Source organism: Arthrobacter sp. CG_A4, from assembly GCF_035985125.1.
In the GTDB taxonomy this organism is placed as follows: domain Bacteria; phylum Actinomycetota; class Actinomycetes; order Actinomycetales; family Micrococcaceae; genus Arthrobacter.
The window spans coordinates 1-57,114 of the sequence record NZ_JAXCID010000024.1 but is presented as its reverse complement, the minus strand read 5'-3'; the positions used below and the strand labels follow the sequence as shown (position 1 = coordinate 57,114).

At 66.7% G+C, this 57,114-nt stretch carries 51 protein-coding genes and 1 tRNA gene (1 of these 52 only partly in view); 8 read left to right on the top strand and 44 right to left on the bottom strand.

What is annotated here, in order from left to right; translation table 11 throughout:
* Positions 1-1,841, bottom strand: partial view of a pyruvate carboxylase gene (locus RCH07_RS11710; protein WP_326967638.1) — the 5' portion only. Its footprint begins 1,555 nt before the window's first position; the window shows 1,841 of its 3,396 coding nt (coding positions 1-1,841); it begins with the start codon at positions 1,839-1,841; the stop codon falls past the left edge of the window.
* A 447-nt stretch (positions 1,842-2,288) separates the two neighbouring features.
* On the opposite strand from RCH07_RS11710, the gene RCH07_RS11705 reads away from it, so the two are divergent.
* Positions 2,289-3,134 carry a ParA family protein gene (locus RCH07_RS11705; protein ID WP_326967637.1) on the top strand — a complete coding sequence of 282 codons (846 nt, stop codon included), beginning with the start codon at positions 2,289-2,291 and terminating at the stop codon, positions 3,132-3,134.
* A gap of 131 nt (positions 3,135-3,265) precedes the next feature.
* Here RCH07_RS11705 and RCH07_RS11700 read toward each other — a convergent pair whose 3' ends face one another.
* The 5 genes from RCH07_RS11700 to gcvH all read right to left on the bottom strand — a co-directional run bounded on the left by RCH07_RS11700 (position 3,266) and on the right by gcvH (position 6,368).
* Complete coding sequence (locus RCH07_RS11700; RefSeq protein WP_326967636.1) at positions 3,266-3,859, bottom strand: MerR family transcriptional regulator; 594 nt, start codon at positions 3,857-3,859, stop codon at positions 3,266-3,268.
* A gap of 261 nt (positions 3,860-4,120) precedes the next feature.
* Positions 4,121-4,624, bottom strand: a complete 504-nt coding sequence (locus tag RCH07_RS11695; RefSeq protein WP_326967635.1) for a bifunctional nuclease family protein — start codon at positions 4,622-4,624, stop codon at positions 4,121-4,123.
* Complete coding sequence (ftsR, locus tag RCH07_RS11690; protein ID WP_326967634.1) at positions 4,624-5,340, bottom strand: transcriptional regulator FtsR; 717 nt, start codon at positions 5,338-5,340, stop codon at positions 4,624-4,626. Before ftsR ends, RCH07_RS11695 begins: the two co-directional genes overlap by 1 nt.
* 23 nt (positions 5,341-5,363) lie before the next feature.
* Positions 5,364-5,840 (bottom strand): FHA domain-containing protein, encoded by a 477-nt coding sequence (locus RCH07_RS11685; RefSeq protein WP_326967633.1) that lies wholly within the window; start codon positions 5,838-5,840, stop codon positions 5,364-5,366.
* 141 nt (positions 5,841-5,981) lie between these two features.
* Positions 5,982-6,368: a glycine cleavage system protein GcvH gene (gcvH, locus tag RCH07_RS11680; RefSeq protein ID WP_326967632.1), complete on the bottom strand. Its 387-nt coding sequence runs from the start codon at positions 6,366-6,368 to the stop codon at positions 5,982-5,984.
* Between the two features lie 192 nt (positions 6,369-6,560).
* On the opposite strand from gcvH, the gene RCH07_RS11675 reads away from it, so the two are divergent.
* Positions 6,561-7,430: an Fpg/Nei family DNA glycosylase gene (locus tag RCH07_RS11675; protein ID WP_326967631.1), complete on the top strand. Its 870-nt coding sequence runs from the start codon at positions 6,561-6,563 to the stop codon at positions 7,428-7,430.
* 87 nt (positions 7,431-7,517) lie between these two features.
* On the opposite strand, the gene RCH07_RS11670 is transcribed toward RCH07_RS11675, so the two are convergent.
* The 22 genes from RCH07_RS11670 to RCH07_RS11565 form a co-directional block, all read right to left on the bottom strand.
* The gene (locus RCH07_RS11670; RefSeq protein ID WP_326967630.1) at positions 7,518-10,277 is read right to left on the bottom strand and encodes a cation-translocating P-type ATPase; all 2,760 of its coding nucleotides are present in this window, start codon (positions 10,275-10,277) and stop codon (positions 7,518-7,520) included.
* Positions 10,274-11,704: a V-type ATP synthase subunit B gene (locus tag RCH07_RS11665; RefSeq protein ID WP_326967629.1), complete on the bottom strand. Its 1,431-nt coding sequence runs from the start codon at positions 11,702-11,704 to the stop codon at positions 10,274-10,276. Before RCH07_RS11665 ends, RCH07_RS11670 begins: the two co-directional genes overlap by 4 nt.
* Positions 11,701-13,461, bottom strand: coding sequence for a V-type ATP synthase subunit A (locus RCH07_RS11660; protein WP_326967628.1), 1,761 nt, complete (start codon positions 13,459-13,461; stop codon positions 11,701-11,703). The genes RCH07_RS11665 and RCH07_RS11660 overlap by 4 nt, the downstream gene beginning before the upstream one ends.
* Positions 13,458-13,826, bottom strand: coding sequence for a V-type ATP synthase subunit F (locus tag RCH07_RS11655; RefSeq protein ID WP_326967627.1), 369 nt, complete (start codon positions 13,824-13,826; stop codon positions 13,458-13,460). Before RCH07_RS11655 ends, RCH07_RS11660 begins: the two co-directional genes overlap by 4 nt.
* A complete protein-coding gene (locus tag RCH07_RS11650; protein WP_326967626.1) occupies positions 13,823-14,917 on the bottom strand; it encodes a V-type ATPase subunit in 1,095 nt (364 codons plus the stop codon). Before RCH07_RS11650 ends, RCH07_RS11655 begins: the two co-directional genes overlap by 4 nt.
* Complete coding sequence (locus RCH07_RS11645) at positions 14,914-15,510, bottom strand: hypothetical protein (protein WP_326967625.1); 597 nt, start codon at positions 15,508-15,510, stop codon at positions 14,914-14,916. Before RCH07_RS11645 ends, RCH07_RS11650 begins: the two co-directional genes overlap by 4 nt.
* The gene (locus RCH07_RS11640) at positions 15,510-15,737 is read right to left on the bottom strand and encodes a hypothetical protein (protein WP_326967624.1); all 228 of its coding nucleotides are present in this window, start codon (positions 15,735-15,737) and stop codon (positions 15,510-15,512) included. Before RCH07_RS11640 ends, RCH07_RS11645 begins: the two co-directional genes overlap by 1 nt.
* Positions 15,738-15,799: 62 nt before the next feature.
* The gene (locus RCH07_RS11635) at positions 15,800-17,719 is read right to left on the bottom strand and encodes a V-type ATP synthase subunit I (RefSeq protein ID WP_326967623.1); all 1,920 of its coding nucleotides are present in this window, start codon (positions 17,717-17,719) and stop codon (positions 15,800-15,802) included.
* A 15-nt stretch (positions 17,720-17,734) separates the two neighbouring features.
* Positions 17,735-18,088, bottom strand: coding sequence for a hypothetical protein (locus tag RCH07_RS11630; RefSeq protein WP_326967622.1), 354 nt, complete (start codon positions 18,086-18,088; stop codon positions 17,735-17,737).
* Positions 18,085-18,735, bottom strand: coding sequence for a V-type ATP synthase subunit D (locus RCH07_RS11625; protein WP_326967621.1), 651 nt, complete (start codon positions 18,733-18,735; stop codon positions 18,085-18,087). Before RCH07_RS11625 ends, RCH07_RS11630 begins: the two co-directional genes overlap by 4 nt.
* A gap of 111 nt (positions 18,736-18,846) precedes the next feature.
* Positions 18,847-19,980 (bottom strand): sensor histidine kinase, encoded by a 1,134-nt coding sequence (locus tag RCH07_RS11620; RefSeq protein ID WP_326967620.1) that lies wholly within the window; start codon positions 19,978-19,980, stop codon positions 18,847-18,849.
* A 38-nt stretch (positions 19,981-20,018) separates the two neighbouring features.
* Positions 20,019-20,666, bottom strand: a complete 648-nt coding sequence (locus tag RCH07_RS11615; protein WP_326967619.1) for a response regulator transcription factor — start codon at positions 20,664-20,666, stop codon at positions 20,019-20,021.
* Between the two features lie 178 nt (positions 20,667-20,844).
* Positions 20,845-20,921 (bottom strand) — tRNA-Pro (locus RCH07_RS11610).
* Positions 20,922-21,072: 151 nt separating this feature from the next.
* Positions 21,073-22,623: a ribosome biogenesis GTPase Der gene (der, locus tag RCH07_RS11605; RefSeq protein WP_326967618.1), complete on the bottom strand. Its 1,551-nt coding sequence runs from the start codon at positions 22,621-22,623 to the stop codon at positions 21,073-21,075.
* Positions 22,620-23,375 carry a lysophospholipid acyltransferase family protein gene (locus RCH07_RS11600; RefSeq protein ID WP_442784822.1) on the bottom strand — a complete coding sequence of 252 codons (756 nt, stop codon included), beginning with the start codon at positions 23,373-23,375 and terminating at the stop codon, positions 22,620-22,622. Before RCH07_RS11600 ends, der begins: the two co-directional genes overlap by 4 nt.
* On the bottom strand, positions 23,368-24,096 hold the full coding sequence (cmk, locus tag RCH07_RS11595; protein ID WP_326967617.1) for a (d)CMP kinase: 729 nt from the start codon (positions 24,094-24,096) through the stop codon (positions 23,368-23,370). Before cmk ends, RCH07_RS11600 begins: the two co-directional genes overlap by 8 nt.
* Positions 24,096-25,205, bottom strand: coding sequence for a prephenate dehydrogenase (locus RCH07_RS11590; protein WP_326967616.1), 1,110 nt, complete (start codon positions 25,203-25,205; stop codon positions 24,096-24,098). Before RCH07_RS11590 ends, cmk begins: the two co-directional genes overlap by 1 nt.
* A gap of 3 nt (positions 25,206-25,208) precedes the next feature.
* Complete coding sequence (locus tag RCH07_RS11585; protein ID WP_326967615.1) at positions 25,209-26,555, bottom strand: pseudouridine synthase; 1,347 nt, start codon at positions 26,553-26,555, stop codon at positions 25,209-25,211.
* A 111-nt stretch (positions 26,556-26,666) separates the two neighbouring features.
* Positions 26,667-27,365, bottom strand: coding sequence for an SMC-Scp complex subunit ScpB (gene scpB, locus RCH07_RS11580; RefSeq protein WP_442784821.1), 699 nt, complete (start codon positions 27,363-27,365; stop codon positions 26,667-26,669).
* Positions 27,362-28,324, bottom strand: coding sequence for a segregation and condensation protein A (locus RCH07_RS11575; protein WP_326967614.1), 963 nt, complete (start codon positions 28,322-28,324; stop codon positions 27,362-27,364). Before RCH07_RS11575 ends, scpB begins: the two co-directional genes overlap by 4 nt.
* Positions 28,325-28,332: 8 nt before the next feature.
* Positions 28,333-29,232, bottom strand: a complete 900-nt coding sequence (locus RCH07_RS11570; RefSeq protein WP_326967613.1) for a ParA family protein — start codon at positions 29,230-29,232, stop codon at positions 28,333-28,335.
* Positions 29,233-29,564: 332 nt separating this feature from the next.
* Complete coding sequence (locus tag RCH07_RS11565) at positions 29,565-30,932, bottom strand: cation:dicarboxylate symporter family transporter (RefSeq protein ID WP_326967612.1); 1,368 nt, start codon at positions 30,930-30,932, stop codon at positions 29,565-29,567.
* A 139-nt stretch (positions 30,933-31,071) separates the two neighbouring features.
* On the opposite strand from RCH07_RS11565, the gene RCH07_RS11560 reads away from it, so the two are divergent.
* Together RCH07_RS11560 and RCH07_RS11555 are read left to right on the top strand one after the other, a co-directional pair.
* Complete coding sequence (locus RCH07_RS11560; RefSeq protein WP_326967611.1) at positions 31,072-32,772, top strand: sensor histidine kinase; 1,701 nt, start codon at positions 31,072-31,074, stop codon at positions 32,770-32,772.
* The gene (locus tag RCH07_RS11555; RefSeq protein WP_326967610.1) at positions 32,769-33,488 is read left to right on the top strand and encodes a response regulator; all 720 of its coding nucleotides are present in this window, start codon (positions 32,769-32,771) and stop codon (positions 33,486-33,488) included. The genes RCH07_RS11560 and RCH07_RS11555 overlap by 4 nt, the downstream gene beginning before the upstream one ends.
* A 139-nt stretch (positions 33,489-33,627) precedes the next feature.
* Here RCH07_RS11555 and RCH07_RS11550 read toward each other — a convergent pair whose 3' ends face one another.
* Positions 33,628-35,538: a propionyl-CoA synthetase gene (locus tag RCH07_RS11550; RefSeq protein ID WP_326967644.1), complete on the bottom strand. Its 1,911-nt coding sequence runs from the start codon at positions 35,536-35,538 to the stop codon at positions 33,628-33,630.
* A 207-nt stretch (positions 35,539-35,745) separates the two neighbouring features.
* On the opposite strand from RCH07_RS11550, the gene RCH07_RS11545 reads away from it, so the two are divergent.
* The 4 genes from RCH07_RS11545 (at position 35,746) to RCH07_RS11530 (ending at position 40,060) form a co-directional block, all read left to right on the top strand.
* Positions 35,746-36,387 carry a GntR family transcriptional regulator gene (locus RCH07_RS11545; protein WP_326967609.1) on the top strand — a complete coding sequence of 214 codons (642 nt, stop codon included), beginning with the start codon at positions 35,746-35,748 and terminating at the stop codon, positions 36,385-36,387.
* 32 nt (positions 36,388-36,419) lie between these two features.
* Positions 36,420-37,940, top strand: a complete 1,521-nt coding sequence (locus RCH07_RS11540) for an MmgE/PrpD family protein (RefSeq protein WP_326967608.1) — start codon at positions 36,420-36,422, stop codon at positions 37,938-37,940.
* Positions 37,941-38,843 (top strand): methylisocitrate lyase, encoded by a 903-nt coding sequence (prpB, locus tag RCH07_RS11535; RefSeq protein ID WP_326967607.1) that lies wholly within the window; start codon positions 37,941-37,943, stop codon positions 38,841-38,843.
* A 65-nt stretch (positions 38,844-38,908) separates the two neighbouring features.
* Positions 38,909-40,060: a bifunctional 2-methylcitrate synthase/citrate synthase gene (locus RCH07_RS11530; protein ID WP_326967606.1), complete on the top strand. Its 1,152-nt coding sequence runs from the start codon at positions 38,909-38,911 to the stop codon at positions 40,058-40,060.
* A 112-nt stretch (positions 40,061-40,172) separates the two neighbouring features.
* On the opposite strand, the gene RCH07_RS11525 is transcribed toward RCH07_RS11530, so the two are convergent.
* The 15 genes from RCH07_RS11525 to RCH07_RS11455 all read right to left on the bottom strand — a co-directional run bounded on the left by RCH07_RS11525 (position 40,173) and on the right by RCH07_RS11455 (position 56,758).
* On the bottom strand, positions 40,173-40,661 hold the full coding sequence (locus tag RCH07_RS11525; protein ID WP_326967605.1) for an 8-oxo-dGTP diphosphatase: 489 nt from the start codon (positions 40,659-40,661) through the stop codon (positions 40,173-40,175).
* A gap of 35 nt (positions 40,662-40,696) precedes the next feature.
* Complete coding sequence (locus RCH07_RS11520) at positions 40,697-41,476, bottom strand: hypothetical protein (protein ID WP_326967604.1); 780 nt, start codon at positions 41,474-41,476, stop codon at positions 40,697-40,699.
* 2 nt (positions 41,477-41,478) lie between these two features.
* Positions 41,479-41,982: an RNA polymerase sigma factor gene (locus tag RCH07_RS11515; RefSeq protein WP_326967603.1), complete on the bottom strand. Its 504-nt coding sequence runs from the start codon at positions 41,980-41,982 to the stop codon at positions 41,479-41,481.
* 89 nt (positions 41,983-42,071) lie between these two features.
* Entirely contained in the window at positions 42,072-43,853 is a 1,782-nt protein-coding gene (locus tag RCH07_RS11510; RefSeq protein ID WP_326967602.1) for an HNH endonuclease signature motif containing protein, read from the bottom strand.
* A gap of 148 nt (positions 43,854-44,001) precedes the next feature.
* Entirely contained in the window at positions 44,002-44,928 is a 927-nt protein-coding gene (gene xerD, locus RCH07_RS11505; protein WP_326967643.1) for a site-specific tyrosine recombinase XerD, read from the bottom strand.
* Positions 44,929-45,044: 116 nt separating this feature from the next.
* Complete coding sequence (locus RCH07_RS11500) at positions 45,045-45,707, bottom strand: NUDIX hydrolase (RefSeq protein ID WP_326967601.1); 663 nt, start codon at positions 45,705-45,707, stop codon at positions 45,045-45,047.
* A 27-nt stretch (positions 45,708-45,734) separates the two neighbouring features.
* Complete coding sequence (locus RCH07_RS11495; protein WP_326967642.1) at positions 45,735-47,513, bottom strand: CTP synthase; 1,779 nt, start codon at positions 47,511-47,513, stop codon at positions 45,735-45,737.
* A gap of 70 nt (positions 47,514-47,583) precedes the next feature.
* On the bottom strand, positions 47,584-49,317 hold the full coding sequence (gene recN / locus RCH07_RS11490) for a DNA repair protein RecN (RefSeq protein ID WP_326967600.1): 1,734 nt from the start codon (positions 49,315-49,317) through the stop codon (positions 47,584-47,586).
* Between the two features lie 3 nt (positions 49,318-49,320).
* Positions 49,321-50,373, bottom strand: coding sequence for an NAD kinase (locus tag RCH07_RS11485; protein WP_326967599.1), 1,053 nt, complete (start codon positions 50,371-50,373; stop codon positions 49,321-49,323).
* Between the two features lie 22 nt (positions 50,374-50,395).
* Positions 50,396-51,208: a TlyA family RNA methyltransferase gene (locus RCH07_RS11480; RefSeq protein ID WP_326967598.1), complete on the bottom strand. Its 813-nt coding sequence runs from the start codon at positions 51,206-51,208 to the stop codon at positions 50,396-50,398.
* A gap of 1 nt (position 51,209) precedes the next feature.
* The gene (locus RCH07_RS11475) at positions 51,210-51,527 is read right to left on the bottom strand and encodes a hypothetical protein (RefSeq protein WP_326967597.1); all 318 of its coding nucleotides are present in this window, start codon (positions 51,525-51,527) and stop codon (positions 51,210-51,212) included.
* A 27-nt stretch (positions 51,528-51,554) separates the two neighbouring features.
* On the bottom strand, positions 51,555-52,544 hold the full coding sequence (locus tag RCH07_RS11470) for an HAD-IIA family hydrolase (protein ID WP_326967596.1): 990 nt from the start codon (positions 52,542-52,544) through the stop codon (positions 51,555-51,557).
* A 6-nt stretch (positions 52,545-52,550) separates the two neighbouring features.
* Positions 52,551-53,522: a hypothetical protein gene (locus RCH07_RS11465; RefSeq protein ID WP_326967595.1), complete on the bottom strand. Its 972-nt coding sequence runs from the start codon at positions 53,520-53,522 to the stop codon at positions 52,551-52,553.
* Between the two features lie 1,063 nt (positions 53,523-54,585).
* Positions 54,586-54,858 carry a hypothetical protein gene (locus RCH07_RS11460; protein ID WP_326967594.1) on the bottom strand — a complete coding sequence of 91 codons (273 nt, stop codon included), beginning with the start codon at positions 54,856-54,858 and terminating at the stop codon, positions 54,586-54,588.
* Positions 54,859-55,207: 349 nt separating this feature from the next.
* The gene (locus tag RCH07_RS11455; protein ID WP_326967641.1) at positions 55,208-56,758 is read right to left on the bottom strand and encodes a hypothetical protein; all 1,551 of its coding nucleotides are present in this window, start codon (positions 56,756-56,758) and stop codon (positions 55,208-55,210) included.
* Positions 56,759-57,114: the final 356 nt, after the last annotated feature.

Below are 57,114 nucleotides of genomic sequence, written 5' to 3'. Positions count from 1 at the left end.
ACGGTGTTGCGGCCGCGCAGGAGCATCTGCAGGCAGACATTCGGCAGCGCCTTGCGCAGCGCGGCGAGCCTGTCCCAGGGATCTTCACCGAGGAAGCGCAGGGCAACGTCGTAGGTGGCGCCGCCCCAGGCCTCGACGGAGAGCAGCTGCGGGAGCAGCCCGGACACGGCCGGGCCGGCCGCGACAAGGTCGCGGGTGCGGACGCGGGTGGCCAGCAGCGACTGGTGGGCGTCGCGGAAGGTGGTGTCCGTGACCGCGACGGCGTTCTGCCCGCGCAGCGCCGTCGCGAAGCCTTCCGGGCCCAGCTCCAGCAGCCGCTGGCGGGAACCCGGCCCGGCCGCGGCGTCGCCCACGGCCGGAAGCTTGGTGGCAGGGTCGCTGTGTACTGTGAGCTCGCCGTTGGGCTTGTTGACGGTGACCTCGGCGAGCCAGGTCAGCAGTTTGGTGCCGCGGTCGGCCGAGACACGCGCCTTGAGGAGTTCGGGGCGTTCGTCGATGAAGGAGGTGGCCACGTTGCCGGCGACGAAGTCCGCATCGTCCAGTACAGCCTGGAGGAAGGAGATGTTGGTGGACACGCCGCGGATGCGGAACTCGGCGAGGGCGCGGCGGGCGCGGGCCACTGCGGCCGGGTAGTCGCGGCCGCGGCAGGTCAGCTTGACCAGCATAGAGTCGAAGTGCGGGCTGATCTCGGCACCCGAATAGACGGTGCCGCCGTCGAGCCGGACGCCGGCGCCGCCGGCGGAACGGTAGCCGGTGATCTTGCCGACGTCGGGCCGGAAACCGTTGGCCGGGTCCTCGGAGGTGATGCGGCACTGCAGGGCAGCACCCTTAAGCTGGACGGTCTCCTGCGAGAGGCCCAGGTCCGCGAGGGTCTCGCCGGCGGCGATGCGCAGCTGGGCCTGGACGAGGTCGACGTCGGTGACTTCTTCGGTCACGGTGTGTTCGACCTGGATGCGGGGGTTCATTTCGATGAAGACGTGCTGGCCGGCGCGCTCCCCCACGGTGTCGACAAGGAACTCCACGGTGCCGGCATTGACATAGTTCAGTGCCTTGGCAAACTTCACGGCGTCGCGGTACAGCGCCTGGCGGATACCTTCGTCAAGGTTCGGGGCCGGGGCAATCTCGATGACCTTCTGGTGGCGGCGCTGGATGGAACAGTCGCGCTCGAAGAGGTGCATCACGTTGCCCTCGGCATCGGCCAGGATCTGGACCTCGATGTGGCGGGGGCGCAGCACTGCCTGCTCCAGGAACATGGTGGGGTCACCGAAGGCGGCGTCGGCCTCGCGCATGGCTGCCTGCAGGGCCTCGGGCAGCGCCTCGCGGGTGTCAACCCGGCGCATGCCGCGCCCGCCGCCGCCGGCGACGGCCTTGGCGAAAATGGGAAAGCCGATCCGGTCCGCGGCGGCGATGAGCTCATCGACGTCTTTCGACGGCTGGCTGGAATTGAGTACGGGGACGCCGGCCTTGCGGGCTGCCGCGAGGGCGGCGACCTTGTTGCCGGCCAGTTCCAGGACCTCGGCGGGAGGACCCACGAAGGTGATGCCGGCGTCTGCGGCGGCCCGGGCCAGACGGGGGTTCTCGGAGAGGAAGCCGTAGCCGGGGTAGATGGCGTCGGCCCCGGATTCCTTGGCGACGCGCACCACCTCGTCGACGTCGAGATAGGCCCGGACGGGGTGCCCCTCGTCACCGATCAGATACGCCTCATCGGCCTTCTGGCGGTGGATCGAATTGCGGTCCTCGTTCGGGAACACGGCTACAGTCTTGGCGCCAAGCTCGTACCCGGCGCGGAAGGCACGGATCGCGATTTCACCGCGGTTGGCCACCAGAATCTTCGAAAACATGCTTCTCCTGCAACTTTGCGGGCGTATCGGTAAGTGCTCACAGTGTCTAAGACCGGCGTGGGCAAATACAAATCATTGTGGTCACGGTCACAGCACCGCGCGTCACGGATGCGGGCCCTGGCCGGATCGCGGCACTCCACGGGCCAGCGTAGCGGTGCGGGCCGTGGTGCGGCCTGTGGTGCGGGCCGTGGTGCGGCCTGTGGTGCGGCCAGGGTCGCGGGCGATGGTGCGCCCAGGGTCGCGGGCGGTGGGCAGGGGTGGGCGCGGGTCGCCGGTGGCCGGCGAAGAGTGGGCATGATCTGCCGCCCCGGGCCCGATGAGGCAGGTATCGGCGGAGCGTCAACATATGATGAGGAGGTGGGTGGCGCATGCACGCCCCGGCTCCGGAGTACGCAGGAGCCGGCAGGACCCCGTCCCGGCAACCGGCGTTAGGTATTGGTTTTTCAAGTGCAAGTAGTCAGCATCAGCAGCCTCAAAGGCGGTGTCGGCAAGACATCGGTGACCACAGGACTGGCGTCTGCGGCATTGGCCGCCGGCATTCCCACCCTCGTCGTCGACCTTGACCCGCACGCGGATGCGAGCACGGCCCTCGGGGTCCGGCCGGGCGAGCATCTCGATATCGGCCGGATGCTCAAGGCTCCCCGTCGTGCCCGCCTCGCAGACAACGTCGTTCCCAGCGGCTGGGTGGAACGCGCCAACGGCAAGGCACCCGGCGGCCAGTCAGCCGCCACCCTGGATGTGGCAGTCGGCTCCGCCTACACCGGCATCTACGACCGCCCGGACCTCGGCCGCCGCGATCTGCGCCGCCTCTCCGCGGTGCTTGCCGGCGCGGAGAAGTACGAGCTGGTCCTCATAGACTGCCCGCCCTCGCTCAACGGGCTCACCCGGATGGCCTGGTCAGCGAGCGACAAAGTGATCCTCGTCGCCGAGCCCGGGCTGTTCTCCGTCGCAGGCACGGAACGCACGCTGCGTGCCATCCAACTCTTCCGCGGCGAATTCGCCCCTAACCTCTCCCCCGCGGGCATTATCGCCAACCGGGTGCGCAGCGGCTCCGCCGAACACACCTTCCGGCTCGCCGAAATGCAGTCCATGTTCGGTGAACTGCTGCTCGCACCGCACATTCCCGAGCAGGCCAACTGGCAGCAGATCCAGGGCGCCGCCCACTCAATCCACCATTGGCCGGGCGAGTCCGCCAGAAACGCCGCGGCCTTGTTCGACTCGCTGCTCGCGAATCTGCTGGCCGCCGAGGGCAGGCAGCCCGCCGGCGCAGTCCGGGACCACGGCAGGCGCTAGCAAACCTCCCAGCCTCACACCGGGACTCCGCCCAACGAAAACAACGCGGGGTCACTTAGCGCCCATCCAGCACATCGTGATGGGCGCTAAGTGACCCCGCGTTGTATGTTGAGGGACGGTGGGGTGGGAGCCTAGCCGATCTTGCGGGCCTCCCGGCGTTTACTGAGTTCGTCGCCGGGGAAGGACTGGTCCCGCACATGCTCGCTGGGAAGAGCCGCTAGGCTGCCCTCCACTTCGCGCCAGACCCGGCCCACCGCGATGCCGAAGACACCCTGTCCGCCCTGGACGAGGTCGATGACCTCGTCGGCAGAGGTACACTCGTAGACGCTGGCGCCGTCACTCATAAGGGTGATCTGGGCGAGATCCTCAACACCGCGCTCCCGAAGATGCTCGACGGCGGTGCGGATCTGCTGGAGCGATACGCCCGTGTCCAGCAGCCGCTTGACGACCTTGAGGACCAGGATGTCGCGGAAGCCGTAGAGCCGCTGGGAACCTGAGCCGGCGGCGCCGCGCACGGCGGGCTCCACAAGTCCGGTGCGTGCCCAGTAGTCCAACTGGCGGTAGGTGATCCCGGCTGCCTTGCAGGCGGTGGGTCCGCGATAGCCCGCGTCCTCATCCAGGACGGGGAGATCCTCGGTGAACAGCAGGCCCTGGGCGCCGCTGGCGGGCACGGCCACACCGGCCGTCAAGGGCTTGAGCTCTCCTGCTTCGCCTTCCGGACTCACGTGGATCCTCCTTGTCGTGGCTCCCCTGCGGAAGTTGCAGCAACAGCTGGCTATCTCTAGCGAATCGAACCTTCGGCGGATAAAATTTCAACCGTGTGATTCGGCCGGGCCGCACTTTCCAGTGTGGCCGCAGCGGCTGTCGTATGCAATGGAAACCTTTAACTCCGACGTTAGGCCTGCGGGGGCTCAAGGTCAAAGACGTTCGGGCTATTCGGCAGGCGTGTCGAAACTTTCATCCTCGACTTTAACCTTAACGTGACCTCAGCCGGCGAAATCGTCCGGTTCGACGTCGTCGAGGAACTCCCGGAAGCGCCGCAGCTCGCCTTCTTCATCGACGGCCGGGCCTGGGTGGGTATCCTCCCCCTCGTCGTGTTCGGTGATCCTGACGCCCGCCTCGTCCATGACGGCGTCGGCGCACCAGATCCGGCACTTTGCCCGCAGGGCAAGCGCCAGGGCGTCGGAGGCGCGGGAGCTGACGGTGGTGCCGTTCTCGAACTGGAGCTGGCCGTAGAAGATGTTGTCCTCCACCGCCACGATGTTGACGCTGACGATGGTGTGGCCCAGGGATTCGACGACGTCAACGAGCAGATCGTGGGTCATCGGGCGGGGCGGGACGACGCCCTGCTGTGCCAGGGCGATGGCGCTGGCCTCCGGGGTGCCGATCCAGATCGGCACATGCCGCTCACCGCGCATTTCCTTAAGCAGGACGAGCGGCTGGTTGGACGGCAGCTCAATCCGCACGCCCACGATCTCCACCTCGATCATCAGATGTCCATCCTCGCGATGCGGTCCTGGACCAGGGCGCGGTGCAGGGTGAGGCAGAGGTCACTGATTTCCCGCGCAGCTTCGGCGGCGCGGGCGTGCGAGGCCGCATCCTTGCGTGAGGTCAGGGTGGCCACTGCGCGCTCCACGAGGCCGAACTCACGCTCGGCAGCGGCTTGGAACGGCCGCAGGTGCCGCGGCTCCAGGCCGTGGCTCTCAAGCTGCACGCAGGCGCGGGCCACCTGGAGGGCATGCTCGTCGAAGGTGCCGTTGACGTGCCCGATCAGGCCGAAGCTCAGCAGCGACTGGAGCAGCGGAACGCTCGCGCCGGACTCGGTCCGGAGCTGCTCCTCGCTGAGCTGGCGCACCCTGTTCTGCAGTTCGGCCGCGAGTCCGGCGGAGACGATCCGCGGGGACACCGTGACGCCGGCAGGCAGGTTCTCGGGGCGATCGCCGCGGTCGATCGCGTCGAGGTAGTCCTTGATGACCTTCAGCGGCAGGTACTGGTCGCGCTGGAGGGACAGCACAAACCGGAGCCGCTCGACGTCGTTCTCCGCGTACTGCCGGTAACCGGCCGGGGTCCGCTGCGGATTGATGAGCCCCTTTTCTTCAAGGAACCGGATTTTCGACGCCGTCATCGTGGGGAAATCGTCGCTCAACTGAGCCAGGACTTCCCCGATGTTCAGAATCTGGGGTCCGCGCCGTTCCGCATGTGCCATGGCCACAGGCAGCTACCCCGGAATCAGACGTTGCCTGCTGCGCGGGCAGGGCTCAGGTAGAAGGTGAGGCGGAACTTCCCGATCTGCACCTCGTTGCCGGACTTCAGCTCCACGGCGTCGACGCGGTCATGGTTCACGTAGGTTCCGTTCAGGCTTCCGGTGTCCACGACTTCGAAGCTGCGCGCCGTGCGGCGGAACTCGACGTGCCGGCGCGAGACCGTGACGTCGTCAAGGAAGATGTCGGCGTCCGGGTGCCGACCCGCCGACGTGACGTCCGAGTCCAGCAGGAAGCGTGCGCCGGTGTTGGGTCCACTGTGCGCCACCAGCAGGGCGGAGCCATAGGGAAGTGCCTCAACGGCCGCCCGCTCCTCGAGGGAGAGCTTCGGCGTGATGGTGGGTTCGTCGCGCACCGGTGTGAGGTTGATCGACGTGGTCTCCGAAGCTTTCACTCCACCCGCGCCATAACCATCACCGGTGTCGTTCCGTTCGTGCCCAAACATTGAGTCCTCCTCATTCGTTGCAGGTGTCCCCCCGCAAACAACGCATGCCGTCCGGAAAAGCCTGGCAGATCCGGCCTACAGCCCCCCGGCGGCGTTGTGTGGGTGATGTTCCCAACAACCCGCTCCGAAGGTCATGTCCCTTTAGCCTACCTGCTGTCCGTACTCCGCCGCGCTGAGCAGCGAGTCGACCGCACCGGCCTCTGCAAGCCTGATTTCGAGCAGCCAGCCTTCGCCGTACGGATCGGAATTGATCAGGGCCGAGTCCGTGTCCAGCGCCTCGTTGCGGGCCACCACTTCCCCCGAAACGGGGGCATAAATGTCACTGACGCTTTTGGTGGATTCGACCTCGCCGACGACGGCGTTGGCCGTGATCGTGGTGCCCGCTTCGGGCATCTGGGCGTAGACGACGTCCCCGAGGGCGTCCTGGGCGAAGTCTGTGATGCCCACGCGCACCACTCCGTCGGCGTTCGGCGCCGAAACCCACTCGTGTTCTGCGGTGTAGGACAGTTCTTCGGGAATGTTGCTCATGACGGGCCTTTCCTCGGGTCAAACACCAAATGTCGACGGCGGTTTACTGTTCTGTCCGCCGCTGAAAGTATAGGCATATCCGGCCGGGCCCGGGAGGCCTCTGCCATGATGGTGCAATGACGGAATCAGCACCGGTAACTTCCCGTGGCGGGACGCCCGGACCCGGTTGGCAGAGCCGGTAGCGGCCAGGTAATGCCCGAGCTTCCGGAAGTGGCGGCCCTGACGGATTTTCTGCGCGGACAGCTGCTTGGAACCGTTGTGACGACGATCCAGATTGTCTCGTTCGCGGTACTCAAGACGGCGGATCCGCCCTTCTCAGACCTTGAGGGCAGGACCGTGACCGGGGTGCGCCGCTTCGGGAAATTCGTCTGTCTGGAAACCGACGGGCTGTATTTTGTCTTCCACCTGGCGCGGGCCGGCTGGGTACGCTTCACCGACGCGCCCACCGGGACCCCGCTGAAACTCGGTAAGGGCCACATCGCGGCGCGGCTGTCGTTTTCCAGTGGTACCGGCCCGCTCGACTTCGATCTGACGGAGGCCGGTACGAAAAAGAGCCTGGCGGTCTATGTGGTCCGGGACCCGCACGACATTCCCGGAATCGCGGCCCTCGGACCGGATCCGTTCAGCCCCGGGTTCGACGTCGATGCCCTGGCGCGGATCCTGGGGTCCAGTTCCCAGCAGGTCAAGGGTCTCCTGCGGAGCCAGAGCGTGATTGCCGGCATTGGGAACGCCTACAGCGACGAGATCCTGCACGCGGCAAGGACGTCACCTTTCGCCGTCGCCAAATCCCTGGACCGGGACGCGGTGGGGCTCCTCTTCGACGCCATCCATGAAATTCTTGGGACAGCCCTGCAGGATGCCCGGGGCAAGGCGCCGCACGAGCTCAAGGACACCAAACGGAGTCACCTGCGGGTCCACGGCCGGACCGGCGACGCGTGCCCGGTCTGCGGCGACACCATCCGCGAGGTGTCATTTGCTGACACCGCCCTGCAGTACTGCCCGGGTTGCCAGACCAAGGGAAAGATTCTGGTAGACCGCCGGACGTCGCGCTTCCTGAAATAGGCGGGCCTTCGGGCCGCGGCTTCCCTCTGCTGGCGGGAGTTTCCGGGTCGGTGGTGGCCCGCCGGTTAGATAGCGACGCGTCACGGCCTAACCCGGTGTGCGCTGACTCATGCGCGCAGCGCGCCGCCTGAGCGCCTTGTCGGCCTCCATCAGTCCGAGAAGACCCAACGCGAGAAGGACGCCGGCCGCCAGTTCGGCCGGGCTGAGCGGCACGGTACCGAAGATGTCCTGGGCGAACGGCAGGTAGACCACGCCGAGCTGCAGGACGAGCGCGACAAGAATCATGCCCACCAGAACCCTGTTGCCGCGCAGCCCTGTCCGCCAGACCGGCTCGACGAACGAGCGGCTGGCAAGGGCCCGGGCGAGTTGGATGAAGGCGAGGCTCGTGAACACGATGGTGGCGAGCAGGGCCTCGGCTTCGGGGGTGATCGAGCCACCACCACCGCCTGAGTTGTTCCAGACAGCCCAACCGACTGCAATGAGGGCCACCCCGATCACCGGACCCAGCCAGGCGATCTGGATCCCGATGCCGCGACTGAGGATACTTTCCGTCGGCGAGTAGGGCGGGCGGCGCATCGTGTCGCGCTCGGCCTTCTCGACGCCCATCCCGAGCCCCAGCAGACCATCCGTCAGCAGGTTGGACCACAGAATCATGATGGGGAGCAGATAGAGCGGCAAGCCGAAGAGCGGCGGAATCGCCACGATCAGCACTTTGGCAAAGTTTCCGGAAATCGAAAATCCTACAAAACGGCGCACGTTATCGTAGACCACGCGCCCCTCCTCAACGGCGGCCACGATAGTGGCAAAGTTGTCATCAAGCAGGACAACCTCGGCGGCCTCTTTGGCGACATCGGTTCCCGATCCCATGGCCACACCGATGTCCGCTTTTTTGAGCGCTGGCGCGTCATTGACCCCGTCTCCGGTCATGGCCACGACTTCGCCGTTGGCCTGCAGAGCCTCGACAATGCGCAGCTTGTGCTCAGGTGACACACGCGCGAAGACGGAGGTGATGCGCACTGCGGCGCGCAGCGCGTCGCTGTCCATCTGCTCAAGCTCGCGACCCGTCAGGGTGGGGCTGTCCGGTGCGGCCATGCCGAGATCGACGGCGATGGCACGCGCCGTACGCGGATGGTCGCCGGTGATCATTATCGGGCGTATTCCTGCCGTCGCGCAGCGCGCGATCGCGTCACGGGCTTCCGAGCGGGGTGGATCGACCATCCCGACCAACCCGAGCAGCACGAGATCCCGCTCCACCTCCTCGGCCTGCCCGTCGGATGGAACGTCCGTGAGGCCGCGGGCGGCGACGGCAAGAACCCGCAGGCCGTTTTCGGCCATCCGCTCGATCGAGGAGTGGAGGCGCCGTCGAGCGGCGTCGTCCAACAGGCGGATACCGCCGTCGTGCACGATCCGGTTGCAGAGGTCCGGTATTCCGTCGCCGGCGCCTTTGACGACGGCGAGCAATGGTGCGCCGTCGGCAACCGTCACCAGCATGTCCAGAACGCCGGAACCACCCTGAGGTGTGCCGTGCATCGTCGTCATGCGTTTTCGGGTTGAGTCGAAAGGAACTTCGCCGACGCGCGGCAGCCCCGAGTCGAGATCTTCCTTCCGCAGGGCGAAGCGATCCGCCGCGATAACGAGGGCGCCCTCCGTCGGATCGCCGACGGCTTCAGGGTGTCCGGACCGCCGGTCAAGGACCGCGTCGTTGCAAAGGGCTGCCGCGGCGAGCAGAACGTGAGCGTCATCGTTCAGTTCGGGGGTTTTGCCCGCGGCCAAGTCGAAGCTCCCGTGCGGTGTCTCAAGCACCGTCACCGTCATCCGGTTCTCGGTCAACGTGCCGGTCTTGTCCGAGCAGATGACGGTGACCGAGCCGAGTGTCTCTACCGCGGCGAGCCGCCGCACCAACGCCCGGCGCACGAGCATCCGTTGGGCGCCGAGGGCCAGCGTGAAGGTCAGCACGGCAGGAAGCCCTTCCGGGACGATTGCGACGGCGAGCGAGACTGCTGTGAGAAGGATCAGTGATGTCTCCTCCCCGCGGATGAGGCCGCTCAGGAAGACGATGACGGCGATGACGACGGCAACAGCAGCAAGGAGCTTCGCGAGCTTGTCCAGGCGCTTCTGCAGCAAGGTCGGTTCCTGCGCAACGTCCTGGATCAAATCGGCGATGCGTCCCAGCTCGGTCGTCATTCCGGTCGCGACGACCACAGCAGAGCCGCGCCCGTAGGTCACCGAGGTGCCAAGAAAGGCCAGATTGGTTCGATCTCCGAGCGGAATGTCAACGCCGTGAATAGCGACGACGGTCTTGTCCACCGGTTCGGATTCACCCGTCAGCGCGGCCTCCTGGGTGCGCAGATTCACGCTTTCAACGATACGCACGTCTGCCGGAATCACGGATCCAGTCTCGAGGCGCACAAGATCGCCGGGCACGAGTTCGCGGGCCGAGAGCTCGCGGACCTGCCCATCGCGCACCACGCGCACGAGCGGCGCTGCCATCTGTTTCAGTGCGGCAATCGCTTTCTGGGCCCGGTACTCCTGGACGACACCGAGTACGACGAACAGAACGACGATGGCAAGAATCGCTGAGGCGTCGATAGCCTTTCCCAGCGCAGCTGCCAGGCCGGCGGCCACAACCAGGATCACGATCAGAATCGACGACACCTGCTCCCACAGAATTTTCCAGACCGACCGGCCAGCACGCTCCTCGAGTTCGTTGTAGCCGAACTCGCCCAGGCGCCCGATTGCCACCTGTTCGTCGAGGCCGACCGTCGCATTGGTCCCCAGCTCCGCTGTGACAGCCGTGACTTCGCGGCCGTGCCAGTCTGCCGATGAGTGTTCCGTAACGGTGCTCATGACGTTTTCGCCTGCTCCTCCTGATAGTGGTGGTATCGCTCGAGCAGATCTGGTCTGACCCGCTTCAGCTCGGCGGCGGGGAAGCATGCCAGCAGCTCCCATGCCCGGTCAAGAGTCTCGACGAGTGTGCGTGAGACTCCGGACTGGCCGACAAAGCGCTGCTCGAAGTCTTCGGCGAACGCCAGAAAACGCCGGTCCTCAACCGACAGGGCCGCCTCGCCGACGATCGAGGAGAGCTGGCGCAGTTCGCGCCCGCGCGCGAAGCAGGCATAAAGCTGGTCAGCCACTGCGCCATGATCCTCGCGCGTACGTCCCGCGCCGATGCCCGCGTTCATGAGCCGGCTCAGCGACGGCAGGACGTCGATGGGCGGGCTGATGCCGCGCCGGTTGAGGTCCCGCGACAGGACGATCTGCCCTTCGGTGATATAGCCCGTCAGATCGGGAATGGGGTGGCTGATATCGTCGTCGGGCATCGAAAGGATCATCAGCTGGGTGACAGAGCCCTTGCGGCCACGCATCCGGCCGGCCCGCTCGAACAACGACGCCAGGTCGGTGTACATGTAGCCCGGATAACCGCGCCTGCCGGGAATCTCCTCGCGGGCCGCGGCGACCTCACGAAGTGCCTCGCAGTAGTTGGTGATATCGGTGAGGATCACCAACACATGGCGGTCCTCCTCCCACGCGAGGTACTCGGCGGCCGTCAGGGCTGCGCGTGGGGTCAGCAGCCGCTCGACCGTCGGGTCGTCGGCGAGGTTCAGAAAAAGCACCGTGCGTTCGAGGGCGGCACTATCGGCGAACTGGCCACGGAAGTAGGCTGCCTCGCGTTGCGTGACCCCCATCGCAGCGAAGACGACGACGAAATCCTCGTCACTGCCGACTACCCTCGCATTTGCGGCGATCTGCGCTGCCAACTCATTGGCGGGCAGGCCGAAGCCGGAGAAGATCGGAAGTTTCTGGCCGCGGACCAGGGTATTGAGACCATCGATCGCGGAAATACCGGTCTCGATGAACTCAGAGGGGTGATCACGCACGGCCGGATTCATCGGGGCACCGTTCACGTCGTGCTCGGCCACCGCGAGCAGCGGCGGGCCGCCGTCGATGGGCACGCCGGCGCCGTCGAGGATCCGCCCGATGAGGCCGGGCCCGACGGGCAGCCGGGCGAATGCACCCCGGGTCCGAATGACGGTATCCCGACGGTCGAGACCCCGGGTGCCCTCGAGCACCTGAACGACCATCTTCTCGCCGTGCACCTCAAGGACCCGACCCCGTCGTGTGCCGCCGTCGGGGTCGATGACGTCGACCAGTTCGTCGTACCCGACGCCGTGCACCTGGTCGGCGATGAGAAGGGGTCCGGAGACGTACGCCACCGTTCGATGGTCGACGGAGAGCTTGGTGGTGGGGCCGGCGTCCGGCGATAGGGATGTCATCGAAGTTCCTCGAGTTCTGTGCGGATGCGGGCGATCAGGTCATGCGAGCGATGTGCCATGTCGGCCTCGGGCCAGGTGCGCATGCGCCCGATCTCGAGCAGCGACGCTACAGCCGACGCGGTGTCCGGCGTCACCCCCCGCTCCACCGCCACTGCGAGCGCTGCGTCCGCCGCGTGAATCACGGTGAGCATCGTGTGCTGCTTGGCGAGCGGACAGGATGCGTCGTCCTCATCGAACGCGGACTGCTGCAGAAAGTCTTCCCGCAGCAGCCGCCCGGTGGTGAGCACCACGCGCTGTGGTGCGGCGAGGGCGTCCGCTCCGAGCAGTTGCACGATCTCAAGCAGCGACGTCTCGCGTTGCAGCAGGTCCAGGGCCCAGGCACGCAGCTCGGGCCAGTCCGCGGAGACCGCCTCGGCGAACCATCCGTCGAGGTCGTAGAGGGTGTAGCTGCGAGTCCAGTTGATCGACGGAAAATGGCGCCGCCTCGCCAGCGTGGTGTCGAGGGCCCAGAAAGTTCCCGCCAACCGCAGACTGTGCTGGGTGATGGGTTCCGAGAAGTCTCCGCCAGCCGGCGAGACCGCACCGACGACCGTGACGGAACCTGTCCGGTTCTCCTGGCCGAGGCAGCGCACGGCCCCCGCCCTTTCATAGAATTCGGCCAGACGCGTGGCGAGGTACGCCGGGTATCCCTCTTCCGCCGGCATCTCCTCCAAACGGCTGGAAACCTCCCTGAGGGCCTCGCCCCAGCGGCTGGTGCTGTCTGCCATCAGCGCGACGTGCAGGCCTTGGTCCCGGAAGAACTCCGCGATGGTGATGCCCGTGTAGATGCTCGCCTCGCGGGCAGCGACGGGCATGTTCGACGTGTTCGCGATCAGCACCGTTCGTTGCATCAGCGATGTGCCCGTGCGGGGATCCACCAGGGCCGGAAACTCCTCGAGAACCTCGGCCAACTCGTTACCGCGTTCCCCGCAGCCGATATAGATCACCACATCCGCTGTGGACCACTTCGCCAGCGATTGTTCGAGGACGGTTTTGCCGGTGCCGAACCCACCCGGGATCGCCGCGGCTCCCCCGCGCGCGATGGGGAACAGGGTGTCGATGATGCGCTGGCCGGTGACGAGAGGGACGTCGAGAGCGAGTCGCTCCGATGCTGGCCGCGCCGTCCGCACCGGCCAGTACTGCAACATCGCCACTTCCGCGTCGCCGACGCTTGCGACCGGGTCGGTGACAAGCAGTTCTCCCGTGCGCAGGTTTCGAACGATACCGCTCACCCCCGGCGGGACGAGGACACGGTGCGGGATGACCGCATCCGGGACAGTGCCGAGAAGGTCTCCGGGCCCCACCTGATCACCATTGCGAACCGCCGGCGAGAAGTCCCACCTGCGCTCGCGGTCCAACGCCGCTGCCCGCGCGCCGCGCGCGATGGTCGCGACGGCATAGGGGTCATCCCCGACGCGGGCGAGCACCGGCAGCGGCCGTTGCGTTCCGTCGAGGATCTGCCCGAGCAGCCCCGGTCCCAACTCGACCTGGAGCGGTCTGCCGGTGCCCACAACAGGTTCCCCCACAGCGAGGCCTGCCGTGTCCTCATACACCTGGATCACGCATCGATCACCGTCGATCCGAATCACCTCGCCGGGGAGTCGTGCCGTGCCGACGAGCACGACGTCGTAGAGCCGGGCGTGGAGACCGGTCGCCTCGGCCACGGGGCCGGCCACCCGCCACAGGGTTCCGGCACTGGTAAGAATCTGTGTACTCATTTCGGGCCTTCCGAATCGAATGTGATTTCATAGCCGACTGCTTGCCACAGCCTCTGGAGGAGCCGTTCCCGCCGGCCGGAGTCGCCCTGCAGCAACTCCCCGGCGGGGAGCGCCACTACCAGTGGGGGCAGGGTTCTTTCCAGACGCCGGAGCAGCGGCGGGTCCAGGGCCGTGAAGTACGGCTCGTGGACAGCGATGACACCCACCTCTTCGCCGGCGTTGAGGAGTTCAATGAGCTTCGCACCGGCGGCCCCGGCATCGGCCACCACCAGGACATCGGCACCGGCGAGACGGTACCCGACAGCCAATTCATCGATCGTGACGATAAGCACACGGGAACGCACGTCCGGCTTCGCGGTGGTCATGGTCGGGCTTCCGGCAGGAGAAGCTGCTTCCCGAGATCATCGGGCGAGGTTCTGAGCGCAGCACCCTGGGCCAGCACGCGCAGGTTCCGCGTCTCAAGCTCCAACTCGGCAACATAGGCGATCGGCATGGCGATTCCCATGGGGTCCCCCCGTCGAAACAGCGAGATTTGGTCCACCACCCGGCGTTGTTCCAGCACACGCTGCGCCGCGGCCAGATCATGGTCACGCGACCAGGCTTCCAGCGGTGTGCGGAGGTAGCGGGCCGAAGCGGAGAGAATTGACGCGGTCTCGGTGTCTGCGACTTGCCTCAATGCGGACTCCAGTGCGGACGTGGCGATGCTGCCGCCCGGTGACCACGGCGCGACGCCGGGCAGCGTGTCCAATTCGCGCCCGGATAGTGCGGAACGAAGTCGAAGCAGCGCCATCACGTTGGTTTCGTCGACGCTGCGGGCGAGTGACGCGCGGAGGTCCGCCGCAACGGAGCCGAGGTGGTCGAGTTCGCGAATAATCCGTCCCGTGTGGGCGGCGATGACTGCACTCTCGAAGTGACCGAGGTTGGCATCACGCTCATAGGCGGCGAAGGCATTCACCGTGGCGCGCGCAGTGACGGGGTCCGGCAATTCCCAGCCCGCCAGCAGCGCGAGAGCAGCAGCCGGCTCATGCTGACGAACGATTTCACGGGCGAGGACATCGGTGAAGGCTCCTACGGGAATGATGTCCTCGAGCACCTGCTCCTCGTCTGCGCGTCGCAGCACACCGCGCAGCAGAACGAGCAGATTGTGCAGGTCAAATCGCGCCAGCAGAAGGTCCACCAGCGATCGTGCGGCGTCACCGTAGAACCCGCGCATGACTTCGAGTTCGCGGGCTTCGTGTGCCCGGAGGGCGGCATTCAACCGCCGCACACCGCCGCCGCGGGCGAGCGCGGCTTCAGCCTCTGTGCGCAGCGCGGTGGAGGCGAGGGCACCGAGGAGTCCATCAACGTCACGTCCCATCAACTCGGTCAGTTGCTTCTCGCCCATCCGGTCAAGTCGGCGGACCCGTAGACGGGTGTTTCCGTATTCGAACCGGGGACGGGCTCGCAGAATAGTCATCGGCGGTGCTCCTCGCCCGTGTTGACGATGGCCCGTGCGAAAAAAATCCGAAGGCGGGATTCGGCATCCGCGAGGCGCTGTTCAAGAGTATTGACGACGCTGCGGCCGCCGGCGTTGACCGCTTCGACTCCACCCCACGTCTGCAGGCTCGGGTCGAGTGTTACGGCGGGAACGATGTCCGCCACCTGCTCCAGGGCAAGCTCCGCATCGCGGGGGTCGATTCGAAGCCGCGTCGTGTCGGGGAGTGCTTCCATCGCCCCGCGGATGAGCTGCGCCAGCAACTCCGGATAGCTGCGCGTGTCACGCGTGGCGCGTAGTCCGCTGACGAGTTCCGTGCGCAGCGCGAGGAAGGCGTCCTCGCGCGCTGAACGAACGCGGGCGGCGGCGGCAAGCCGGGCGGCGGCAAGCCGCCGTCCGGCCTCGACCCGCGCCTCGGCCCCGGCCTGGACCTCAAGCTCCCGCTCCAGGGCCGCGGCTTTCACCGATGCCTCGGCGACCACCGCGTCCGCCTCAGCCTGAACTGTCCGGCGGTCCGCCGCGATCTCGTCGTCGGCTTCGGCCTGAATGGCCTTGAGCAGGTCACTAAGCGGCATTAGACCGGCAACAGAAGGATGACCATTGCAGCCACCGCAAAGCCTAGGATGACGAGGGTCTCCGGGATGGCGACGAGCAGAATAGCCCTCCCGGCAAGTTCTGGCTTCTCGGCGATGGCGCCCATGGCTGCGGCCCCGATACGGGCTTGAGCCAGTCCGGTTGCCAGTGCCGAGATGCCTACCGCGAGGGCGGCGCCGATGGCGATGAGTCCGATTCCGATGTCCATTATATTCTCCTTGGTTGTTTGCGGGTTGGTTGTTGGCGGCTTGGTTGTTAGCGGCTTGGTTGTTAGCGGGTTGTTCCGAACGGGGTGAAGGCGTGGCCGCCGCCGATGAAGAATTTCGAGAAAAACTCGACGTAGTGAAGTCGCAGTGCCTGGATCAAGGGGCTGAATCCGGCGAGGGCGAGATTGAGTACGTGAAAGAACGTCGCGACGATGATGCCGAGCCAGAGCGGTCCGACGGTGGCGAGCTCGTTGGCGACGATGGCGAGGTACACCGATGCGAGGCCGACGGCTGCCAGGCGCAGATAGGAGAGGATGTTCCCGATCGCACCGAGCAGCTCCAGCGGCCCCATCATGAGCCCCAGAGTGCCGTGGAGTGACATCACGAGAACCAGCCCCACCACCGTCAGTGCTATGGCTGGCGTCATGAACCCCGGCGGCAGGGCTCCTGCCGCGAAACCCGCCACGGCGAGCATTCCGCAGAGGAAGGCGAACGTGCCCAGGCGGTCGAGGAACTGCCGGTGTGCGCGGTCCCGCCAGGATTGCCACATGCCGAGGACAACTCCGAGCAGTACGTGCGCGGCCCCGATGGCGAGGGCAAAGAGCAGGAGCGGCTGCAATGCGTCTGCTCCGCCGCGGTAGAACCACAGCGAAAAGTCGCCGAACACGTTCTTCCCGAGATTACCCAGAGCTTCCCCGAAGAGGAATCCGAAGATGATTGCCCAGATCGCACCGAAGACCAGGACGCTGCACAGGTCCGCGACGGCGGGCGAATCCTTGCCGAATTTTCGTCGCGCCCACACCCCGGCGAGAAGAAGCAGGGCCCCGTACACGACGTCGCCGACCATCACACCGAACATCAGCGGCAAGAATATTGCCATCAGCCCGGTCGGATCCAGACTCGCGGCGCGCGGGTTGTCGAGAAACCGGGTCAGAAAACCGAACGGCCTCGCCGCGCGTCGCTCTTTCATCAGCACCGGTGTGCTGTGTGCACGCACATTGTGGGGCAGTTCCTCGATCACGAGCGGGCCCAGCGAAAGACCGTGGAGTTGGTCGATGAAACGAGCCACGCCCGTACGCGGGACCCACCCGACGATGGCGAACGCACGCTCGGTCACTCCTACCGCGGCCGCGGCAGCGAGCTGCTCGAGTTCGGCGCGCGCGCCCGCCAGCGTGGTGTGCCACGCCACCGCATGCGGCCGGATGAGCTCTTCCAGTGCCTGATGAGCGTCCGTGATTTCGTCCGGCAGCGCATCCAGCCGGGTGCGCATCGCAGCCAGAGCTCCAAAGAGGGACTGGCCGGAGTACGCGCCCGGAAGCGGCAGGTGCCGGACGTGCTCCTGGCCCAGAAGGGTGTGAAGGCGTGCGGTATCGCGGTGTGAGAACACGAGCAGACACCCGATCGCGTCAGCACCGACCCGGGCCGAGGTGAGGTCGAAGCGGGCTCCGAATTCCTGGGTGAGCTCACTCCGTAGCGTGTCCACCAACGTGTCATCGGAGGTGCTCAGCACAAGAGCCGCAGTGTCCAGCCCGAGCTTCTGCAATTCGTTCTCGCTGAGGCCCGCGAGCTCGGGTACCAGATTCGCCAACTTTTCCAGCGGATTCAGGTACCGGGGCAGCACCGCCAGCTCATCCGCGAGCGTATCGAGCCGTCGGGCAGCCGCCTCCACCAGGATGCTGACGCGATCGAGTTCGGCCTCGACGGCGGACAGGTCAACGGCGCCGCGGACAGGATCGGGGTCGCCCTTGGTAAGAGGTTCGAGGTTGTCATCGCTTCGAATCAGGGTGAGAAGCGCGTCGAGGCGGGCGACAAGGAGTTCAAGACGCGCCTGCGAGCCGGCGTTCGCGGCATCGAGCCCGGCCGCGTCGACGTCGAGCGCGGAGTCCTTGGATACGTCGACCAGTTGCATGCCCTGGAGCCGGTAAATGCCTTCGAGAACTGCACTCAGCTGCTCTCGCTGGCCTGCGATCTGCAGTTTGGCCATGGGAATTAGCATCAGTCACGCCTCCTTAGGATCGTGCGCTTCCGGAAGAGCGACGGCCCGCATACCGGCAAGCAGTTCGGCCCGCATCGTGGTCACCCGCAGGTGGATCGCGGCGATCTCGTCGTCCGCTCCCGCCAGGATCGACGCGGTCTCGATCTCGGTGGCTAAACGGACGTCCTGGCGGGTGCGCTCCGCCGCACGCGCACCACGCTCACGTGCTTCGGCGAGGAGATCGTCAGCCTCCCGCCGGGCAACCTGAGAGCTTTCGGCGGCGAACGCACGGTGCTTTACCCGGTCCGACAGCGCGCGTTCCAGATCCCGGATGGCGTCCAGCGCGCCCGGCGTGTTCAGCTCGCCCCGGGCCGTCACGCGAGAACCACCACTTCGTCGCGGGCATCCATCCGCATGCTCTTCGCGCGCATCAGCCGCACCCTGTCCTCCAGTTCGCGTTCGTCCAGCACCAGGGCGATGAAGTCGCGCTCACCCTCGAGCCGGGGTATCACAACGTGCTCGAGTGCGCTCACGCGCCGTGTCGTGCTGGCAATCTCTTCGGCGAGGCGCCGCAGCGTCAGTTCGACCGCCGCGAGATCCAGGAGCCGCTCCATTTGACGCTCGAAGGCGTCGCCGGCGACATCGACTCGTGCCGACGAGAAGGGCAGCCCGTAGCCGCGTGCCATACTCGATCGCGCCACTGGTTCGTGGGACAGTTCAGCGATCCGCACCCCGGCCACCGAGCGGGTGGTGAGCTCAACACCGATGCTGGACGAGGCGGCGACCGCCGCAGATCCGACGAATTCCGGACCATCCAACGCGAGGGCCTCCCCGAGCGCCCGCCGGGCGGCTGCCGCGCCGCGTTCGAGCTCGCGCATTGCCTCGAGCACGGAGGTACCGAGTCGTTGAAACTCTTTCATCAGGGCCGCCCGCTTTTCACTCAGCAGATCCCGGCCCTGAACTGCGAGCCTGATCTGGCCGCGTCGTGCCAGAAGCTCGCTGCGCGTAGCACTCACCTGATCCATGAGCCCAGTCTTGCAGTTTGACCGTCCGCACCCGGAGAGACAACCGAATGAAACTTCAGCTAGGCGCTGGAGCCGATCGAAGGTCCTCCGATTGGCTCCACCGGGCGTCGATCAGGCCGCTTTGGCGCGCGCCGGCATCGGCAGGCTCACCCGGACCTGTGTTCCGCGACCGTCTTTGCCGGCCGCATATTCGAAGCTTCCTCCGATCGCCGAGGCACGCTCGGCGCAGGAGGCAAGACCAATATGCCCATTCAGCGGAGCTTGCTCAACTTCGCTCACATCGATCCCCACACCGTCGTCAACCACCATCATCTCGACCGTGTCGGGAAGCCTCCGGACAGAAATCGACAGGGTGTCGGCGTGGGCGTGTTGGACACAGTTGGAGACCAGCTCACGGGCGATCGCGAACAGCAGCTGATCGTGTACTCCACTCGCGGCCGGCTGGACCTCGACGAAGGCCGCGAACCCCCCGCGATCGCCCGCGCGAGCGGCGATGGCGTGGATAGCACCGCGAAGTCCCACTGGATCGAGGACATACGGGTGGAGGTCAAAGACGGCCTCCCGTATCTGCGAGATGCCGCGGTCCAGGCCCTCGCTGATCAACATGGCGTTCTCGCGCCCCTCGGACCCCAGAAGGTGGCGGGCCGCAAGGAGATTCTGAAGGGCGTGATCGTGCAGCGACGTCGCCAACATTTTTCGCGCCTGGTCTTCAGCATCGAGGGCTTGCGCCACGAGACGGCCTCGGACCGCGGAAAGCTCCGAGACTTCGCGCGTCCGGCGGGCCAGAATCGCCGACAGGACGGTTGCAGCGGCGCCGGTCCAGGCCAGAAACAGAATCTGCGTAACTTCGAACCCCACGGCGTCCCTCCGGACCTGGGTGGATTCCGGGTAGGTGACGGCAATGAGGGCGTACAAAACCAGTCCGGCTGCCGAGAACGTTGCAGTCAAGCGGGGGTTCATCAGCAGCGCCGCACCAATGGGCAACAGGAAGAACGCGTATCGAAGCTGCGAGAACGGACCTCCCGAGGTTGCCACGAGGGCAGCAATCAAGATGATGTCGACGGTGGTGAGCACGGCCGGGTTGATGAGCGGGCGGCTGCGCAGTTCCGAGGCCATGGCGGCAGCGGCGTAGAGAGCGGCGAGCAGCAGCATCGGGGTGAACGGAGCTTGATTCGCCTCAGGGTGTTCCACGAGACGTTCGGCCAGGAAGAACACGGGCACCGCAACCAACCGGATGACGGCCAAAGCTCCGCTGGGGCGAGACATCAGGCGGGTACGCGGAGTCATTCCAGCAGTCCGCGTCGCATCCCCTCCGCCACTGCCGCGGCGCGATCCGATACCCCGAGCTTCTCATACAGGCCCTGAAGATGACTCTTGATGGTTGGGGTGGACAGAAAGAGGAGTTCCGCTATTTGCGGGGCAGACCGACCCCCAGCGACGTGCACGAGTATCTCGAGTTCACGCTTGGATAGAGCGGGGCGAGCCTGTGCGCCCCGGAGGCGGATTTCGGCTGCCAACGAGGCCTGCACATCGGACCCGAGCACTGTCTCACCCCGACTCACGGCCCGTATGGTGTCCGTGAGGAGCTGCGGGTCAACGCTCTTCGAGAGATAGGCGCTGGCACCTGCGGCCACGGCGTCGAAGGCCACCGAACCGTCGACATAGGCGGAAAGAAGAATAACCCGGGTGGAAAGCTCGTCGCGACACAGGGCATTGACCACCTGGAGGCCATCGAGTACGGGCATCCGGATATCGAGCACCGCGACATTCGGCGATAGTTCGCGGATCAGCTCCATCGCGTGGCCGCCATCCGAGGCCTGGCCGACAAGTTCAAATTCAGGCTGATCCCTGATCGTCTGCACCAGCGCACGCCGGAACAGCGGATGGTCATCGGCCACCACGATCCGTACACGGGAACCCACGGTATGCACGGACCCAGCTTAGCCTCGATCCACCGATCTGCTTGGGCGTTCCACCGGTGGTCCGCGAATCCTGACGGGCCGTAAAAACAGGACCCGGCAACAGGACCCCGTAACAGGACCCAATATCCGTGCCGGGAAACAGAAAAACCCGCCACTCCCTTAGAGGGAATGGCGGGGTACGTTCTGTTGGTCGGGCTGACAGGATTTGAACCTGCGACCCCTTGACCCCCAGTCAAGTGCGCTACCAAGCTGCGCTACAGCCCGTTGATTCCGCCGTTCTCCGCTCACGATGTAATCCTCTTGTGTATCCAAGGGATTTCATCCGAGCAGTCCGGCCGAACCACCTCCAAAAGCTTACACGATTCCGGGGTGGGCCAGTGACACGTTCAGCACCTCCCGGACGGGCGGGCCGGAATCAGCGCTTCTTGCCGCGCTTTTCGCGGACCCGCATGTTGACCTCGATCGGCGTGCCCTCAAAGCCGAAGGTTTCGCGGAGCCGGCGGGTGATGAAGCGGCGGTAGCCCGGTTCGAGGAACCCGGTGGTGAAGAGCACGAACTTCGGCGGGCGGCTGGAGGCCTGGGTGCCGAAGAGGATGCGGGGCTGCTTGCCGCCGCGGACCGGGTGCGGGTGCGCGGCCACAAGCTCGCCGAGGAAGGCGTTAAGCCGGCCGGTGGGGATGCGCTTGTCCCAGCTTTCCAGGGCGGTGTCCAGCGCCGGTACCAGCTTGTCCTTGTGCCAGCCGGTCAGCGCCGAGATGTTGACGCGCGGCGCCCAGGCCACGTGGGCCAGGTCCTGCTCGATTTCTCGCTCCAGGTAGCTGCGGCGCTCGTCGTCCAGCAGATCCCACTTGTTGAAAGCCAGAACCAGCGCGCGGCCGGATTCGATGGCCAGCTGCAGGATGCGGACATCCTGCTCGCTGAGCACTTCGTCCACGGCGAGGAGCACAACCGCCACCTCGGCCTTTTCCAGCGCACTCTGGGTACGCAGCGAGGCGTAGTAGTCCGCGCCCTGGGCCATGTGCTGGCGGCGGCGGATGCCGGCGGTGTCGACGAAGCGCCAGGTGCGGTCGCCGAGTTCGATGAACTCATCGACCGGGTCCCGCGTGGTCCCGGCAGTGTTGTCCACCACGACCCGCTCGGAACCGGCCAGCTTGTTCAGCAGCGAGGACTTGCCGACGTTCGGGCGCCCGATCAGGGCGATGCGGCGGGGGCCACCGGAGCGCTCGAGTCCTTCAATCGTGGAGAACTCGGGGAGCGTGTCGATAACGTGGTCCAGCAGGTCGGCCACGCCGCGGCCGTGGAGGGCGGAGACCGGGTACGGCTCGCCAAAGCCGAGGCCCCAGAGCGAAGCCGAGTCGGCTTCCTGCGCAAAGTCATCCACCTTGTTGGCCACCATGATGACCGGCTTCTTGGACTTGCGGAGCATCTTCACGACGCCTTCGTCCGTGGCGGTGGCACCGACGGCGGAGTCGACGACGAACAGCACGGCGTCGGCGAGTTCGACGGCCATTTCGGCCTGCTCGGCGACGCGGGCGTGGATGCCGCGGGCGTCGTGCTCCCAGCCGCCGGTATCAACCACCGTGAAGTTCTGGCCGTTCCAGGTCGCGGAGTACATCACACGGTCGCGGGTGACTCCGGGGGTGTCTTCCACGACGGCCTCGCGGCGGCCCAGGATCCTGTTGACCAGGGTGGACTTGCCCACGTTGGGCCGGCCGATGATGGCCAGGACCGGGTCAAGCTTGACCGGACCGTCGAAGTCCTCGTCGTCGTAATCGCCGCTCAGGAGGGCGGCGTCTTCCTCATCCAGCTCATAGTCGTCCAGGCCGGCCCGGAGGGAGGCCGCGCGGACCTCTGCTTCCTCGTCGTCCAGGGCGGCAAGATGCTCGGCCACCTGGTCCGTGCCGGTGGGCGTGTATTCGTCTTCGCCGGCGCCAATGTGGCCGGAGGTTTGAGTCGTATCGCTCATTGCACTTTCCTTATGGGGTGATCTGCCGGCGTCCCGGCTACTGCTTCATGGCGTTCTTGCGGGGAATCCGCGTCGGGCAGGGGCTGCCCGGTTCTGAGGATGGAGTCCTGGACATGGCGGGCCAGCGCGGCGCGGATCTCGGTTCCGGCCCTGTCCATTGAAACACGCCCGGTCTCGCCGGGCCTGCGGCTGACATTGAGGGCCCCGCCGAAGCTGACGTGCAGCCGCCGGCGGAACCGGGGAACGGCGTCGAGGTGTTCGCCGCCGATCCGGGTGCCAAGGATGGCCACGGGGACCACGGTGGCCCGGGAGTTCAGCGCGAGCCAGGCCACGCCGTTGTTGATCGCGGCGGCTTCGCCGCTCCCCCGCGTTCCCTCCGGCAAAATCCCGACGCACCGTCCGGCGTCGAGCACCCGCTTGGCCAGGTGGAGGGCTGCACGGTCCCCCGCGCGGTTAACGGGGAGCTGGCCGGAGGCCTGCAGCACCCGGCCCAGCCGGCCAGCGAACATTTCCTTCTTGACCAGGATGTGCATGGCACGGGGCGAGGCCCCGAACATGACCGGCCCGTCGAGGAAACTGATGTGGTTTGCGGCGAAGATCACCGGACCCGCCGCCGGCACGTTCGAACGTCCCGACACCGAGGTCCGGTAGAGGACATGGTCCAGGATCCAGCCGACCGGCCGGCTCCACGCCGTGGTCCAGCGGGCCGGGAGCGCCGGATCTGCGTCACTCCGCGTCCGCGCCTCAGTCACGGTTGATCGCCTTGTGGTCGATGATGCCGGTCACGATACTGAGCGCCGCGTCGACGGTTTGGGCAAAGTCCAGTTCCGAGGAATCCAGCGTGACGACGCCGTCGGCGGCCTGGCTGAAGTTCACCACCGTGGAGTCCCTGGCATCACGCCCGGTGACCTGCGCGGCAAGCTGTTCGGCGCTTTGGCTGCCGCCGAGCTGCATGCCCCGGCGGCGCAGGCGCGCCTCTTCGCTGGCGGTGAGCAGCAGCCGCACTTCGGCGTGGGGCGCGACGACGGTGGTAATGTCGCGGCCCTCCACCACCATCCGGCGGTGGTGCTGTTCGATCAGCTCACGCTGGCGCCGGATCAGTTCGGTGCGGGCGCCGAGAGTGGTGGCGACGGCACTCACCGCGGCGGAAATCGACGGTTCACGGACCGCGAGCGTGACGTCGGTCCCCCCGACGCGCACGTACTCCTCCAGCGGGCTCGTGCTGATCTCCAGCGGCAGGCTCTTGGACGCGGCCTCGACGGCGGCCCGGTCCGCCAGGTCCGTGCCGCGGTCAAGGCAGAACCACGTCAGGGCACGGTACATGGCGCCGGTGTCGAGGTACGCCAGTTTCAGCCGGCGGGCCACCTCTTTGCTGACGCTGGACTTGCCGGAGCCGGACGGGCCGTCGATGGCCACCACGAGGCTTTTGCCCGGGCGGAGAACGTCCACAATCTCGATGAGTTCCTGGGTCATTACTGGAGTACCTGCCATCCGCGGTCATTGAGGGCTTCGATTAACAGGTCGTGTTTGTTCGGCAGTACGGAGATCTCCACCATGCCAACGTTCTGGCCCGAGGAATGGTCCAGACGGAGATCCTCGAGGTTGACGCCGATCTCGCCGATCTCCGTGAGGAGCCTGGCGATCTGTCCCGGGGTGTCATCCACCAGGACCGTCAGCCAGGAGTATGCCTGCGGCGGCCCGCCATGCTTGCCCGGAATGCGGGACTGGCCTGCGTTGCCCTCGCTGATCAGCTGCGCGAGGTCCAGCCTCGCACCGGGCGCCGTCGGGTTCTCGAGCGTGCCGATCACCCGGTTGAGGTCCTCGCGGACCCCATGCAGGACGTCCACCACTTTATCCGCGTTCGCGCCCAGGATCTGCACCCAGAGGGTGGGATCGCTGGCGGCGATGCGGGTGACGTCCCGCAGTCCGTTGCCGGCCAAGGACAGCGCATGCAGGGGCGTGCCCTGCAGCCGGCTGGCCACGAGCGAGGCCACCACCTGGGGCAGGTGCGAGACAAGCGCCACTGCCTCGTCGTGTTCCCCGGCTCCGAATTCGGAGACGACGGCGCCGAGGTCGCCGGCCAGCGCGCGTGCCGCCTGGAGCGACTCGGGCAGTGTCTCTTCCGAGGGGCACAGCACCCACGGCATCGACGTGAAGAGCTCGCCGCGGGCAGCGACGGGCCCGGACTTCTCCCGGCCGGCCATGGGGTGGGTTCCCACATAGCGGCCAAGGTCCGCGCCGCGGGCACGCAGATCGGCCAGGATTCCGGCCTTGACACTGGCGATGTCAACGACGACGGCCTGCGGGTAGTCCGCGAGGGCCCGGTCCACCACCTCAGCGGTGACGTCCGGCGGCGCGGCGACCACCACGAGCTCGGGCTGATCCCCGTCAAGGCGCGCCAAAGGCAGGCCGGCGCCGATGTCGACGGCGACGGCCTGATGGGTGGGCGAGGGGTCGGAGAGGAACACTGCCACTCCGCGGCCCCGGAGCCCCAGCCCGATGCTGGTGCCCAGGAGCCCGGTGCCCACGACCACCACCGGACCGATCAAGTGGCCGCGGCCGTGGGTGCGAAAGGCGGACATGCCCTACAACCCTACGGATGCCAGCAGGTGGCCGACTTCCTGCTTGCCGAGGTTGCGGATGCTGCCCTGGCGCTGGTCGCCCAGGCCGATGGGGCCGACCTTGACCCGGACCAGGCGCAGCACCGGGAAGCCGACGGCGTCAAAGAGCCGCCGGACGATCCGGTTCTTGCCCGAGTGCAGCACCACCTCGATCAGCACGTGGCCCGGGGTGGAATCCACGAGTTTGAAGGAGTCCACCGAGGCGATGCCGTCTTCGAGCTCGACGCCGCCCTTGAGTTCGGCGCCGATGCCCTGCGGGAACGGCCCGCGGACCTGCACGAGGTAGGTCTTGGGGACTTCGTAGGACGGGTGCGTGAGGCGGTTGGCGAGTTCGCCGTCGTTCGTCAGCAGCAGCAGTCCCTCGGTGGAGACGTCGAGCCGGCCGATATGGAAGAGGCGTTCGCCGTGGTTGTTGCGGACGAAGTCGCTGACGCAGGGCCGGCCGTCCGGGTCTTCCATCGTGGAGACAACACCCTTGGGCTTGTTGAACACCATGTAGACCATGTTCTCGTCCAGCTGGATGCGGAGACCGTCGACGTGGATCACCGCGGTGGTGGGATCGACGCGGACGCCGAGCTCGGTGACCACCTGGCCGTCGACCTCGACGCGGCCTTCGGCGATCATTTCCTCGCAGACGCGCCGTGAGGCGACGCCGGCCGAAGCCATGACCTTCTGGAGGCGGGTGCCGTCCTGGTCGTGCAGGTCAGACTGGGGCACCTCGGCGCGGGGTCCGCGCTTGCGGGCCGGCTTGCGCACGGGGCCCAGATTCTGGCCGAAGCGTTCGCTGCCGAAAGCGCGGGGGCCGGCGAACTTCGCGGCGCCGGTGCGGGGCTTGGGCTTCAGGGCACCGGGAGTCCCCGGCTCTTTGCCAAAACCTGGCTTGCCAAAACCTGGTTTGCGGGCGGCGGGCTTGCGCCCGGCTCCCTTTCCGGAAGGCCCGTTGGACTTCCAGTCGCCGGGGGCCGGGCGGTCTGCGGCTGAGCCGTCGGGGCCCTGCAGGTCCGGATCGATGAAGGCCTCTTCGCGGGGCTTGGGGTGCTTGAAGGGGCGGTCTCCGCCGCCCTTAAAGCCAGCCCCGCCGGTGCGACTACCGCCGCCCTGGAAGCTGCGGCCGTTCCTGCCCTGTGCCGGGCGTCCGGTGCCGTCTTGCTGGGGGCGGCCGGAACCGCCCTGTGCGCCGCGGCCTGAGCCCTGCGCCGGGTTTTGTCCGGCACTGTTTCGTCCCGAACTGTTCTGTCCGGCACTGTTTTGTCCGGCACTGTTGCGTCCCGAACTGTTACGTGGTGAACTCTGGCGTCCCGCCTGTGTCATGACCCGTCCTTCGTTTGTTGGCCGACGGCCGCTGTCTCCCGACAACACCCGCCGGCTGGGGCAAAATAGTTCTGCCCTGGTGGATACTCGTGCGCAGGCAGTGGTCCCTGCCTACATTCTTCCTGCGTCGTAGAACTCTTCGATGCCTTCCAGCCCCGGAAGATGGGGTGAAAGCTGCGGCAGTTCCGCCACCGAGCCGATTCCCGTGCGCTCCAGGAAATACGACGTCGTCCGGTACAGGATGGCCCCGGAAACAGGTTCCAGTCCCGAATCCTCGATCAGCCCGCGCTGCGTCAGCGTCCGCACGACAGAGTCAACATTGACTCCCCGAATTGCAGACACCCGCGCCCTGGATACGGGCTGGCGGTAAGCGATGACGGCGAGCGTTTCGAGCGCCGCCTGCGTCAGCCTGGCTGTCTGTCCCTCCAGCACGAAAGCACCGACAATTTCGGCGAATTCGGCGCGGGAATAGATCCGCCAGCCTCCGGCGATACTCCGCAATTCAAAACCCCGGGGGGTGGAACCGAAGCCGTTGAAACTGGCGTCATCCACGTCCGGGGCATTAACAGTATAACCGCCATACTCCCGCTGCAGTTCCGCGAGCAGCTGCTCGACGACGTCGACGGTGAGGTTCAGTCCCGCGGCCAGCTCGGTGGCCGTGGCCGGCTGGTCGATCACCATCAGCACGGCCTCGAGGGCCGCGCGGGCGCCACCGGGAAGGCTTGCGAGCCCCGCGTCTGCTGCTGCTTCCGGCGTTGCCGCCGCGGACCCTGTCCCGGCGGCTGCCGGCTCAGGCTGGGTCCCGCTCACGGCCGATCCTCATATTCTTCATATTCTTCATATTCTTCGCGGGTGTCGCTGCTCCAGTTCCCGCGGTGGGCGGTCCAGCGCACGGTCAGGTCGCCCAGAGGCACCAGCTGGTCGAAGGCGACCACCTGATCCCGGAACATTTCCAGCAGCGCCAGGAACCGTGCCACCACCACGAGGGTGGATTCGGCGTCGGCGATCAGGGCCCGGAACGTGAGCGGGGCGCCGAGCCGTAACCGGTGGCCCAGCAGCTCGGCCTGTTCCCTGATGCTGACCGGCGAGCCGTGGAGGTGCGCCAGGCCAACCGTAGCCGGGGCGGCTTCCCTGGGCTTCAGGGCGGCTTCCGCCAGGGCGGCGAACTGCTGCGGGGTGTACCGCCAAATGAGCTCCGGGAGCAACGCGGCGAAGTGCGCCTCCAGCGCGACCTGCCGCGGGTAGCGCCGGGCCTCGAGTTCCAGCGTGGAGCCGATCATGCCGGCCACGTGTTTGAAGGCCTTGTACTGCAGGAGCCTGGCGAAGAGCAGGTCCCGGGCTTCCAGCAGCGCGATGTCCTCATCGTCTTCGACCTCGCCGGCGGGAAGCAGCCGGGCGGCCTTGAGGTCCAGCAGCGTGGCGGCGATGACGAGGAATTCGCTGGCCTCGTCCAGGGCCCAATCCGCCCCCTGCTTCTGCAGGGCCTTAATGTACTTGATGAATTCATCGGTGACCGTGGACAGTGCCACCTCGGTGATGTCCAGCTGATGCTTGGAAATCAGGCCAAGCAGGAGATCGAAGGGCCCGGTGAAGTTGGCCAGCCGGACCTCGAAACCGGGCTTCTTGCCGGCGCCCGGCGGCGGCGGAACTTCCGGGCCCGCAGGTCCATCCAGCCCGGAGTCAAGCCCCGCCGGCACCTCAAGCCCCGCCGGCACCTCAAGCCCCGCCGGCACCTCAAGCTCCGCCGTGGGAGCGCCTGACTTTGCCATGGACCTGGCTAGGGCGCGCCGCCGCGCGAAATAAGTTCTTTGGCGAGGTTGCGGTAGGCGTCGGCGCCGATGTGGTTGCCGGCATAGCTGGTGATGGGCTCGGCGGCGACGGTGGCGTCGGCGAACTTGATGGAGCGTTTGATGACGGTCTCGAAGACCTTGTCGCCGAAGGCCTCCACGAGGCGGGAGATGACCTCGCGGCTGTGCAGGGTGCGGGCGTCGTACATCGTGGCGAGGACGCCGTCGACCTGGAGCCGCGGGTTCAGGCGGTCCTGGACCTTGTCGATAGTCTCGACGAGCAGCGCCACAGCACGAAGGGCGAAGAACTCGCAGATCAGCGGGATGATGACGCCGTGGGAGGCGGTCAGCGCATTGACGGTCAGCAGGCCCAGTGAGGGCTGGCAGTCGATGAGGACGACGTCGTAGTCATCCTCAACCTTCTTCAGCGCCCGGTCCAGCACCTGTTCGCGCGCCACTTCGTTGACGAGCTGCACTTCCGCGGCGGAGAGGTCTATGTTGGCCGGGAGCAGATCCAAATTTTCCACACCGGTCTTGTGGATGGCATCGCGGATGTCCACCTTGCGGTCCATCAGGACGTTGTAGACCGTGAGATCCAGTTCGTGCGGGTTAATGCCGAGGCCTGCGGAGAGTGCACCCTGCGGGTCGAAGTCCACCACGAGCACACGGCGGCCGAATTCGGCCAGCGCAGCCGCCAGGTTGATGGTGGAGGTGGTTTTCCCCACTCCGCCCTTCTGGTTGACCATGGCGATGACCCGCGCGGGGCCGTGGGATGACAGCGGTGCCGGCTCCGGAAAGTCGCGATAAGGGCGCCCGGTGGGGCCCATAATGGCGTCTTCCAGATCCAGTTCGGTGCCTTCCAGAGTTGCTGAACCCTGTTCGCTGCTCACGTATCTATCCACACTTTCGATGACGGTGATTGTGGTGCTTGGTATTGCTGCCTGCTTGATACTTAAACCCTTGGTACTCAGGTACTCAAGCCCTTGGTACTTAAACCCTGGGCTTCCAGCGCCGATCTTATTCCTCCCAAGGTTACAGCGCCCGACACGGTATTCGGCGGACTTTGACAGCGGCCGATATTTGAGCCTCAACCTTCTGGTTGAAGTCGAAGGTTACGGCCGTGTCAGGAAAAACCGCCCGGATGCCAGCTGGCGTCCGGGCGGTTCACCGGGGTCCGGCTGCCGCTGATCTGCTGCGGTGCCGGCCCCGGGGTCGCTGCGGGTCAGGCGTTCGCCATCACCGGGCGGGCCGGCTCAGCGGCGGCATCCGCGGCGGTGTGGTGCTCACCGTGTCCGGCCAGCATGGTCTGTTCATCGAAGGGCTCGTTTCCGGAGAGAACCCGTTCAACCTGTTCGCCGTCGATCTCCTTGACCCAGGTGCCGATCAGCACGGTGGCGACGGCGTTGCCGGTGAAGTTGGTCAGCGCGCGGGCCTCGGACATAAAGCGGTCGATGCCGACGATTATGCCCACGCCGCCCAGAAGCTGGGGCGCATGCGCCTGGAGTCCGGCAGCCAAGGTGGCCAGTCCGGCGCCGGTAACGCCGGCGGCACCCTTGGAAGCGATGATCATAAAGACCAGCAGGGAAACCTGTGCACCCAGGTCCAGCGGGGTGCCCATGGCGTTGGCGACGAACAGGGAAGCCATGGTCAGGTAGATGGCCGTGCCGTCAAGGTTGAAAGAATATCCGGTGGGAACCGTGACGCCGACGACCGGCTTGGACACTCCGAGGTGCTCCATCTTCGCGATCAGGCGGGGCAGGGCGGCTTCGGAGGACGAGGTCGAAAAGATCAGCAGGTATTCACGGCCGAGGTACTTCATGAGACGGAAGATATTCATGCCGGTCACGACCTTGAGTAGCCCGCCGAGGATCACAGCGATGAACAGCGCACAAGTAGCGTAGAAGGCGACCATCAGGGTTGCCATGCTGACGATGGCCTGGACACCGGTGGCGCCGACGACGGCGGCGATCGCACCGAAGGCACCCACCGGGGCGACCCACATGATCATGATGAGGATCCGGAACACGAGGACCTGCCCGTGTCCGATGGCCTTGAGGATCGGGGCGCCCTGGGTGCCCATCTTCTGGAGCGCGAAGCCCACCAGGATTGCTGCAAAGAGGGTCGGCAGCACCGGGATGTCACTGGGGATGATGCCCAGCAGGAAATCGACCGTACTGTCCGTGGCAGCCTTCTTGTTCGGATCGTAGGCGGCGAGCTTGAGGCCCTCGCCCGGGTGGATCAGGTTGCCCACCACGAGGCCGATGGCGAGCGCGAACGTTGACATCACGATGAAGTAGCCCAGGGCCAGCCCGCCGACCTTGCCGACGGTGGCAGCCTTGGCGATGGAGCCGATGCCCAGCACAATGGTGCAGAAGATGATCGGGGCAATCATCATCTTGATGAGTTTGATGAATCCGTCGCCCAGTGGCTTGAGGGACTTGCCTACCTCGGGGAACAGCAGTCCGACCAGGGCGCCGAGGACGACGGCCACAATGACGGCGATGTACAGGTAATGGGACTTGTCGAGTCCCTTGCGCTTCTTGACCGCGGTCGCGGCGGGCGCCGCTGACTCTCCTCGTTGAGAGGCCATGGTGTTCTCCTTGGATAGGCTGGACACTGGTGCGGCGCAGGCTGCGGGCCCCATCACGTCCGTTTAGTGTGTAACCCCATCATTGATGACGGGGTGACGCGCATCACCCTTGCGTTCATATTGGTCATGGAAGGTGTTGATGATCCACCGCTGGAGCATCGCCCGCAGGCTTTTTGTGGCCCATCTGCTGTTTATGGTGGCGCTGACGGCCATCGTCGGTACGGCCTCTTTCGTTGATGCGCGCGACTCCGCCTATGAGGAGGCCGGCCGGCGGATGGCCGGCATTGCGGTCGCGATGGCCGACACACCCTTCGTGCGGGAGGCGGCGGGCACCGCCGATCCGTCAGCGCTGCTCCAGCCTTATGCCCTGAAGGTTATGCAGGATGCGGATGCGGATTTCATCACGATCATGGCCCCGGACCGCACCCGGTGGACCCACCCCCGCGAAGAGGAGCTGGGGAAGCCGTATATCGGTTCGATCGACACGGCTCTGGACGGCCGGATCTTCACCGAAATCACCGCCGGCACCCTGGGTCCCTCGGTCCGCACCATCGCGCCGGTGAGGGACGCGGACGGTACCGTCCTGGCGCTCGTCTCCGCCGGCGTCACGGTCCGGACCGTGGATGTCGCCGTCTCCGGCCGGCTGCCGGCCCTCGTGGCTTTGGGCCTGGCCCTGCTCGCGGGCGGTTCGATGGCGTCCTGGCTGCTGGGGCGATACCTGCGCCAAGTGACGCGGGGATGGGGTCCGGAGCAGCTGGCCCAGCTCTTCGCCTACTACGAATCGGTCCTCCACTCGGTGCGCGAGGGCGTCATCCTGATCGACCCCAAGGGCCGGGTGGTGATGTACAACGATCAGGCCGCCGTGCTGATGGGACTCCCGCCCGGCCCGTCCGACGGCGGCTCACCGCCGGACCAGCGGGGCGGCCGCAGCCTGGCGGCGCCGTCGCTCGCCGAACTGCCGCTGGCCCCGAGCCTCAAGGAGCTGTTCGAATCGGGCAGGACCGCGCTCGATGAGATCCATTTGACCGGCCCGCGGATCCTCGTGGTGAACCAGGGCCCTGCGGTGGGACCGGGCGACGACTGGGGACGGCAGCGCGCGGCAGTTTTCGGCACCGTGGCCACGATCCGGGACCGCACCGAGATCGAATCGCTGGGCAGCGAACTCGAAACCATGCGCACACTCTCCGATGCCCTCCGCGCCCAGACCCACGAACACGCCAACCGGCTGCACACGATCGTCTCGCTGATGGAGCTGGGCCGCGGCGCCGAAGCACTGGATTTCGCCACCAGGGACCTCGAACTCAGCCAGCGGCTGACCGATGACGTGGTGAGCTCCATCGAGGAACCCGTGCTCGGTGCCCTGATCATGGGCAAGGCCGCCGAGGCCCACGAGCGCGGCGTCGAACTGACCCTCACCACCGCAGGGAACAGGACCGGCCCCACCGCCGTGACCGGCCTGGCCGTCCAGGACCTTGTGGCGATCCTGGGCAACCTGCTGGACAACGCCATCGACGCCGCGGCCGAGGCTCCGGCGCCCCGGCTCGTGGACCTGACGGTCGAGACCGTCGCCGGGGCTCTGGAGATCACGGTGGAGGACAGCGGGCCGGGGATCGATCCGGAGGCCGTGGAGGACATTTTCCGGCATGGCTTCAGCACCAAGGCGGCGGGACCCTACGGCCGCGGCCTCGGGCTGGCTCTGGTCCGGCAGGCGGTGCACCGCCTGGGCGGTAGCATGACCATCAGCAGCCCGGCCGGGGCACTGTTCCACATCACGCTGCCGACGGCACAGGCGGCATCGCCGGCGACGTCACTGACCACTACGACGAAGGGACAGCAGTGAGCGCCATCCGCGTACTCGTCGTCGAGGACGAGCCGATCGCCGCGGCCGCCCATGCGGCCTATATCGGCCGGCTGGCAGGATTCACGCTCGCCGGCTCGGCCCCCGACGGGCAGACCGCCCTGCGGCTGATGACGGAGTTCGCCGCCGCCGGGAATCCGGTGGAGCTGGTGCTGCTGGACATGAACCTCCCGGACCTGCACGGGCTCGACATCGCCCGCCGGATGCGGGCCGCGGGCCTCTTCGCGGACATCATCGCCATCACCGCCGTCCGCGAACTGAACATCGTCCGCAGCGCGGTGGCCACCGGTGTGGTCCAGTACCTGATCAAGCCGTTCACCTACGCCACCTTCGCGGACAAGCTGGCCAGCTACCGGCTCTTCCGGCAACAGCTGGCCTCCCCCGGCACGGGTCATTCCGGGGCCGGCGCCTCACAGAGTGATGTTGACCAGGCGTTCGCGAGCCTCCGGGCACCCTCCGAGCTGCCGCTGCCGAAGGGACTGTCGGAGTCCACTCTGGAGTCCGTGCAGGACTTCATGAAGCAGCAGACCGGGGCTGTGTCTGCCAGTGAAGTGATGGACGCGCTCGGCATGTCACGGGTGACCGCGCGGCGTTACCTCGAGTACCTGGCCGACGCCGGCACGGCCTCCCGCGCTGCGCGTTACGGCGCCCCCGGCCGGCCGGAGAACGAATACCGCTGGACCCGGCCGGGACCGTAGCGCAGGGGCCTGACGGCCAGGTACTCCCCCGCCGGGCGTCACGCACCGCAGAGTTTTGGGAGGGTTCCGCCGTCGCACTGCCGGATTCCCGCCGTCGGGCCTGCCGGAGGCGCCCAAAAGCCCGCAGTGCGTGACGCGGCTACGCCCCGGTCATTCTGTGGGCGGCGGGGCGCAGGGTCTCGATGAGCTGGTCGATCACGCCTGCGTCCTCGATGGTGGACGGAACCACATAGTCGTCGCCGTCGGCGATCTGGCGCATGGTCTTGCGCAGGATCTTTCCCGAGCGGGTCTTGGGCAGCGCGTCCACGACGGTGACGTGCTTGAAGTCCGCCACGGCACCGATGTCGCGGCGGACCAGGGCAATCAGCTCCTTGACCAGGGTCTCCGCGGGGATGTCGACTCCCGATTTTAGCACCACGTAGCCGCTGGGATGTTGTCCCTTGAGCGGGTCAGCAACGCCGATGACGGCGCACTCGGCCACCGCCGGGTGCTGGCCGATCACCTGTTCCATGGCCCCGGTGGAGAGCCGGTGGCCGGCCACGTTGATGATGTCGTCGGTCCGGCCCATCACGAATAGGTAGCCGTTGTCGTCCCGGTAGCCGGAGTCGCCGGTGGCGTAGTAACCCTCGAACGCCTGGAGGTAGGAGGAGATATAGCGCTCGTCGTCGCCCCAGAGCGTGGTCAGGGTGCCCGGCGGCAGTGGAAGGGCCAGGACGATGTTCCCTTCCGTCCCGGCTTCGACGTCCTCGCCGGTACCGTCGACGATGTTGAGCTTGAAGCCGGGCATTGGCACGCTGGGCGAGCCGGCCTTGATGGGCAGCTCATCGAGCCCGCGCGGGTTGGCGCAGATGGCCCAGCCGGTCTCGGTCTGCCACCAGTGGTCCACCACCGGTACGCCGAGGATCCGGGAGGCCCAGTGGTATGTGTCGGTGTCCAGCCGCTCGCCGGCCGCGAACAGGGTCCGCAGGCTGGACATGTCGTACTTTTCCAGCAGTTTCGCCTCCGGGTCGGCCTTCCGGATGGCGCGCAGGGCGGTGGGCGCGGTAAAGAGCACGTTGACCTTGTGGTCCTGGATCACCCGCCAGAAGGCTCCGGCGTCGGGGGTGCCGACGGGCTTTCCTTCGTAGATCACCGTCGTGGCGCCGGCCAGCAGCGGCCCGTACACGATGTAGGAGTGCCCTACGACCCAGCCGACGTCGGAGGCGGTCCACATCACGTCGCCGGGGCCGACGTCGTAGATGTTCTCCATGGTCCAGCGCAGCGCCACGGCATGGCCGCCATTGTCCCGCACCACACCCTTGGGGGCGCCGGTGGTTCCCGAGGTGTACAGGATGTAGAGGGGATCGGTGGCCTTGACGTCGACCGGTGCGGCGGGCGCGGCGGTGGCCATCTCGGTGTCCCAGTCCAGCCAGCCGGCGTGGTCGGCAACCGAGGAGGCAAAGCCGTCCCGCGCCTTGACCAGGACCGGTATGTCCGGTGTTCCGGCCAGGCCGAGGGCTTCCTCGACGGCAGGCAGGTACTCGATCCGGCGCGAGGGCTCAATGCCGCCGGAGGCCGTGACTACTGCCGCCGGGGCGGCGTCGCGGATGCGGGCGGCAAGTTCCTTGGGGGCGAAGCCGCCAAAGACAACAGAGTGCACGGCGCCGAGGCGGGCGGTGGCCAGCATGGCGATGGCGGCCTCGGGGATCATCGGCAGGTAGATCACCACGCGGTCCCCCTTGCCGACGCCGTGACTGCGCAGGACCCCTGCGAAGCGGGCCACGAGATCGGTGAGTTCCGCATAGCTGTAGCGTTGCTGCGTGCCGAGCATGGCGGAGTCATAAATCAGGGCGTCCTTCGCTCCCCGGCCTTCCTCGACGTGCCGGTCCAGGGCGTTGTAGGACGTGTTGAGGACGCCGTCAGGGAACCAGTGGTACAGCGGCGCCCTGCCGGCATCAAGGCCCTGCTGCGGCGGAGTGGTCCATGAGACCTTCCCGGCGGCTTCCAGCCAGAATTCTGCGGGTTTCGCCAGGCTGCGGGCGTAGCTGTCCTGGTAGTTCTTGGTAACCATGAAATTGAATCCCGTCCACGACAATGTGATGAGGCTCATGGTAGCTCTGTCCGGACGCAGGACACAATGCCTGTGTATACAGAACTGCAGTCTTTACGCCTGTTTTGTGGAAATGCTGCGCAAATATGAGTAGCGTGTATACACTGGACTCCGTCGGCCACTCGAAACCGTCAGCCACTGAAGCCGTCAGCCAATGAAGGAGGCCGGATGCGCGCCAGCGATAAAGCCTATGCGGCCCTGCGCGAGGACATCATCGCATGGCGCCTCCTCCCCGGAACGGTCCTTGCGGAAGTGGAGCAGTCCGGGCGCCTCGGCATCTCCCGCACGCCGCTGCGGGAGGCCCTCAGCCGGCTCACCGCGGAAGGACTGACGACGACGGCGGGCGGCCGCGGCGTCGTCGTCACCGACATCTCGCTGGAGGACATCGACGAACTCTTCGAACTGCGCGGGACCCTCGAGTGCAGGGCCGCAGCGCTGGCTGCCGAACGCGGCGACGCCGCCACCTTCGAACAGCTCCGGAATGAACTTCTCCTGGCCCCCGCGCTGATCAGCGCCGGGGACCCGGCCCGGCACGACTACTACGGGCTGGTCGGGCGGCTGGACTCGGCCATCGACGCCGCGATCTGCAATGCCTACCTGGCCCAGGCGATGCGCAGCCTGCGCGTGCACCTGGTCCGTGTCCGCCGGCTGGCGGCCGACGACGCCGAACGGCTGACCGCCGCCGCCGCCGAACACGCCGCCATCGCCGAGGCAATCGCCGCCGGCAACCCCCGGCTGGCGGAAGCCGCCACCACCCTTCATCTGCACCGCAGTCTTTCCCACGTCAAAGCCACCCACATACCTCACTAACACCCACGTACCTCACTAAATGAAGGAGCACCATGGTTAAGGAACACCACGTCCGCGTGTACAAGAGCGAGGAAAACCTGCCCCGCGAGGACCAGCTCGCCTTCAAGATCGCCACGGTGGCCGCGGATCCCGTCGCCGTCACGGCCGAGGTCACCGACATGGTGATCAACCGTGTCATCGACAATGCCTCGGTGGCCATCGCCTCGCTGAACCGCGCCCCGATCGTCGCGGCCCGCGCCCAGGCCCTGACCCACGGCCCCACCACCGGCGGCAGGGGCTCGAAGGTCTTCGGCATCGAAGAGCGCGTCGCCCCGGAGTGGGCAGCCTGGGCCAACGGCGTCGCGGTCCGCGAACTCGACTACCATGACACGTTCCTCGCCGCGGAGTACTCCCACCCGGGCGATAACATCCCGCCCATCCTGGCCGTGGCCCAGCATGTGGGCTCCAGCGGCCAGGACCTGATCCGCGGCATCGCCACCGGCTACGAGATCCAGGTCAACCTGGTCAAGGCCATCTGCCTGCACAAGCACAAGATCGACCACGTCGCCCACCTCGGCCCCTCCGCGGCCGCCGGCATCGGCACCCTGCTGGGACTTGAGGTCGAGACCATCTTCCAGTCCATCGGCCAGGCCCTGCACACCACCACCGCCACCCGGCAGTCCCGCAAGGGCGAGATTTCCACCTGGAAGGCCCACGCCCCGGCGTTCGCCGGCAAGATGGCCGTCGAATCCGCGGACCGTGCCATCCGCGGCCAGACCTCCCCGGTGCCGATCTACGAGGGCGAAGACGGCGTCATTGCCTGGATGCTGGACGGCCCCGACGCCTCCTACACCGTGCCGCTGCCGACGCCCGGCGAAGCCAAGCGCGCCATCATGGACACGTACACCAAGGAACACTCCGCCGAGTACCAGGCGCAGGCCTGGATCGACCTGGCCCGCAAGCTGCACGGCGGGCACCCCGAGGTCACCGACCCGGCCAACGTGGCATCAGTGCTGATCAAGACCAGCCACCACACCCACTATGTGATCGGCTCCGGCGCCAACGATCCGCAGAAGTACAGCCCCACGGCCAGCCGCGAAACGCTGGACCACTCCATCCCCTACATCTTCACCGTCGCCCTGCAGGACGGCTCCTGGCACCACGTTGATTCCTACGCCCCGGAACGCGCCGCACGCCCGGACACCGTGGAACTCTGGCACAAGGTCACCACCGTCGAGGACCCGGAATGGACCCGGCGCTACCACTCCCTGGACATCGCCGAAAAGGCCTTCGGCGGCACCGTGGTCATCACGCTCACGGACGGCACGGTCATCACCGAGTCGATCGCTGTCGCCGACGCGCACCCGCTGGGCGCCCGGCCGTTCGCCCGGGAACAGTACGTCCACAAGTTCCGCTCCCTCGCCGCCGGCCTCGTCGCCGAAGAAGAAATCGAACGCTTCCTCGCCGCCGCCGCAAGGCTCCCCGAGCTTGCCGCCGGCGAACTTGACCAGCTGAACATCACGGCCGCCGACGGCGTGATCGACCTGGCCGCCGCACCGAAGGGACTCTTCTAAATGCTGTACTCGAAGGTCACCCCGGAGCAGAAGCGGGTCCGTTTCCGCGAGCTCCTGGCGTCCGGAACGATCCAGCAGTTCCCGGGCGCGTTCAACCCGCTCTCGGCCCGGCTGATTGAGGAAAAGGGCTTCGCCGGGGTCTACATTTCCGGTGCCGTCCTGGCCAACGACCTCGGCCTGCCGGACATCGGGCTGACCACGCTCACCGAGGTGGCCACCCGCGCCGGGCAGATCGCCCGGATGACGGACCTGCCCAGCATCGTCGACGCCGACACCGGCTTCGGCGAGCCGATGAATGTGGCCCGCTCGGTCCAGGAACTCGAGAACGCAGGCCTCGCCGGACTGCACATCGAGGACCAGTTCAACCCGAAGCGCTGCGGCCACCTGGACGGCAAGAACGTGGTGGACCTCGACACCGCCACCAAGCGCATCCGGGCGGCGGCAGATGCCCGGCGGGACCCGAACTTCCTGATCATGGCGCGAACCGACATCCGGGCCACGGACGGATTGCAGGCCACGCAGGACCGCGCCAGGGCGCTCGTGGACGCCGGCGCTGACGCCATCTTCCCGGAGGCCATGAAGGATCTCAGCGAGTTCCAGGCGATCCGCGACGCTGTCGACGTGCCGATCCTGGCCAATATGACCGAGTTCGGCCAGAGCGCGCTGTTCACGGTGGATCAGCTCGCCGGCGTCGGGGTTAACATGATCATCTACCCGGTGACGCTGCTCCGTAGTGCCATGGGCGCTGCGGAGCGTACGCTGGAATCGATTAAGGCTGACGGTAGCCAGGAAGCCCAGGTCGGGACCATGCTGACCCGGGCGCGTTTGTACGACCTCGTCGACTACGAGGCCTACAACAGCTTCGATACCGGAGTTTTCAATTTCCAGATCCCGGGACAGTAGGCCCCGCAACGGGCCCCCGGTTCCGGCCGGTCCAACACAGGCGACAGGAACAAAGGAGTTTCAGCATGGCTGAACAAGAGATCAAAAAGGGCCTCGCCGGCGTCGTGGTGGACTACACCGCGGTCTCCAAGGTGAACCCGGACACCAATTCGCTGCTCTACCGCGGTTACCCCGTGCAGGAGCTTGCCGCGAACTGCAGCTTCGAGGAAGTCGCGTACCTGCTCTGGAACGGCGAGCTGCCCACCACGGAGCAGCTGGCTGAGTTCTCGGCGCGGGAACGCGCCGGGCGTGCACTGGACCCGGTGGTCAGACAGGTGATCGACGCGCTGCCGACCTCCTCGCACCCGATGGATGTCTGCCGTACGGCAGCTTCAGTCATGGGCGCCCGGCACCCGCTGGCGGAGGATTCCTCCCGCGAGGCCAACATGGCCAAGGCCGTGGACCTGTTCGCGGCGATGCCCGCGGTGGTTTCCTACGACCAACGCCGCCGTCACGCGGCGGGACGCCCCATTGAACCCGTGGAGCCCCGCGACGATCTGGGCTACTCCGCCAACTTCCTCTGGATGGCCTTCGGCGAGGAGCCCGTCCAGGAGGTTGTTGAGGCGTTCAACGTCTCGATGATCCTGTACGCCGAGCATTCCTTCAACGCCTCGACGTTCACGGCGCGCGTGATCACCTCGACGCTCTCGGACCTGCACTCGGCCGTGACCGGTGCCATCGGCGCGCTCAAGGGCCCGCTGCACGGCGGCGCAAACGAGGCCGTGATGCACACCTTCGACGAGATCGGCATCCGTCCGGAAGAGTCGCTGGACGAGGCTGCCACCCGGGCCAAGGCCTGGATGGAGGACGCCCTGGCCCAGAAAAAGAAGGTGATGGGCTTCGGCCACCGTGTCTACAAGCACGGCGATTCCCGGGTCCCCACCATGAAGGCGGCACTGGATAAGATGATCGCGCACTACGGCCGGCCCGAGCTGCTCGGACTGTACAACGGTCTGGAGTCGGCGATGGACGAGGCCAAGGCGATCAAGCCGAACCTCGACTACCCGGCCGGCCCCACGTACCACCTGATGGGCTTCGACACCCCCACCTTCACGCCCCTGTTCGTTGCCAGCCGGATCACCGGCTGGACCGCGCACATCATGGAGCAGCTGGACGCGAACTCGCTGATCCGCCCGCTGAGCGAATACAACGGCGTCGAGGAACGGCATGTGAAGTAGTTCCCTGATAGCAAAGCGGGCAGTGTTCGACGGCGGCCCGGTCACCTTTTATGGGGGACCGGGCCGCCGTCGTTTGTGCGTTGCCAGCCGCGGCGCGAAGTTCGGTCCTGGCTCACTGTGGTGCGGAGGGGTACCGGACCGACGCGACAGATTCGTTGTCCTCGTTGAGGACCACGACGACGTCGATCCTTTCACCTGCCAGGGCCGGAGGCAGCCAATGCTCGGCATCCTGCCACATGCGGTGCAGCGGAAGCGCTTCGACGTCGAACCATTCGGGCGTAATTTCCGGGCTTTCCGCGGGTTCGCCTTCCCAATATCTGGCGGTGAACAGCCTGCACGACATGTTCCACTCCGGCCGGGAGGGAAAGATGAACTCGACGACGCCGGCAGAGGACAGGTTCTCCTGGCGGACAACGACCCCGGCTTCTTCCCAGACCTCCCGGACTACGGCCTCGGCGTCGCTCTCCCCCGACTCGACATGGCCGCCGAGGCCCACGATCTTGCCCGTGCCGAAGCCGGTCCGCTTCAGGCCCAGCAGGACATCAGTGCCGCTCTCCACGTCACGGAGCAGGAAGCAGAGAGTGACCGGAGTGAGCTTCATGTGCTCCACCCTATAACTGCCGCGGGGCACCCCAGCTACCCGGCTGACGGGCCATCACCCACCAGCTGCGGCCGGAGTTCCACCGGTATGCCGTCGGTTGCAAATTCCTTGTCCATAGCTTGCTGTGGCGTGAGGCCCTGATTGTTCGCAGCCTGGAACTCCCAGTTGAAGACGCTGGACGACTCCTGCCGGACATCCCAGAGGAAACGGCCGTTCTGAAGTTTGGCAATAAGGAACCAGGCGTTGCCGCCGTCGAGCTGGAGCACCCGGACCCCGTCATCTGAGATGGAATAGGCGAGCCAACCGTCGGCGCAGCCCAGAACCGTGTAGTAACCCTGTTCGGCGGGAGAGATTGGAGTGATCGCCCGCTGCTGGTCATCGCGCTGCTGGTCAATGTTGGCCGGGGTGCACGCGATGCCTTCGGTACTCAAAGCTGCTTTGCCCGTTTGAGTGGGAGGCGCCGTGGGAGCGGCGACGGAGGGGCCTGGGGAGGCCGGCGTGGCGCTGGCGGTATCCGCCGGCGTCTGGCTGGCGGTCTCCGCCGGCGTCGGGCTGGCGGTCTGGGCCGGGCCGGGCGCCGGCTGCGGCATCAGGTTCCCGCCGAGAATCACTGCGCCCACCACGGCAGCAGCGGCAAGTGCGGTAGCCGTCGCAGTCCGCACGGCAGCGCGCCGCGCCGGAGTGCGCCCTGTCAGGCGGACAATGTTTGGATCCGTGGAGTAGACGATCGAGCGGGCGGCGTGGCTGCCTAATGCTGAGCCTGGTCCTTCCACCTGCGGCTTGGCATCCTTAATGAGCTGTTCGATGCGGTCCATGGCTAGTCCTTCCGTTGGGTCATGAGGTGGGAGGGTGCAGCTTTCGCGAACGCCCGGCGGGCCCGGTGCAGGCGGACCGCAGCGGCCGAAGGAGAACATCCCAGCGTCTGGGCCAGTTCAGCGGTGGTCAGCTCGTCCCAATAGCTGAGCATAAGAACCTCGCGGTCCCTCTCCCTCAGCTGCGCCAGTACCCCTGCCACGGCCGCCCGTTCTTCAGTGTTTGCTGCGGGGACCTGGCGGAGAGCCTCCTCTTTCAGCCGCTCGACCAGTTCCTGGCGGCGGCGTCGTCCCTTGTATTCATTGCCGATCACATTCCGGGCGGTGACCAGCAGCCAACCAATACCGGGCGGTTCCGACAGTTGCTTCTGCCAGGCAATTCTGAAGACATCCGCCGCCAGTTCCTCGGCGCGGTGGCGGTCATTGATTCGGCAGGCAACGTAGCCGTAGACTCGCGCGGAATGCTGAAGGTGCAGGTCAATGAACGCTTGCTCTTTGGCGGCCAGCATGGTGTCCCCGCCCCCCTGACATCGGATGACTTCTTCCTGATAACTAAGTGTCCCGTGAAGAGTTCTTTCTTACACGCGAGCAAAAAATTCTAGCGGAACGAGGATTCCGGCAGGAAGTGCAGCAGGAGGTCTTCCGGGAAAGGGTCGCCGAGTGGCGTCGGCCAGCCTGAATCATCTGTTTCTGCGGCGGTGGATTGGTGCCAGTCCGGGAAGGGGTCCGGGGGCAGTTGCGGTCCGCGTTCCCGCCCTGGACCCGGGCTGGGGTGTCCGGTGGGCGCCGGGTCCGGATGCCGTACCGGGTCCGGATGCCGGCCCGGATCCGCATCCAGGCCCGGGTCAGGACCTGCGTCTGTGGTCAGGGTGTGGTCGGGCCAGTGGGGTGGTTCCCAGTCCTGGTGTTCGCTGGGGTAGTGCCTGTTTGTGGGTGAGGTCCATCCTGGCGGGTGGTTTTTGCTGGCGCCGGCGGATGTCCAGGCGGTGTTGTGTTTGAGGCGGTGGTGGCGGGGGCATGCTTGTCCGAGGTTGGAGATGCCGGTGGTGCCTTCGTCAGCCCAGGCCAGGAGGTGGTCCGCGTCGTTGTCCAGGGAGTGGTTGTTGCAGCCGGGGAAGAGGCATCTGCCGTCGCGGAGCCGGAGCCATTGACGCTGGGCTTTGGTGAGGCGGTAGCTGGTCCGTCCGATTTCCAGGGGCGTACCGTCCCGGGGGTCGGTCAGGACCCGGTGGAAGGACTCGGCGCCCTCGGCGATCAGGCGCCGGGCCATGGACGGCGGGATCGGCCCGTACCCGTCCAACATGGCCGGTTCCCCGGTGACGCCCAGGAGGGACAGGACCGGGACGGTGATCAGGACCTGCGCCCGCGGGGACGGAACACCCCCGCACAAGCCGGTCCCGCACATGCCGGGACCGCTGCCGTCCGTCCCGCACGTTCCGGCCGTCCCGCGGGTAGCCCCGCAGGTGGTGCCGTTGGTGAGGAGCCAGGTGGCGGTGATGTCGGCGCGGAGCTGGGTGAGGGTGCGGGCCTCGTCAGGGTTTTGGAGGGCGCGGGCGGCGGCGGTGGCCCGGTCCCAGATCCCTGCGGCGGTGCCGGCCGGGAGGTAGGCCGAGAGCCAGGCCATACCGTCCCGGTCCGGGAGGTACTCGACCCGCCGGTCCGCAGCGCTTTTGCTGTGGCGGGTCTCGATGCTGACCGGGTGGTGGCGTTCGCGCCAGGTGCGGGCTTTGGCGCGGAACCGGGACGGCACGAGCTCCCCGGGCGGGGCCCCGCGGGCGGGGTTCGGCGCGCCGGGGTCCAGGAAGTGCGCTTCCAGCCCGGCCGCCCCGTGCCGGTCCAGGGTGCTGGTTTCCTCGCAGATGATCCTCGCGTGGGCCCAGGAGATCGTCCCGGCCTGCAGGGCTCCCAGGGTCAGCGGCAGTGCCGTCGTGAGGGCCTGGCAGTCGGCCAGGAGCGCCCGGGAGCTTCGTTCGCTGATAGTCAGGACACAGGCGACTTCGGCGGTCAGCGCCATTTCCTGCATGGTGCGTTCCTGCGGGGACGCTCCCGGGGGTACCAGGGACAGGGTGGCCTGGACGTAGTCCGCGGCCAGCCGCACTTTCAGCGCCGCGGTCCGGGCCTCCAACCGGGCCACGTCCGCGAGGGCGTCCAGGCAATCATCGGCCAGATCCCGCACCGGATCCCCGTCTCCCAGGGTGTCGGCGCCTGGCAGTGAATCGGCACCGGACGGATCAACGTCCCGCAGGGCCCCGGTACCGGCACCGGACGGATCAGCGTGGTCCGCGCCGGCGCCGATGAAAGCAGCCAGCACGGCAGCGGACTCGGCGACATCCGCCAGGGCCGCCCTGCTCTCCGCACTCCATGCTGTCCTGCTTTCCATACCTCAATTACATCAGGGAGCACCGACAATCTGATGACGACTTGGTGGGATGAAGACTTGTTGGATTGCGGTGTGAGGCCGGCACTGACCGACGCCTCGAAACTGCTACGTCGTCATGCTCAGCCCGTCGAAGCAGTCGGATGATCATTCAGCCAAGCGCGCGTGGATGCGCGGCGGCGTAGATCTCGCGCAGCGTGTCCGCCGTCACGAGCGTGTAGACCTGCGTGGTGGTCACGGAGGCATGGCCCAGCAGTTCCTGGACCACCCGGACATCGGCCCCGCCTTCGAGCAGGTGCGTCGCGAAGGAGTGCCGCAGTGTGTGCGGCGAGACGTCCTTGGTGATGTTGGCCCTTTCGGCTGCGGCCTTGAGGATGGTCCAGGCGCTCTGCCGGCTGATCCTGCCGCCGCGGGCATTCAGGAAAAGGGCAGGGGTTCCCTTGCCTTTGGCTGCCAGCAGTGGCCGGCCGCGGACCAGGTAGGCGTCCAAGGCTCGCGCCCCAAATGATCCCAGCGGGACCAGCCGTTCCTTGGAGCCCTTGCCGAACAACCGGACAATCGCCGGTCCGGCCTGTTCCGGTTGCCCGGCGGGCTGCAGGGCTATGTCGTCGACATCCAGGCCCACGGCTTCGCTGATCCGCGCACCGGTGGAATACAGGAACTCCAGCAGGGCACGGTCACGCAGGCCGGTGGCCGTGTCGCTGCCGGCCGCTTCGAGGATCCTTGTGACTTCATCGACGCTGATGGCCTTGGGCAGCCGCTTGCCGGGCATCGGCGGGTGGACATCGGCGGCCGGGTCTGTGGGGGTCACACCTTCGAGCGCCCAGAACTTGTGCAGCCCGCGCACGGCCACCACCGTCCTGGCAGCCGAGCGGATGCCCAGGGCCGAGCCGCCGTCGGATCCGTCGGACAGGGCCTCGACGAAGCCGGTCACGTCGTGCCGCGTGATTTCGGCGGGGCGCTGGCGCCCGGTCCCGGCGAGGTGCCTGGCGTAGCGGGCCAGGTCCCGCCGGTACGCGGAAAGGGTGTTGACAGCGAGCCCGCGCTCCACCCCCATGTGCTGGAGGTAGTCCGTCATGGCGCGGTCAATCGCGGTCAGCGGGCGCGCAGGCGCCTTCGCGGGGACAGCGGCGGGAGCTTGTCCGGGTGCCGGCTGCTCGGTCGCCGGCGGTTCGGCGGTCAGCGTTTCCACGCTCAGCGCCAGCCGGGGTGGGCGGGCCACGGCGCATCGGCCGGGCGGAGTCCCTGGAAGTTGTCCGCGCGGGCGGCTGCTGCGGCCAGGACGCCGACGACGGCGGACGGGTTGTGCAGCCGGCCCGCCAGCACCGCGGCGACGGCGGCGTCGAGCGGGATCCAGTGGAACTCGATTTCGGCTTCCTCATCGGTGCGGACGTGCAGCTGGTGCCCTGGCACCTCGCTCAGGCCACGGGCCAGGTAGATCCGGATCGCCTCGCTGGATGATCCGGGAGAGTTGAAGAAGTCCGCGAGGACGTTCCACTGCCCGGCAATGAGGTCCGCTTCCTCGGCCAGTTCCCGTGCCGCCCCGACGACGAAGTCCTCGCCTTCGACATCCAGCAGCCCGGCCGGGATCTCCCACAGGTCCATGCCGACGGGGTGCCGGTACTGCCTGATCAGCAAAACCTCGCCGGCGTTGTTCATGGGAAGAACGGCCACCGCCCCAGGGTGGTCGATATAGTCGCGGACGAGCGGCTCGCCGTCGTCTTTGAGCTGGAAACGGTCGCTGACAACATCCCAGATCCGGCCTTCGTAGACCGTCTCGGAAGACAAAAGACGGCGCGGGCTGGGTTCATCCGAAACCTGCCGAACAGCCCTGGGGGTTTCAGAATTACCGGGCATCGCGCCGTCCTTTGAGTCAGTTACCGTTTACTTGGCCGCTGCCGGTGAGGGCTGGGCGGCAGCAGGCGCCGCCGCACCGTTGGCAGCGGCGGCCTTCTGGCTGCCGGCGCCTTTCTGGTGCCCCAGGGCAGCCTTGACCAGCCCAATGAACAGGGCGTGCGGGCGTGTAGGCCGTGAGCTGAGCTCCGGGTGCGCCTGCGTGGCCACGTAGTACGGGTGGACTTCGCGGGGAAGCTCCACGTACTCCACCAACTTGCCGTCCGGAGACGTTCCGGAGAACACCAGCCCCTCGGCGGCGATCTGCTCGCGGTATTTGTTGTTGACCTCGTAGCGGTGGCGGTGGCGTTCGCTGACGTTAGTGGTGCCGTACGTCTCGGCGACCACTGAACCCTCATCCAGCTTGGCCTCGTACAGGCCCAGGCGCATGGTGCCGCCCAGATCGCCTTTGCCGTCAACGATGTCCAACTGCTCTTCCATCGTGGCGATGACCGGGTACTTGGAGTCCGGCTCGAACTCGCTCGACGACGCACCTTCCAGGCCCACCACGTTGCGGGCGTACTCGATGACCATGCACTGCAGGCCAAGGCACAGGCCCAGGACCGGGAGCCTGGTTTCGCGGGCGAACTTCAGCGCACCCAGCTTGCCTTCGAGTCCGCGGATGCCGAAGCCGCCCGGGACACAGATCGCGTCGACGCCGGCCAGGGCCTGCACGGCACCTTCGCGGGTTTCGCATTCGTCCGAGGGGACCCAGCGGATCTTGACCTTGGTGTCGTTGGCGAAGCCGCCCGCCCGCAGGGCCTCGGTCACGGACAGGTAGGCGTCCGGGAGGTCGATGTACTTGCCCACCAGAGCGATCTCAACCTCGTGCTTGGGGTTGTGGACCGCGTCGAGGAGCTTGTCCCAGCTGGTCCAGTCCACGTCCTTGAACGGCAGGTCGAGGGCGCGGACAATGTAGGAATCCAGGCCCTGGGAGTGCAGGGTTTTCGGGATGTCGTAGATACTCGGGGCATCCGGGCAGCCGATGACGGCGTCGATGTCGACGTCGCACATGCGGCCGATCTTGTCCCGCATGGGCTGGGGCACGTCGCGGTCCGACCGAATCACGATTGCCTCGGGCTGGATGCCGATGGAGCGCAGCGCGGCCACGGAGTGCTGCGTCGGCTTGGTCTTCAGCTCCTGCGACGGGCCGATATACGGCACGAGCGAGACGTGCAGGAAGAAAACATTTCCGCGGCCGATGTCCTGGCGGACCTGGCGGGCGGACTCGAGGAACGGCTGCGACTCGATGTCGCCCACGGTGCCGCCGATTTCGGTGATGATCACATCGGGGGCGTGCTTGCCCTCCGCGGGAAGCCGCATGCGCCGCTTGATTTCATCGGTGATGTGCGGGATGACCTGGACGGTGTCGCCGAGGTATTCGCCGCGGCGCTCCTTGGCGATCACCGTGGAGTAGATCTGGCCGGTTGTGACGTTGGCCGAGCCTTCCAGGTTTTCGTCGAGGAAGCGCTCGTAGTGGCCGATGTCGAGGTCCGTTTCGGCGCCGTCATCGGTGACAAAGACTTCGCCGTGCTGGAAGGGGTTCATCGTGCCCGGATCCACGTTCAGATAGGGATCGAGCTTTTGCATAGTTACAGACAAGCCGCGTGCCCGCAGTAGGTGGCCGAGGCTCGAAGCCGTCAGTCCCTTACCGAGCGAGGACGCCACACCACCGGTGACGAAGATGTGTTTGGTCGTCTTGGACGAGCCCGGAAACCGGGAATTTACACGGGAATTTGATCGCTGCACCACGGAGTTCGAGCCTATCATCATTTGAGCCTTTCACGGGTCGATGTGCCCGGCCGTTATCGCGCCGGACGAGGCGGCGGCAGCCTCAGGCCTACTGCGGCAGAAGCCTGGCGTCGTCCAGCAGTTCCTGGGCGTGCGCCTGCGCGGATTCGGAATCCTCCTGGCCGGCCAGCATGCGGGCAAGCTCCCGGACGCGCTCTGCCTCGTCGAGGAGCTGGACGTCGCTGGAGGTGAAGCCGGTCGCAGTTGCCCCGCCAGCGCCCCGTACCGAGGTCTTGGTGACCCGGATGTGCTGGTCGGCGAAGGCCGCCACCTGTGGCAGGTGGGTGACCACGAGCACCTGGACATGACGGGCGAGCATCGCCAGCCGGCGGCCGATCTCGACGGCGGCCCGTCCGCCGACGCCGGCGTCGACCTCGTCGAAAACGAAAGTCGGGACCGGGTCGACGGCGGCGAGCACCACTTCGATGGCTAGCATCACCCGGGACAGTTCGCCTCCCGAGGCGCCTTTGCCCAGCGGGCGCGCCGGGGCGCCGGAGTGCGGCTGCAGCAGGAAGGTGATCTCATCCGCACCGTACGGGCCCAGTTGCGCGCCGGGCTCGACGTTAATGACCAGGGTGGCGTCCGCCATGGCGAGTGCCTTCAGTTCGGCGCTGACACGGGCGGAGAGCTCTTTGGCGGCCTTCCTGCGCAGCTTACTGACCGCGGCGGCCTGCTTGCCGAGCTCCGCCTCGGTGCGCGTGACTTCCGCGTCGAGGGCCTCGATCCGGGTGGAGTCGTCCTGCAGTTCCAGTAACCGCGCCCGGGACTCCTCGGCCCAGACCAGCACCTCGTCGATGCTCGGCGCGTACTTGCGCACGAGCTTCGCCAGCGCGGCACGGCGGTCCTCGATCTCAGCGAGGCGCTCGGGGCCCTCGGTGTCGAGTGCGGCCTGGTAGCTGGCGAGTTCCGCGGCAATGTCGTTGAGCAGGAAGCCGACCTCGGCCAGCCGGGCGGCGGCGGCCCCGAGTTCCCCGTCATGTTCGGCGACGTGTTCCAGGGTCCGTTTGGCGGCATCGACCAGCGTCGTGGCGTCGGCGTCCTCGCCGAAGTCTTCGGCGATGAGGGCCTGGTGCGCCGTGGTGGCCGCCATCCGGAGTTCCTCAACGTTGGCGAGCTTCACGGCCTCGGCTTTGAGCGACTCGTCCTCCCCCGGCTGCGGGGCGACGGCGTCGATCTCGGTGAGGGCGGCCTCCAGGGATCCGGCCTCGCGGAGGCGTTCCCGGGCGGCGCTGCGGAGCTCGTCCAGCTGCGTCTGGATGGCTTTCCAATGTCCGTACAGCTCCTGGTAGGCGGCGAGGGTCCCGGCGAGGCTGTTCCCCGCGAACTTGTCGAGGGCGCCGCGCTGCGCTACGGGGCTCTTGAGCCGGATCTGGTCAGACTGGCCGTGCACCACCACGAGGGTTTCGCCGATCTCTGCGAGGACCCCGATGGGGGCGGCACGGCCGCCGAGGTACGCGCGGCTCCGGCCTTCGGCGCCCACGCTCCGGGCGATCAGCAGTTCGGCGGCGCCGTCGAACTCCTCAACCTCCGCCCCCGCCTCCCTGGCGCGCGCCACGGCGGCATGCCCGGCGTCGAGCTTCACGGTAGCCTCCGCGGAGGCGCTCTTCGCACCGCTGCGCACTGCTCCGGCGTCGGACCTCGCGCCGAGCAGCAGCCCGACGGCGGTCACCACCATCGTCTTGCCCGCGCCGGTTTCACCGGTCACGACGCTCAGTCCCGGGCCGAGCGGCAGCGTGGCGTCGGTGATGACGCCCAGGTCTCGGATTCTCAGTTCTTCAAGCATGGGTCACTTCGCGGTGGTCGGATCGGTGGCGTCGGTGGTGGGATCGGTGGTGTCGGTCGCGGGATCGGTGCCGGCGTGCCGGGGCGCCAGCGGCGTGGCCGGCCTGAGCGTGCGGATCACCGGAACCGGCCCGGTGTGGACTGCGTCAGTCTGCGGCGCGGGGCCCCGCCAGCCCTGGATAGGCAGCTCGAACTTGCGGACCAGGCGGCCGGAGAAAGGAGTCTGGTGGGTGCGGGCGAGCCGGACGGGCGTGGCGGAGCGGGTCACTTCCACCCTGGCCCCCGGCGGGAGATCCACCGAGCGGCGGCCGTCGCACCACAGCACGCCCTGGGCGCCGGTACGGTTCAGGATCTCGACGGCGAGCCTGGACCGGGGTGAGACCACCAGCGGCTTGGCGAAGAGGGCGTGGGCGCTGATCGGAACAATCACGAGCGCCTCGACTTCCGGCCACACCACGGGGCCGCCGGCGGAGAAGGCGTAGGCGGTGGAGCCGGTGGGGGTGGCGAGGACCACCCCGTCGCAGCCAAAGGACGTCAGGGGGCGTTCGTCGACTTCCGTGACCACCTCGAGCATCCGTTCCCGGTTGCCCTTTTCGATTGCGGCCTCGTTCAGCGCCCAGGTGTGCCAGATCTTCTGGCCGCGGACCCAGACCTGGACGTCGATGGTCATCCGCTCTTCCACGGTGTAATCGCGGCGGGCGACCCACTCTACGGTCTGGGCCAGGTCCGCCCGTTCGCTCTCGGCGAGGAACCCGACGTGGCCCAGGTTGACGCCCAGCAGCGGCACGTCGACCTCGCGCACCAGTTCCGCCGCACGCAGGATAGTACCGTCGCCGCCGAGCACCATAACCAGTTCGACGTCGGGCAGCTTCACATGGTCATGCAGGACTTCGACCGGCTGGTCGAGACGCCCGAAGAACCGGACCATGTCGCCGAGCTCGGACTTCTGCATCACCGGCACAATGCCGGAGGCGTGGAGCCGGGCGCAGGCCTCCCAGGCAGCCTTGAGGGATTCCTCGCGGCCTGTGTGGGCAAGGATGAGGACACGCCTGCTCATCGGGTTCCGCTTTCTAGTGCTTCTAGTACTTGGGCCAGATCGTTCCGAGTAACGCAGCAACGGCTGCGTCCCGCTCCTCGATCTTAGGCAGGTCTGTGCCAATCCCGCGCTTTATCCACAGGAAGTACTCCACGTTTCCGTCCTGACCGGGCAAGGGGCTGCCAGCGAGACCCATCAATTCCAGGCCCGTGTCCATGGCTTCCGCCGCGACCTTCCCCACCGCCAGACGGCGCTCCCACTCTGAGGTGACGACGCCGGTGCGGCCCAGCCGGTCCTTGCCGATCTCGAACTGCGGCTTGACCATCACGACCAGGTCGCCGCCCGGTTCGGTGCAGGCCGCGAGGCTCGCGAGCACCAGGGTCAGGGAGATGAAGGACAGATCCGCGACAGTCAGCGAGGCCCGTCCGCCGATCTCGTCCGGCGTCATGTAGCGGACATTGCGACCCTCATGGACAGAGACGCGCGGGTCGTTCCGGATCTGCGGGACCAACTGATCGTGCCCGACGTCGACCGCCACGACGTGGTCCGCGCCGCGCCGGAGCAGCACCTCGGTGAACCCGCCCGTGGAGGCACCGGCGTCGAGGCACCGCTTTCCGTTAACCTGGACGGCAGAAAAGGCGTCCAGCGCGCCGGCCAGCTTATGTCCGGCGCGGCTGACGTAGTTGTCCTCCTCTGCGGCCGCGACGTCCAGAAGGGTTTCTTCCTGGACCTGGAGGGAGGCCTTGGCAAGGACTTCGCCGCCGGAGCTGACTTTCCCTTCGGCGATGAGGCGTGCGGCATGGGTCCGTGACCTCGCGAGGCCGCGGCTGACGAGGGCCTGGTCGAGCCTGCTCATTCTACGATTCCCCCGCTGCGGTGGGTCCGGTGACGTCGTCGTTCAGGGCTTCCATCAAGTCGTCGTGCAGGCCTGCGTAGACCTCGCCGTGGACGGCTACCGGCTGCCCGGGGAGTCCGCCAAGCCGCTCCAGCAGGGCATCGACTGTGGCGTCCCGGGCTGCTGCTCCGGCCGGAAGCGGCGGCCAGTCGGGCCTGAGTTCTCCTGCGTCTTCCGGCGGTTCTTCCGGCAGTTCCTCCGGCGCGACCGGGTCCGATTCGCTCGCGGTACGCCGCTCAGGGTTCGTCCCGGGGCGCGGCGCAGGAGTCAGCTCAGTCATGCTTTCCAGTCCAATGATCCAGCCATTCTAGTGATCCGGCCATTGGAGGACCGGTGCGAGGGCAGTGGCGGTCTCCGGGTTGGCGGCCCACCAGGCCGCGCAGGCGGCCCGCCAGGAATCGAGGTCGGCGGGATCACCGCTGATGTGCACGGTGTGTCCGTGTACGACGGCGACGGCGGCGCCGCATCGGTACCGTCCGGCGTCGTGCTCCACCGCCGGGTAGGGCCGGTAGAGGTCTGTGAGGTCGTTGATGAGGTAGTCCGGCCGTTCCAGCGTTCGGGCAGCGAGGATGGATTCCCTCGTGTCGACGCCGGTCAGGACGGCCACCGTGGCGAAGCCTGCATTGTTGCCGCCGAGGATATCGGTGTCCAGGCGGTCGCCGACCACAAGCGGCCGGTCGGCGGCCAGCCGTTTGGCGGCAGCATGGAACAGCGGCGCCTCCGGCTTGCCGGCAACAAGCGGACGCCGGCCGGTTGCCGCGGCGACGGCGGCGACGAGCGTGCCGTTGCCGGGGGCGATGCCGCGGGCCTGGGGAATGGACATGTCCGTGTTGGTGGCCACCCAGAGGGCGCCTCCGGCGACAACGTACGACGCTTCGGCGAGGTCTTTCCAGCCGAGGTCGGGGTGGAAGCCCTGCACCACGGCGACAGGTTTCTCCGCCTCGCTGCGCACCGGCACAAGCCCGGCGAGTTCAATCTCCCGGGCCAGGGCTTCGCCGCCGGTGATCAACACGCGGGCGCCCGCGGGCAGCAGCGAGGCGAGCAGTTCCCCGGCGGCCTGCGGGGAGCTGACCACCTGATGGTCCTCGGCCGGCGCCCCGAGCCCGCGCAGGTGCTGGGCAACCTGCGCGGGCGTCCGGGACGCGTTGTTGGTGACGTAGCCCAGTCCGACGCCGATGCCGGCGAGCCGGCGCAACGACTCCACGGCCCCGGGAATGGCGTGGGGTCCTGCGTAGACCACGCCGTCGAGGTCAGCGAGCAGTGCATCGAACGCCGAGATCAGCTCCGTTCCGGCCATCTGCGCTTAGTCCTCGGCGCGTTCCGGCTGGCCGGAGTCCGCGTCGTTGTGGGCATCCTCGTCGTAGTGGGAGTCCTCGTCGTGGTGGGAGTCCTCGCCGGAATTGCCACGGCCGGTCTCGCCGGAGTCGGCACCGGCCAGTACCTCTGAGCGGTCAAGGGCATCCCTCTCCACGGAGTCTTCGTCTGACTCGGCGTCGTCGGACTCCCAGAAGTCGGATTCGACGTCGTCGGACCCTTCCTCGAGCGCGTTGGTGCCGTCCTCGGCAGCGGCCGTTTCCGGGAGGCCGGCAACGGCTTCCGCGGTGGCGGCACGGGGGGCCTGCTCATCGGCCGACGCGGCGGTCTGCCGGGCTGACTGTTCGGCGGACTGTTCGGCCAGGAGCCGGCGCTGCTGCTGTTCCTCGCGGGCTTCCTCTTCCTCGTCCCAACCGAGGTCGATGATGTCCGGGTCGTCCGAGACGTCGACGCCAAGAGCGTTTTCGGCGACGCCGGCCTGGCGCTGCCACTTCTCGGCTTCGGCCGTGCGGCCAACTGCGGTTAGGGCGTCGGAGTAGGCGCGGAAGAGCCGGGGGCTGTAGGAGAACGCGCGGTTGATGTCCAGCTGGACGATCTCCAGCTCGGAGACAGCGGCGTCGAGCTGACCGAGATCGGTCCGGGCACCCGCCGCCACGATGGCGAGCTCGGCCTTACCCGGAGCGTCGAGATCTTTGGCTTCTTCGGAGCGCGCCATGTCCAGGGCGCGGTCCGGGCGTCCGAGACCACGCTCGCAGTCTGCCATGACGGGAAGGTGCATGTTGGAGCCGCTGATCCGCCGGTAGGTGCGGAATTCGCGCAGCGCCTCGCCATAGTGTCCGGCGGCATAGGCCGTCAGCCCGACAGCTTCGCGGACTGCAGCGAGGCGTCCACCACGGCGGCTGGCCGCGAGGGCATGCTGGAAGGACAATTCGGGTTCGTCGTCAATCAGGCGCCCGGCCATGACCAGGTGGCGGGCAACCCACTCCGCACTGTTTTCCTCAAGGGTCTTGATCTGGTGCTGCGTCGCGCGGTCAAGCTCCTTGCCCGTGACGTCGTCGTCGATCTGCGGTGAGCGCTCACGGTCGGGGCGGTTGGCGCTGCGGAGATCCCGGGCGTTGGGTACGCGAACGGGGCGATCCTCGGCGCGGTCGCGGCCGAACTGGCGGGGTCCCGTGTCGCCCCGATCAAAACTGCGCGCCGGACGATCATCACGGCTGCCGAACGGCTTACGGTTGTCGCCCCCGCTGTAGGGCGGCTTGCGATCGCGGTCGCCGCCGCTGAAGCTACGGCGCTCGCCGCCACTCTCACGTGGAGCACGATCGCCAAAGGGCTTACGATCCCGATCCCCGCCGCCACTGTAGGGAGGCTTGCGATCCCCGCCGCCGCTGAACGGCTTACGGTCACGATCGCCGCCGCCACTGAAGGGAGGCTTACGATCCCCGCCACCGCTGAACGGTTTACGGTCACCCTCACGCGGAGCACGATCGCCAAAGGGCTTACGATCCCGGTCCCCGCCGCCACTGTAGGGAGGCTTACGATCCCCGCCACCGCTGAACGGCTTGCGGTCACCTTCACGCGAAGCACGATCACCAAACGGCTTCCGATCCCGATCCCCGCCACCGCTGAACGGCCTACGGTCACCCTCACGCGGAGCACGATCACCAAAAGGCTTCCGATCCCGATCGCCGCCGCCACTGTAGGGAGGCTTACGATCCCCGGACGAGGATCGGGGCCCTTCCGAGCCCCGATCTTCCCTAGCCCGGAAGCCGCGCGGGTCGCCACCTGAATTGTTGGTGCCGCGGAATCCTCCGCCTCCGGAACTACGTCCGCCGCTGGAGTTGCCGCGATCGTTGCCGCCCCGGTTACGGTCGTTGTGCTCAGCCATGCTGGATTCCTCCTGTTGCGAGCCCCCGGCTGGCACGCTGGCAGCCGTACAACTCTAGATGTGTCTTGCCTGGCGAGGACGAATCCGTGCTGGATGGGCAGCCTCGAGGCCAGCCTCTATTGTAGTCGAGTCCGGCGGGCTAGAGTTTGGCCGTCTCCGCCAACTTCCTCAGCACCGACAGTCCTTCAGGAGCATCCCACGTCGAAACCTCACTGGGCTGGGACACTAGGATTTTCCGGACTCGTGTTCCCTCGGCCACCGCGAGAACGTACTCAGTTGACTGACTGAGCCGGTTGATGGCAAAACGGGCTTCCCCCGGCAGGCCTGTAACCACCGCGGGGGACATCATGGACTCCCAGGGGTCAGCGTTGGCTCGGCTCGCCTCGTCCGGATAGGTGATGATTTCAAACACGACAGCGTGAGTGGTGGTCCCAGCCTTGTCAAGCGGGTAGATGCAGTTTTCGTGCCTGACTTCAGTAGGTCCCGCCGTCCCAGATGCCTCGCCGGTCTGGATCTCACGCGCCGCGTCACCCAGAATCTCCTCAATCTGCTCAACACTCAGGAGCGCACACGCCCCGACTTCACTTATAGGAATTAGCGAAGATCCGTCACGCGCTGTAACGGGAGCGGAGCTGGCGGGACCTGCCGCAGCTGCGGATCCAGACGGCGTCAAATCCCCGACGTCAGGGGATGGGGACGACCCGCTGCATGCAGACAGTCCAATCACAAAGATGAATCCGAGGATCGCAAACCCTGTCGCCCTAGTTGAAAACATCTTCACCAACTCCCATGATGATCCGGTCGCCGGGAACCGCTGTCCGCTGGTACCGCACGACGTCTGCTTCATTAAGGGAGATACAACCCCAGGTGGGGACCCGATTGGCATGTAGGAAAATCGCAAAGCCCGCATTCATTTGGATTGCCGAGTCCGGGGGTCGGTTGTAGTTGATTACTACGCCCTGACGGTAATCGTGCGACGGCCTCGTGGCATAATACCACATGTTTTCGTCCGGAAAGATGTCGGCACTGGATTCGAAGTACTTGTTGTAGTTCGAGTTCAGTCGGCCGCCCCAACGTGAATACGGGTTCAGTTGGCGGTAGGAAAGCCCGGTTCCAGGATTTCCGAGGCCAAATGCTTCAGTCACCGAGAAAGAGCCGGTGGGCGAAAACTTGTTGATAGTGGGACCTGACGCGACACCCGGTCGGGCAAATCCGCTCTCCCCGGCATAGCCTGGGACCGCCCACTCGACCTGGTACAGGCCGTTGACCCGAACGCAATTGGTAAACGTGACAGGCGTAGCAGGGTAGCTTTCGGCAATAGCGAACGACACCCGCGCCGGGCCCGCACCCAGGTATCCGACGGCATTGCGGTTCAACGACTCGCAGTAGCCAGCAGACCGCAGGTGGTACTTGACACCCTCGCCCTCGTTCCAGGTGAAACGGCCGTACTGAAACTCCTGTGAACACGAGCTGGATCCGGGGCAGGATTCGGCGGCAACCGGATAGCCCAGTGAGCCGGACTCCCAAGATCGGGCGCCGTAGCTGGCGAGGATGGCACCCCACATCGGTTGGGCGCCGCCAAAGGCAGACCAGTAGATGACACCGCCCTCGAAGCGTTGGACGCAGCCGTCATTCTTCAGGCCGCATCTCTCGTCGCTGACGGGGTATCCCAGCCGCCCGGACTCCCAGTTCAAGGTTGCCCATCGGGCTGCAATGGCCGCCACCGTTGCATGTGCGCCGCTGGACGAGGACCAGTGAACTGCCCCGCCTTCGAAACGCTGGACACAACCACCATTTTTCAGGCCGCACTTCTCGTCGCTGACGGGGTATCCCAGCCGCCCGGACTCCCAGTTCATGATTGCCCATCGGTCAGCTATGGCCGCCTTAGTAGCGTGGGGTCCCGTCTTCGCGGTCCAATGAATGGCGCCACGTTCGAAGCGCTGAACGCATCCGCGCTCCCGTAGCTCACAGGAAACGCTTGAGGCCACAGAACCCAGCGAACCGGCAGCGCCCCCCAGGGATATCCAGTGTGCGTTAATGGCTGCTTCTCCGGCACCTACAGCGGCAACACCCGAGGGTAGCTCCTTGGCGGTGGTCGCGCCATTTGACTCGGGTTTAGGTGACGGCAAAGGTGTCACTGACGGCGAAGTCGCCGGCCCAGTAGGATCAGACGTCGCGGGTGAGGAAGGCGACGACGGGATGGAAGCAACAGAGGGCGACGGCGGAACCTTTTGGCCGGCGCCCGGGGATGGGAGGAGGCTTGCAGCTATGGATGGGGCGGCTGTGGGCTCGCCTTCAGCATGAGCTGGCATGATGGACGACGCTGTCGCCGCTGCTAAAATTGCCACGATAGCAATCACTTTTGGAATTTTCACTAGTCCACTCCCCCAGATCGAACAGTGGACGCTTTGGTTCCACCAGAGCCCGCTGTCAGCAAGCCACACCAAATACTAACCGGGCCCGCTATTGATCAGGCAAGGGCGCACCGGTATGAAGCTGCAAAAGCGCTCAGGACGCACCATCGCACACAATTTCCAGATGTCATATTCGGCCCTGCTACTCTATGCAGGCCGGGGGGTTAAATGCGGGAGAGCCTCCGACCTGGTGGTTGGAGGCTCTCGACCGTTTAATGGTTGTCCGGCGGTGACCTACTCTCCCACACCCTCCC

Excerpts from the sequence above, each read along its gene's own strand:
- RCH07_RS11695 (WP_326967635.1), bottom strand. The coding sequence starts at position 4,624 with ATGATCGAGGTGGAGATCGTGGGCGTGCGGATTGAGCTGCCGTCCAAC.
- RCH07_RS11500 (WP_326967601.1), bottom strand. The coding sequence starts at position 45,707 with ATGCCCGGTAATTCTGAAACCCCCAGGGCTGTTCGGCAGGTTTCGGAT.
- RCH07_RS11525 (WP_326967605.1), bottom strand. The coding sequence starts at position 40,661 with ATGAAGCTCACTCCGGTCACTCTCTGCTTCCTGCTCCGTGACGTGGAG.
- RCH07_RS11515 (WP_326967603.1), bottom strand. The coding sequence starts at position 41,982 with ATGCTGGCCGCCAAAGAGCAAGCGTTCATTGACCTGCACCTTCAGCAT.
- RCH07_RS11545 (WP_326967609.1), top strand. The coding sequence starts at position 35,746 with ATGCGCGCCAGCGATAAAGCCTATGCGGCCCTGCGCGAGGACATCATC.
- der (WP_326967618.1), bottom strand. The coding sequence starts at position 22,623 with ATGAGCGATACGACTCAAACCTCCGGCCACATTGGCGCCGGCGAAGAC.
- RCH07_RS11625 (WP_326967621.1), bottom strand. The coding sequence starts at position 18,735 with ATGGATCAGGTGAGTGCTACGCGCAGCGAGCTTCTGGCACGACGCGGC.
- RCH07_RS11665 (WP_326967629.1), bottom strand. The coding sequence starts at position 11,704 with ATGACATCCCTATCGCCGGACGCCGGCCCCACCACCAAGCTCTCCGTC.
- RCH07_RS11550 (WP_326967644.1), bottom strand. The coding sequence starts at position 35,538 with ATGGTTACCAAGAACTACCAGGACAGCTACGCCCGCAGCCTGGCGAAA.
- RCH07_RS11685 (WP_326967633.1), bottom strand. The coding sequence starts at position 5,840 with ATGTTTGGGCACGAACGGAACGACACCGGTGATGGTTATGGCGCGGGT.
- RCH07_RS11475 (WP_326967597.1), bottom strand. The coding sequence starts at position 51,527 with ATGACTGAGCTGACTCCTGCGCCGCGCCCCGGGACGAACCCTGAGCGG.
- RCH07_RS11650 (WP_326967626.1), bottom strand. The coding sequence starts at position 14,917 with ATGACTATTCTGCGAGCCCGTCCCCGGTTCGAATACGGAAACACCCGT.
- RCH07_RS11660 (WP_326967628.1), bottom strand. The coding sequence starts at position 13,461 with ATGAGTACACAGATTCTTACCAGTGCCGGAACCCTGTGGCGGGTGGCC.
- gcvH (WP_326967632.1), bottom strand. The coding sequence starts at position 6,368 with ATGAGCAACATTCCCGAAGAACTGTCCTACACCGCAGAACACGAGTGG.
- RCH07_RS11635 (WP_326967623.1), bottom strand. The coding sequence starts at position 17,719 with ATGGCCAAACTGCAGATCGCAGGCCAGCGAGAGCAGCTGAGTGCAGTT.
- RCH07_RS11560 (WP_326967611.1), top strand. The coding sequence starts at position 31,072 with ATGATCCACCGCTGGAGCATCGCCCGCAGGCTTTTTGTGGCCCATCTG.
- RCH07_RS11670 (WP_326967630.1), bottom strand. The coding sequence starts at position 10,277 with ATGAGCACCGTTACGGAACACTCATCGGCAGACTGGCACGGCCGCGAA.
- RCH07_RS11530 (WP_326967606.1), top strand. The coding sequence starts at position 38,909 with ATGGCTGAACAAGAGATCAAAAAGGGCCTCGCCGGCGTCGTGGTGGAC.
- RCH07_RS11640 (WP_326967624.1), bottom strand. The coding sequence starts at position 15,737 with ATGGACATCGGAATCGGACTCATCGCCATCGGCGCCGCCCTCGCGGTA.
- RCH07_RS11465 (WP_326967595.1), bottom strand. The coding sequence starts at position 53,522 with ATGGCCGGGCGCCTGATTGACGACGAACCCGAATTGTCCTTCCAGCAT.
- RCH07_RS11575 (WP_326967614.1), bottom strand. The coding sequence starts at position 28,324 with ATGGCAAAGTCAGGCGCTCCCACGGCGGAGCTTGAGGTGCCGGCGGGG.
- RCH07_RS11455 (WP_326967641.1), bottom strand. The coding sequence starts at position 56,758 with ATGCCAGCTCATGCTGAAGGCGAGCCCACAGCCGCCCCATCCATAGCT.
- RCH07_RS11655 (WP_326967627.1), bottom strand. The coding sequence starts at position 13,826 with ATGACCACCGCGAAGCCGGACGTGCGTTCCCGTGTGCTTATCGTCACG.
- RCH07_RS11585 (WP_326967615.1), bottom strand. The coding sequence starts at position 26,555 with ATGACACAGGCGGGACGCCAGAGTTCACCACGTAACAGTTCGGGACGC.
- prpB (WP_326967607.1), top strand. The coding sequence starts at position 37,941 with ATGCTGTACTCGAAGGTCACCCCGGAGCAGAAGCGGGTCCGTTTCCGC.
- RCH07_RS11645 (WP_326967625.1), bottom strand. The coding sequence starts at position 15,510 with ATGCCGCTTAGTGACCTGCTCAAGGCCATTCAGGCCGAAGCCGACGAC.
- RCH07_RS11510 (WP_326967602.1), bottom strand. The coding sequence starts at position 43,853 with ATGGAAAGCAGGACAGCATGGAGTGCGGAGAGCAGGGCGGCCCTGGCG.
- recN (WP_326967600.1), bottom strand. The coding sequence starts at position 49,317 with ATGCTTGAAGAACTGAGAATCCGAGACCTGGGCGTCATCACCGACGCC.
- RCH07_RS11565 (WP_326967612.1), bottom strand. The coding sequence starts at position 30,932 with ATGGCCTCTCAACGAGGAGAGTCAGCGGCGCCCGCCGCGACCGCGGTC.
- xerD (WP_326967643.1), bottom strand. The coding sequence starts at position 44,928 with ATGACGGACTACCTCCAGCACATGGGGGTGGAGCGCGGGCTCGCTGTC.
- RCH07_RS11520 (WP_326967604.1), bottom strand. The coding sequence starts at position 41,476 with ATGGACCGCATCGAACAGCTCATTAAGGATGCCAAGCCGCAGGTGGAA.
- RCH07_RS11540 (WP_326967608.1), top strand. The coding sequence starts at position 36,420 with ATGGTTAAGGAACACCACGTCCGCGTGTACAAGAGCGAGGAAAACCTG.
- RCH07_RS11675 (WP_326967631.1), top strand. The coding sequence starts at position 6,561 with ATGCCCGAGCTTCCGGAAGTGGCGGCCCTGACGGATTTTCTGCGCGGA.
- RCH07_RS11495 (WP_326967642.1), bottom strand. The coding sequence starts at position 47,513 with ATGATAGGCTCGAACTCCGTGGTGCAGCGATCAAATTCCCGTGTAAAT.
- RCH07_RS11590 (WP_326967616.1), bottom strand. The coding sequence starts at position 25,205 with ATGTCCGCCTTTCGCACCCACGGCCGCGGCCACTTGATCGGTCCGGTG.
- cmk (WP_326967617.1), bottom strand. The coding sequence starts at position 24,096 with ATGACCCAGGAACTCATCGAGATTGTGGACGTTCTCCGCCCGGGCAAA.
- RCH07_RS11480 (WP_326967598.1), bottom strand. The coding sequence starts at position 51,208 with ATGAGCAGGCTCGACCAGGCCCTCGTCAGCCGCGGCCTCGCGAGGTCA.
- RCH07_RS11470 (WP_326967596.1), bottom strand. The coding sequence starts at position 52,544 with ATGGCCGGAACGGAGCTGATCTCGGCGTTCGATGCACTGCTCGCTGAC.
- ftsR (WP_326967634.1), bottom strand. The coding sequence starts at position 5,340 with ATGGCACATGCGGAACGGCGCGGACCCCAGATTCTGAACATCGGGGAA.
- RCH07_RS11485 (WP_326967599.1), bottom strand. The coding sequence starts at position 50,373 with ATGAGCAGGCGTGTCCTCATCCTTGCCCACACAGGCCGCGAGGAATCC.